The organism is Desulfatibacillum aliphaticivorans DSM 15576 (genome assembly GCF_000429905.1).
GTDB classification, from domain to species: Bacteria; Desulfobacterota; Desulfobacteria; order Desulfobacterales; family Desulfatibacillaceae; genus Desulfatibacillum; species Desulfatibacillum aliphaticivorans.
In genome coordinates this window covers 106,594-164,264 of the sequence record NZ_KE386983.1, presented here as the reverse complement: position 1 = coordinate 164,264, position 57,671 = coordinate 106,594, and the positions used below count along the sequence as shown (strand labels likewise).

Genomic DNA, 57,671 nt, shown 5'->3' with positions numbered 1-57,671 from the left:
GGCCGCCTTCGTAATATTGCAGGGAGTATTCCTCGGGCGTGGTTACGTATCCCCAATAACCGTTGGAGCAGCTCATGACATAATAATGGCTCACGCCCTCCATGCCGGCTTTTTCGGCGCTTTCCTTCACCGATGCCGCGATCCGCGCCCCCTGCTCCATGCACGTTTCAAAAGGAATGGGCATGATGACAACGTCCCCGATCCGAATGGTCTGCAGAAAGAGGACGTGGGGAAAATCCTCCCGGGGTAAAATCAGGTATTGAAACGGGCCGCCAACCACCCGCTTTTCCGCCTGGCAGCCGTGGGTGAACACCTTGCGCGGCCATCCAGGGGCGAAAAGAGGCATTTTGTGCAGGACCGGCGTGTACCGGGAGGTGGCGCCCGCCGTAAGAGCGCACCCCACAACCGCCCGGCTGCAGACGGCGGCGTCCGCTTTGGCTGGGCTTTCCAGCACGTCCAGTTCCTTGGCGAAATAGCCGACCGGAACATCGTCATTGAGTTCGCCGTCCAGGGATGTGAACAAATCCATGGCGGCCCGCCCCACAATCTTACCCACCCGTTTGGCTTCGATAAAGCCTTCGTCGATCTCAGGCGGAATCTCCGGGGTGTTGTCCCCGTGGGTCATGTTGCAGGCGGCATGAACCGGCTCAAAGGGAGTGTTGTAAGCCTTTTTGATTCCCCATTCCACTTCCCGTTCGATGTACGCAAAAACGTCCCCGTTATACAATATGTTGCCCGTGCTGATGGCCGTGGGATGGATGGAAAAATTCGTAAACGCCCCGGCCGGGTGATAGGCCCCGTCGTCCGCCTTGCAATCTATCCGAATCATGTGCAGCAAAGGATTGATCGCCTGATCGGCCGGAGGCTCGTCCGTCACGTTGGCGTTCCGCCAATAAGCGGGCAGGCTGCGGTTTCGAGTGGCGCCGTATACGTCCACAGAGCCGATGGCTATTTTTGCAGGCCGCTGGTTTTCATAAGCCTGGACGGCCGCCATGGCTATACGGTCGCAAAGAAATTCAAAAAAATCCGGCTCCAGACCCTTTTTGGCGGAAGCGAATTTATTATAAAAATTGCTGCCGAAAAAATTGGCGGGCGCGCTGTGAGTGTGGGTTCCGGCCATTACAAATCCGGCGGGCTCCACATCCGTTTTTTGCGCAACAATCTCAGCAGCCTTATGGTGCACGGCCAGAGAGCCGGCCAGCAGATCGCATTGAACCAGACAGACGGGCCTGCCCTGCTTCGGCTTGATGTAAACAGCCCGGGCGTACAACTTGGTGCGATACCCCATGCCCTGCTTGCCCATCATGGAATAGCCGCCCATGGGCATGCCCGGGCCGGGGGTGATGTCCACCCTGGCGAACCCGGCTGTCATTGTTTGATTTTCCAATTGGACCTCCGGCCGGATGTTTTCGGCGTTAACCGCCAGATGCTTTGCAGCGCATCCTCCCAAGCCGGAAAGCAAAGCCATTCCCATAATCCCCCCCAAAAGGCATTTAAGCAATCGCCGCACAGTACCCCCCTTGAATGTTTGATTGGACAGGCAGAGGCAAGAAAGGGGCCGTCAGGCCCCTCCGAATTGACCACTCGTAGGAATATGTTCCAAGCCCAGGATTTTGTCAAGGCTTCCCTTAGGCTGCGTTATAGGATTTGCCCGCCAAAACCGTTCGAATCGCCGCGGCAAGCTCCTCCACAGCCAAAGGCTTGGGCAGCATAGCCTGGATTCCCATTTCCCGGGCTTTTTCTTCGCTCATGGCGTCGGAATACCCTGTACAAATAATTACGGGGATGTCGCTGCGGACGTCCTTGGCTCTTTGGGCCAGCATTTCTCCGGTAATTTTAGGCATGGTCATGTCGCAAATAATCAGGTCGTAATGGCTCGGGTTTGCTCTAAAGGCTTCCAGAGCCTCCATGCCGTCCGTAAACCCTGTCACCGTATAACCCAAATCCTCCAGGATGCGCAGATAGGGCTCGGTAACCGCCAATTCGTCGTCCACGAACAAAATGGACTCCGTCCCGTGAGGAATGTCCGTTGCTTTTCTGGGACTGCTTTTGGGACGCTCGGACACGATGGGAAAATAAACGTCGAACAAAGTCCCTTTTCCGGGCTTGCTCTTAACGACAATGGCGCCGCCGTGCTGCTTGACGATTCCGTAAACCACGGCCAGCCCCATGCCCGAGCCTTTTCCGGTTTCCCGGGTTGTGTAGTAGGGGTCGAAGATATGCTTCATAACCTCGGGCTCCATACCGCACCCGGTATCCTGAACCCGCAATTTGATATAGTTTCCGCTTTTAAGCTCGGGAATCTTTGCGGCGGTCTTTCTGTCCACTTCCTCGCGGATCATGGAAAAATGCAAAATCCCGCCGCTCTGAACCATGGCGTGGGCCGCGTTTGTTCCGAGGTTCATGATGATCTGATGCACCTGGGTGGCGTCGGCGTGAATAATGCACTCCCACTCCTTAAGCGCCATGACGACATCGATGGTGGAAGGAAGGGCGGCCTTTAAAAGGGTGACGGCTTCCTTGATCACAGGCCCGAGCTGCACGGGTTTTTTCTCTTCCCCCGTCTGCCTGCTGAAATTCAGGATCTGCTTGACCATCTCCTTGGCCCGGTCCGTGGCGTTCATAATCTGGTCCAGGCTTTCCTGCACCGCGCCTTGGTTGTCAATGCGGAACTGGGCCAGTTCGGTGTAGGCCCTGACGCTGGTGAGGATATTGTTGAAGTCGTGGGCCACGCCTCCGGCAAGCGTGCCGATGGCTTTCATTTTTTGGGCGTGCAGGAGCATTTGTTCAAGCTGTTTGCGCTCGGTGATGTCCTCTCCTATTCCCAAAAGCCCGATGACATTTTTGTCCTGGTCCATTCTAGCGGAAAGATTAAGCCTGACCCACTTGTCCGAGCCTTCCTTGGAAAGCTCCCGGACTTCACAGGACGTGGCGTCCTTGTTTTCTATGACGTGATTTCTGGCCTGGGACAAAATCTCCCTGGATTGGGGATCGTCCACATAAATCTTGGTGATTTTCTCGCCGATCATTTCTTCGGCCGTGAATCCGAAAATATTTTCAGCGCCCTTATTCCAGTATCGAATAATTTGATCCAGATCGGTGGACACAATGGATATGGCCGAGGAGCTTTCCAAAATGCTGCGGAGCTTGTCCTCCGTCTCCTGGCGTATTCTGATCTCCTCTTCCAGGTCTTCGGTGCGTTTGTTCAATTCCCGGACCCTGTCCTGCAGTTCGCTGTCCAGGTATCCGGCCTCGCACCCTGAAGAAAGATGGTCCTTCATAATGGAAAGCACGTTTTGGTCCTGCTCGGTGAAAAGCGCCCCGCCCTGCTTGGCGCCCAACGCAATAACGCCGATCATTCGATCCTGCTCAATCAAGGGAGCGACAAAAGTCGGACTGCCAGGCCCCATCTCGCCGGATTTCACCAGTTCCATCATCTGGGCGCCGGAATCCAGGGCAAGGACGGGATCCACGCCCCGGGAATCCACCAAGGAAAAGTTGGACCCTCTCTCGTCCCTGATAAACACAGCCCCGGAGGCTGAGCCCGTGGCCGCCATGGCTTTTTCCAAAAGCAGATGCATGAGCTTGGTCTTGCTGCGCTCCTCCCGTACGGCGTCGGCGAACTCCTTAATGCACAAAAGCTCTATGACTCTCTGATTGGCCCTGTCCGTGGTTTTTTCCAGCTTGGCTATCAGGTTGTTTATGGTTCCGGAAATTTCGCCAAGCTCATCGTCTTCGAATTGCGCCGCTGCCAGGGCTGTGGAGTCTCCCTGCTCCACTTTTTTGCCGAATTCAGCCAGGTCCGCCACGCGGTCCAGAATCTGGCGCAGCAGGATGAATCCGCCCAGAATAAGAGCCAAAACAAAGATGAAGATAAGCGCATTGTAATAATCGAGCAGAATCTTTTTTTCATACAAAAAATAGGCGATGGCAAAAGCGGGAATAACGAAAATAACCGACTGGATGAGCATTAACTTATAACGTATGCTCTGATCAAAAGGCTTTTGCTGTTTCCTGGGACTTTTAGGGTCCATTCTGGCGCCTCCGCATTATATGGCCCGGGCTTGCTCATCCCCGGTGAAATTCAATATTGCAACGGTCCCGTCCCTGCCGTTGACCTCAAGATAGTCGTTTGTATTGATATTGCGGCAGGCTTCCGCCACGCCGGTTACGGCCGGGATGCCGTATTCCCTGGCTACGATAGCCGCATGGGAAAGCATGCCGCCCGTCTGAACGACCAGGCCGGAAATCAGCCCGAAAACCGGGGTCCAGCCGGGGTCCGTATTGGGCGCCACCAGGATGTCCCCCTGGCGTACGCTCCGTAAATCCTCCACCCGCATCACAACCCGGGCCGTTCCTTTGGCGGAGCCGGGCGAGGCTGGAGTTCCGCGAAAGCCGTTTTTCGCCGCAACCCTTTTTTTGGGAAAAGGCTCTCCATCCAAAATCCATTCAGGAGGAAGCCGGGAGGAGTCCTTTAAAAAGCCCGCCCGTCTGACCTCCACATCCGGAGGCATTGAAGCGGCGCCGTCCCACAAGGATTTCAACTCATTATAAGTTACAAAAAATATGTCGTCTTCCTGCTTAAGCAGGCCTTTTGTTTTTAATCTTGACGCCATCTCCAGGATGACGCGGCGCATGTCCGCCAGGATGTAGTCCAGAGCGTAGCGCTGATTCTCCCTGTATCTAACGTATTCCCTGGCCAGAGACAAAGACTTTTCCGCAATAGCCCTTTTCCACCAGCCGCCGGGCTGCCGCCTTACCTCTTGCAGCCAGGAGTCTTTTCGGTCCTTTGTTTTCCCTACTTTGCTTCCTTCCATGCCGGACGCTGCAAAAGCAAGAATGTTGTTAAGAATCAGGCTCGGATCGTCCATCCACCGGGGAAGGCGGGTTTCCCGGGAACTGCCGCGATGCCCGTGGCGTTGGATAAAGCCATTAAATTCCGAGACAAAGGATTTTGACTCCGGCATGGCCACGATGTCATCCAGGGAGGGTAAGTCCGGCGAGCAGATCAAACGCTCCCGCAGACCGGGAATCTTTGAGGCCAAACGGCTTAGCTGCTCAATTTCCTCATTGACCCGGGTGGTGCTGTTTCCCTGCGGGCTGGTGAGAAGCATTTCAAAATAATGACCTTCCGGGTCGGCGGTCTGGGTGCGGGAGGTCCAGTTTTCACAAATCCAGGCGCAGATCATCCGGGTAGGCGCCAAATAGGAGCCCAGGCCCCAACGCACGAACTTAAAATGCGCCCTGCCCATGCGGTCGTTCCGCATAAGCCTTTGCCATAACTCCTTGTCGCTCAGGGGGGAGAAGTCTTGCCCAAGCTCGGGAATAAGCGTCTCCTGCACTTGCTTGAGGTACTTGGGCAATCGTTTGTAATGGGAAAGCATGCCCGAATTTTTGTCCGCCAGGGAGGATCTAAGCAGGCTCAGCGCAAGCGCGGCAGGCCGGAATTTTATGGAAGAGGCCTCGGCCCGCCAATAAGGCGGCATCCAGTTCAGTTGCCGCTCCATGCGCATGGCCGGATGAACCAAGCGCAGCAGCCTGCGCATGTACTCGGGATTGAAATACACGTGGCTGTTAATCCGTTCAAAGGGCTCCACCCGGGATAAAAAGTCCCACCCGCAAATGCGGCCAAGATCTCTGATGTAGTCGTCCCTGATCCAGCGCCCCATGAGCGTATATTGCAAATCCGTGGTGGCCTCGGCCCAGAACTCGTCGCCCCAGGCCCGGGTCCACACCTTGGAAGGGCGCTTTAAGGTGGTTATGGGCCGGGTTTGGAGAATCCACAATTTTCGGCCGTCATAAGCCCATTCCACATCCTGGGGGGCGGCCATGGCTTTCTCTATAGTGTTTGCGGCTTCGCAGAAAATGGCATCGCCCACGGCGTCAAGGCACTGCATGTTTGGATTGTAAAAAACAGCCTCCAAACGCCTTCCCGAACGGGACAATTCCAGCCGGTCGGGATTTTTTCGCCCGGAGACCAAGTCCTCGCCCAGACCGGGAATGCCTTCCACCACAATGCAATCCACATGGGGCAGCACAGGGTGCCTTGTAAACAACACTCCGGCGCACTGGGCGTTGACCATGGCCTGAATCACCACCGCCATGGAGGATGAAGAAGATTGCTCCATTTTATCGCGATAAACGTCTGCGTGGAGGGATCTTGAGGAGTCCAGGCAATCAAGAACCCGGGCGGCCAGTTCATCCCGCGGGACGTTCAAAAAGGTATCGTGCTGGCCTGCAAACGAGGCCTGATGGCCGTCCTCGGAGGTTCCTGACGAACGCACCGCCCATTGGGTTTGGGCGGGAAAGGAGGCCAAGGCTTTGCAAATCAGATTTTGCAACCGGGACAAATTGCTTTGGTCGGCGTTTTTCAGCAGCCGGGTGGTTAGAATCACTCCGCCCGGAACGGGAAATCCGGCCCTTGCCAGACGCACCAGGTTGGCCCCTTTTCCGCCCTGAAGTTCGATAGACGGTTTGGTTCGTTTGGAGATGGGCGTCCATAAGGGATTGGATTTAAGCGCCATAACTCTTCTCTTACAGGCTTTGCAGGCCTAGTGCGACCATTTTGGGGACTTCCGGCAAGTAGCTCGCCAAGCCGAAACGCGGTTTATACAGACGCTCTACTACGCCGACGCCCTGCTCGCCGTTGCAGGAAAAAACGCCGAAATTCTCATTAATGATTGCTCCGTCTTTGAACAAAGACCAGCGGGTCCTTCCCTGAAAAGCAATTTCCCTGACTGACTGGCCTTCCGGGGTTATGGTAAGATTCAGGCCGGAGCCGTCCTTTTTTTTCCACTCCGCCTCTCCCTGGATCAAATCCACGCTTCCTTTTGCGTCGCCCAGAAACCCGCAGGTTTTCGCCGGCGACCCCTCTCCCAGGTTCCAGTAATTAAAAGCCCAGCCCGAGGAGAATTGCGCGCTTATCCAGGTCCACGATCCCACCCCGGACCAGTGCCTGGGGCCCCAGGAATGATCGCGCTGCCCCATGCCGTTGATCTCGCTTTTCTTTCCTTTCCGGCGAATCACGCCGTTGACCGCGCCGCCTTGTTCGTAATGCCTGGCGGCGGCGGACTTTCCGTCCGTGGTAATCACTTCCGGAAACATGTGCATGGGGGTTATCGCCTTGAAAGCCAGGTTCATTTCCACGTTTCGGGTTTTTAACCTCAAGTCCCAACGGCCCATGGGGGAGCGGCAGGCAAACTCCAGGCCTCTAGTTTTCAAGCACTCAGGCGGGTTGATGAAAACCTCCCTGGATTGCAAAGATTTGCCCACTGCCGGGTATAATATGGCGGGCCGCCCGTTTATGGAAGCCAGCAACAATCCGTCTGCTTTTCCCTTATAAGGGCAATACGCAATGCGGGTCAGTCCGTAAGTGTCGGTTTCAGAGTCTGCAAAATTGAAATACCAGGACTCCTGCCAAAACGGATCGTCAGTCGGTTCATGCCTTCCTTCCAAAAAGCCGTAATCATCGTCTTTGAGCATAGAATATCCACAAGTCCGTGAGGCGGTTTTTCCATCCGGGCTGAACAGAATTAAAAAACGCAATATTTCATCCGATCGTACAAATGCATAGAAACATGATATCACAAGGAAATCAGCATGACAAGAAAAGTGAACGCAGGAGGAGGCACGCTGCAGATAGGGCTTGAAGACGGAGGCGAATTAAGTGGACGCCGGCTTTAAAACAGCGGCGCAGCACTCATGACGGATAAAGGGTTAGGACTTTTCCGTCATTGAGCGCTGCATTGATAACAACCCGGTACTTATTCATAAATGAATCCAGGCTATAGTCAGGCTTTCGATTGGCAGCGTTAAACCAGATCACCTGCACGGAGCCGTTTTCAAGGACGTCGGCGTGAAGCATGTCGAGCTTTGACCGCTCTTTCGGCAACAGACGGCATTCGGCGCCTGTCTTGTAATAGACAAAATGGGCGAGGTTGCTGTAAGCCCTTCCTGTGGGAGGGTTTTCCGTTATCCATTGCGCCGTCCCCGAGTCCGCCCATTTTTTTTCATGGTAGTTGCCAACGCCGGCATTGTGCAAATCCGCGGCATTCTTTACCGATCCAACAAGTCCCGCCGCCAGCCACGCTGCACACACAAGCATGATAATGCTTTTTGTCCGCTCCGGGGATTTAGCGTCCTTTGTTGACGAAGCCCGGTCAAAAAGCCAGAAAGCCAAAATGATGATTCCGAAATAAAAAACGGCTATGTAACGCGTTGCGGAGTCGTCGAGAAGGGTGTTCAAATAGGTCAAAAAGATGGCGCTGATGTAAGCGGCGGTCATCACTCCCAAAGTCCAGGGGAAGGTCCACTTTTTGAAGGAATTGACGGCCATGGAAACGCCGCCGGCTTTTTTGAATGCTAATCCCATAAATCCCGCCGCCGCAAAAATCAGGAGGGCCTTAAGCGGTTTGGACATGTCCCACGGATAAACCAAATAAGCGGCCGTGGCGCCGAATGTATTGAGGACTTCAAAAAGATTGTGGCCGGAAGGCTTGCGCGGCCCGGTAAGATAGGAGACGGTCACATAGTTTCTGGCCATCCACGCAAAAACCGGGGCGGAGGCGATGGTCCCGAAAAGCAGGCACTCCTTTATCCTTTGCAAAAACCCCGTTCTGCTCGGCCGCACAAGCAAAAGAAAGACCGCCGCCATAACCAGGCAGGCGCCGATATAACGCTGCAAACAAGCCAGGCCCGCCATGACGCCGGCCGCAGCCAGAAGCGCGGCTTTTTCCCGCTCCAGGTATTTGTGAAAAAAAATAACCAGCCACAGGGCCAAAAGGCAAAAAAGCGGCTCGGACCAAGCCATATAATAAAAGGCGAACATGGCCGGCATGAGCATGGAAAATGTTCCGATTATTATTAAAGGCCGGCTGCTCAGGCTCCGTTCCAAAACATAATGTACGGTAAATACGATACCCGCCAAACTGAACAGGCTGATCCAAAAAGGCGCTGTAACGGGATTCATCCCCAAAATGCCCATGAAGGCGATTATAAGCGGCTGCAAGGGCGCCCAGCCGGTGAAAGGCAAGCCGTCAAAGGAGTGGAAGCCTTTTCCATCCATCAGATTATTTGCGCAGGCAAGGTATTGAACGGAATCCGGCGAGTAGCCGGGAACAAAACCTCCCTGAGCGTAAAGAATCAAAATGGCTCCAGCCAAGGTTGCCGCGTAGGGGGAAATTCTCATCAAAACGGATCTCTTTCCAGCAGAATATCGTGTTTATTGACGGCTTTTATAACACACCCCAAAAAAATTTGATACTTCTGCAGACTTTGTAACCAAACCTTGTTCGGCGCCGACTCCCTTAGCGAAACGACAATTGCGGAGGCCGCCATAGAGCGGCCCCTTAGACCAGGAGAAAAAATGAAAATCGTTAATTCGGCAGTCACTTTTACCATTGCAGCCATTTTTTTGTGTTTAGGCTCAGGCGCCGCTTTTGCCGGCATGTACGCATACATTCCCAACACGGGCTCGGACTCCATAGCCGTGGTGGACTTTGACACGGATGAAATTACCGCGGAAATTGATGTGGAAAACGGCCCAAAGGGCGTGGTGGTAACCCCTGACGGCCAATACGTGTTCGTGGCCAATTCCATCAGCGGAACGGTTTCGGTTATTCAGACCAGCCATATTGCCACAACCCAGGACGAAGTCATTGACACCATCAGCATCGGCGGAGAACTGGGAGGCATAGCCATTGATAAAGACGCAGAGTACGTTTATGTGGTCAGCACTTCCAACGAACAGGTAGTCAAGCTGAACATCTCGGATCCTGAAAATATTTCCAAAACCGGAACATACAGCGTGGGGGGCTCGCCCCAGGGCGTCGCCGTCCTTAATGACGGAGACCGCATATTCGTAACCAATGCGGATGACGACACGGTCAGTGTGGTGGATTCCGACGGGGTTTCTGAAATCAGCGTGGGAGATTCCCCCGGAGGAATCGTGGCCGCAAGACACAACGACTACGTATACGTAGCTAACGAAGGCGACGGAACCATCTCCGTCATCGATGGGGACGAACTGGAAGTGGTGAAAACCATCACCGTGGGTAATGGCCCCTACGCCTTGGCCCTGGCCTCCTGGGACAGCTACCTGTATGCGGCCAACCGGACCGACGGAACCGTCAGCATCATCAACGCCGTCACCTTCTCCGTGCTGGAAGAAGGCGTGGCCGTGGGCTCCTCGCCTTCCGGCCTGTCCGTTCCGCTTAACGGCTCCGACGCCTACGTGATCGACTCCACGGACAACACCCTGAGCATTGTGGACCTGGATGGAAACGTGACCATCATGGACAACGCTTACCTCAACACGTCCAATATCACGGATTTGAACGGGCCCATGGGCCTGGGATCATTTATCGGCGGAGATGAGATTGACGCCCCCACGGACTTGACAGTGGTTTCCATAGGGGAGTCCACCATAAGGATCAAGTGGCTTTGCGATGCGTGGAACGTGGAAGGCTATAAGGTGGAAGTAAAGAACTATTCCTCCAGCAACTCGGAGTACAAGCTCCACGCCCTTGTCACCGACCCGACGCAAAACAGCAACGACTACTATTTTTACACCATTCAAGGGCTGAACGACGGCGTGAAATACGGAATCAAAATCGCCTCCTACACGGAAGCCACGGATTCGGACCTCACCTCGGCGGTCACCTCTACAACGGACGAAAGCGACGATGACGATGACGACGACAGCAGCGACAACGACTGTTTTATCGGAAGCCTGTTTCACTAAGAAGTAAATACGGTTTGTCGGGGACAGAGGGTCACTGGCAAGGCCCTGGCGGAAGCGACCGATGGCAAGGACATCCCGCCTCCCGACATTAAAAACGCCATTCCGGGAACGGGAACCCCTGGAATGGCGTTTACTTTTTTCAGCGATGGGCGGAAATGTATCAGCCGACTTTTTCCCGGTATTTTTCCGCAGCCTCCTGGGCGGTCATGCCATCATGCACGATGGAGCAGGCGTACTGCAAAAAGGCCACAGGATCCTTGCTCTGAAACACGTTGCGGCCTACGGAAAGCCCTTTGGCGCCGGCCTTCATGGCGTTTTCAATGGTCACGAACATTTCTTCGGCCGAGAGTTTGCTGCCCCCGGCGATGAGGATCGGCGCCGGGCACCCCTCCACCACCCTGGCAAAGGATTCCGGATCGCCTGTGTAGCTTACCTTGACGAAATCCGCGCCCAACTCCGCGCCCACCCGGGCGGCCAGCCGCACCATTTCAGGATCGGTTTCATTTTCGATGTTCCGGCCCCGAGGATACATCATGGCCAGCAAAGGCATGCCCCAGTAGTTGCATTCCACGGCCACCTCGCCCAAAGCCTGCAGCATGGCGGGCTCATCGTCGTCCCCGAGGTTCACGTGCACGGAAACCCCGTCAGCGCCCATACGGAGGGCGTTTTCCACGGTATTGACCAAGACTTTTTTGTTAGGCCTGGGGGAAACCATGGTGGACGCGGACAAATGCAGGATCAGCCCGATGTCCTTGCCGCCCTTGCGATGGCCCCAGCGCGGCAGGCCGATATGCCCGATGACCGCATTGGCGCCGCCCTCGGCGATGGTGTTCACGGCCTGGGCGATGTCCACCAGCCCGAATATGGGGCCGACCGTCACGCCGTGGTCCATGGGAACCACAACCATCCTGCCGGTGTTGCGGTCCATAAGCCTTTCCATCCGTATTTCTTTTCCTATGTTGGACACGACCTATCCTCCCGTCGGCGAAATCTTTGCACGGATTTCGCACGTAAAAACGCCATAGTGATAATCAGGACGGGGCTTAAATCCAACCCAGGACGCCTCCGAACACGATAAGGCAGGCCAAGTCAAATCCCAGGATCCCCAAAACGGCCCTGATTTGATTCTTTCTGTTTTCCATATCATGCACCTTAAAGGCAACAACAAAAAACGGAAAATAGCCCAGCAAAAAGATGAACACAGGAAACTTGATATTCCAGAAACCCCACTCCCAGACCAGGGCGCCGGCCAGATTAAGCAGGATCTCCACAAACACGGCCAGCAGGGAAAAGACCACGGACATGAACCAGCGGTTGTTCACGCCCAGGATTTTCATGTCCTTGTCCTCGGGCAATTGCTTTAAAAACACAATGCCCATGATGGCGAACATGAAGCAAATTTCTATATTCAGGCCGGTGAGGATGATAAAGCAGGAATTCTTGGCCAAGCCCCAGCAAGGCGCAAAATTGGTGAAGTGCAAAAACAGGCTGTTCCAGATTTCGTTAAACCAATCCATGCCCCACAAGGCCAGGCCGCCAAGGATGACGCTCCATCGCTTGTGCTGAACCTCATTGGCGTAGACGTACAGGACGAGCAGCAGCAAGGGAATGATATACCACTGGAAATTGCTGGGGTCTCTCAATATGGCCTGGGTGGCCTGGGAATTCGGGGTCATGGCTTACCTCCTGTGCTTTTAAGGATTGCAAAAAGTAACAATGGGACCGAAGCCGCAACCCGTCAGGGGCCGGACAGAATCCTGATAAGCAGGCTTCGGATTTTCTGCAAAAAGGAGCCGGAGCCTTTCGGCGGCTTGACGGCCCAATCTTCCTCGGACAGGGAGGCTTTCTCCAGATAGGCGGCGATGATTTCACGGGCTTGCTCGGCCTGGTCCGCGGGCGCCCACAAAGGCGCGGGAAGGCCCTTCTCCGGGCGCGGCTTTTGGCCGTTCTCATGCCGCGGGCGCTTTTCAATGCAATCCACGCCCTCCGCGCGGAGAAAACTCTGCACTATGGCGAACTCCGCCTGGTTTTTCGGCTGGAAAATTTCGATGAATTGCGGCAATGCACTCCCCCCTCTTGAAGCAGCGAAAGTAAATCATCTTCATATTATTTAGTCAATCTTAAAGACCATGTGAAACAGGACATTGCCATGCAATAACCTGATTTGGTATGGTTTACCCAGTAACGTCAGCAACCAAAATCTTTGTCGGAACAGGAACGCGTTTCAGGGAACGCATCAAAGCCCGTTTTGCGAGGAAGGGCGGCCCTTTAGCGCCCTGACTTGCTGGTTCGGCCATAACGCCCGGTGCAGGAGGACTTTTTATGTTGGATCATACTATAAAAAAATTGGCTGCGTGCATCCTGATTGCAGGATTATTATTCGCCATGCCGGCGGCTTCCGCTGCAGCGGACGACGGCGACTCCAGCGTCCAAACTCTGCAATCCATGATTTCGGACCTGGAAAAAGCCATAGAGAACGCGGACAAAAGAATGATCGCCCATCCCAGTTTTCTGGACGAGTTGCGGGGATTGGTGGAAGCCTACAAGGCTAAAATCCGTGCGGTGTTTTTTTCTGACGATTTTTCGGACGGCAATTACAAGCTCTCTCCTCGCTGGACCGTGGACTCGGGCTTTTTTCTGGTCACCCCAGGCAAGCGCCTTCGCAGCCAGGTGAACGAAAAGAAAGCCGCCGCCAAAAAAAGCAGCAGCTCCAACCAGGGGGAGGAGGTTCTCAACATACTCTTGAAAGGCATGCTGGACGCCGCCACGAACGACCAAAGCTCCCAGCAGGGCGCCGCGACCCAAAGCGTGAAGGAATATGAAACCCCGGCGGTCATCAAAACCGCATGCTCCATCCCGGCGGCCTTTGAGGCGGACGTTTCCTTTGCGGCCGAGCCTTCCCAGGGGGCCATGGAAATGGTATTAATGGGCGGAAACCCGGCCCGGGCCCTGTACCGGCTTGTATACAACGCGTCGCCGTCCGCGGACCGGCCCATCCAGATCATCCGGGAAAAAGGCGGCCGCAGTTATGTCATTGACATGGCCAGTCAATATCCTATGCTGGAAGACGGCCAGTTGCACCGGATTCAATGGAGCCGGGACATGAATGGCAATATGCTGGTCATGGTGGACGGAAAAACCCTGATTCGCACGGTGGAGTTGTTTTATAGGGATTCCTTCACCGGCTTCGCCCTGGCCAATCAGGGCGGAATATGGGAATGGGATTCGGTGAAAATTCTGCAGTCCATGCCCGGCCAGTAGCTAAGTTTTTGGATCAATTAATTTTTTGATGCTTTAGGAGAGCGCGAAATGCTGCAGAAGGATCAGCCTTTGAAAAAATACGCAATTCTTTTTACCGCGGCGCTGTTATTGACGGTTCTGGCCGCCTGCCAGTCCACCTATTATAACGCCATGGAAAAAGTCGGGATCCATAAGCGGGACATCCTGGTGGACAGGGTGGAGGACGCCCGGGACGCCCAGACCGACGCCCAGGAGCAATTCAAGTCCGCCCTGGAGCAATTCAGAAGCGTGGTCCACGTTCCCACAAGCGACCTGAGCGAGGCCTACGACCGCTTGAACGCGGAATTCGAGGACAGCAAAAAGGCCGCCGAACGGGTGTCCGACCGAATTGACGGCATTGAATCCGTGGCCGACGCCTTGTTTGAAGAATGGCAAAGTGAGCTGGCTCTTTATAAACGCGCCGACCTTCGCGCTCAAAGCCAAAAGCAGCTTTCGGCCACCAAATCCCATTACAACAAAATGCTGGCCAGCATGCACCGCGCTGAAAAAAGCATGACGCCCATCCTGGAAACCTTCCAGGACAACGTCCTGTTCCTCAAGCATAACCTGAACGCCCAGGCCATCAGCTCCCTGCGTTCGGAATTCTCCTCCTTGAAGGGAGAAATTGACGTGCTGATCAAAAACATGAACGCGGCTATCGAGTCCTCCAACCAGTTTATCCAGGAATTCCAGGCTCAATAGAAAAGGCTTTTTTATGAACCTAAACGTATTATGGCTGATCATCATAGCCCAGTTGATTCACGTAGGGATCGAGGAAAATCCTCGTTTTGTGGAATGGGCCAAAACCTTTAAGCCGGATTTTGACCGGCGGCAATTTCTCCTGGGAAACGCGGTGATCGGCGCGTACATGCTCATCGCCGTGGGGCTGGCCGTGTTCCTGCCCGGCAAATGGACATTGGCCCTGGGCTTGTCCACCGCCAGCTACATCGTGTTTAACTTCATATACCACGCCGCAACCACCCTGGCCTACAAGGTGTACTCTCCCGGCGTAATCACCGGCGCCTTCTTCAACGTTCCGGCGGCCGGATTTGTGTACGCGCACTTTTACACCTCCGGCGCCCTGGGGCCCGTTACTGCGGGGATTTCCCTGATTCTCGGCTTTCTGCCCATGATCCTCATCCTGAAAAACATCGGCCTCAGCCCGGCGAAGGAAAAGGAAAAATAAAAGAATAACCCCAAAACTGCCGTGGGGGGTGCAGAGTAACTCAGATCTGGAATTATGGCGATCATCCCGGCGGCAAAAAAAGTAGTTGGGTGGCCCAGGCAAGGCAGTTTTTTGCCTGGGCGCGGAGCGCAAAAGGAGCGACCAGGAATATTTATCAAAGGCAGGGCTGCTAGGCGGGCGGAAGGTCTTGGTTAAGAACTCGTTCCCATGCTGTGCGTGGGAATGCATATTGCAAACCTATTGAATTCTTATGACATTCTCTACATTACGGAATAGCTGACGCCTCGTTTTATCTGACCTTGGACGAGTTATCCTTCAATCGAGTATTTTGAAAATCCGCTGCTGCAAAGGTTTTAAAGCATGTGCTGCGCACCCCGGCAGAATACTGCCCTGCCAGGGCTGCCCTTTGTCGGGGAGATGGTTTTCTGTTGCGCCATGGGATCATATTAGCATCAGTTTTAAATAGCCCCCCCCATTGGGAATGTGGCACAAGGAGCAGCTCCCTGGAACCTTTCCCAAAGAGCACAGCCGCGTTCACGCGTCTTTATGCGATTTGATTCTAAAATAAATCCTGGCGGCCTTTTCCAGGGCGGCCCGGCCCAGGCGGAGCAGGAATGGATAGTTTTCCAGCTCCCGGGCGATGGCGATGGCCGGGGTTTGCTGCATGGCCGCATAATCCTGCATGATTCCGGCCAAACGCAGGGCCTCGAAGCGGGGAAGGTTATCCGCCAGGAAGCCGAGAGCCAAGCCTCGGGTGAAGTCCCTGTCCGCATTCGGTCGGGCCTTTCTTTGGGAAAGAACTTCCGGGATCACCCCGATTTTTCCTCCGGCGCCTAAAAGCGCGGGAAAAAGATCCTCCGGCGCCTTTATTCTATCCCGGCTCAACAAATCGGCCTCACGCAAATGGGAAAGGGAAAACGCCGCGCCCCCATGCCCCAGGCAATCCTCGGCCATGTTCAGCAAAAGCCCGTCCCCCAAAGGACGGATGACCCGGCCTCCCTGTTCCCGGCAATAGGCGGAGACAGCGCCCGTCCCGGGATTTTGCTCCAGATAGCGGGCGTGGGTTTGGATGAATTCCGGCTCGGGGAGATAGTCGGCATCCAGGATGGCCAGAATCCCCTCCTTGTTTTCTTCCTGCAGGGATTGCAGGGCTTTCCCAAAGGATTCTTTGGGGATGAACAAAGTTTGGTCCGGCTTCCGGATTTGCTCTTCCAGGGCCTGCAGCAGTTCGTCTTCCGGGGATTCCGTCAGGACCAGCAGCACGGTTTCCCGAGGCTTGGCTTTCAGCGCAGGCGCAGTTTTAGCAGGGGATTCCGTGCGCCAGTGCGCCTGATTGATGGTCTGCTGCGTGGTCAGATATTCCCGGCGCAAGCCCTCGGCCAGGGCCTGGCGCTCCTTGGGTTTCATGGTCAGAAGCCGGGTCATGCTTTCAGCCAGGGAATCGGGATCGGGCGGGCAGAGGCATTGATCGTGATAGTTCGCGGGGATGAGTTCGGGAATTCCCCCGCGATCTGCGGCGATCATGGGGCATCCGCAGGCCATGGCTTCCAGCACGGCGTTGGGGTGGTTGTCCCCCAGGTAGGGCAGCACACAGACCGCCCTGCCCCGAAGTATGCTCTGGGTTTTGAGGAGCTTGCGGCGGGGCAGGGCCGCTTCCCTGACCTTCAGCCGCTTTCCCAAAGCCTTGATATACGCGTTTTCCCACGCCATGGCCGGGTCCGTGGAACCCAGGATGTAAATTTGTCGCACAGCCCCGCCGGCCGGCCCGGCCAGCAGTTTTTTCAAAGCCTCTACGAATACCGGAAAGCCTTTCATGGACGTGCGGGCTCCAACAAAAATCAAAGAGTCGGCCCGCCGGAATTCCACCGGTTCCTGCGCGGTGGGCAAGGCCAGGGGATAGCGGAGCTTTTCCACCCGGTCCGGGCTGATGCTGTACCCGGATTGCTGGTACAAATCGCGGAGAAAATCCGTGGGGAAGCTCACGCAGTCGGCCTGCTCTATGGCCTGCTTCTCCCGGGCCATAAGCCGTAAATGGTATTGATCCGCCCACCATTTTCCGTGGGCCTGCTCCAGGTAGACGTAAGTTCCATGGCAGCGAATCTTGACCGTCAAACTATCAGGCACCAGCCCGGCCCGCTTGGCCTGGGCGATGCGCACGCCCCAGCCGTCGCAATCCTGAATTTCCACGGTCTCCAAGCGGGGATAAAGGGGCAGAATGCGCTTGAAGCAAAGGTAGACAAGGTCCTCTTTGGGCAAAAAAGCGCATTGATCCTGGCCCACGATCAAGGAGGGGACGATCCAGCGCTTTCGCCCTAAGAATTGTTCGGACGGAAACTTGGCCGGGGAGTACTCCTTTTCTCCCACAAAAAATACCCCCAAACGGTCGCCGCCAAGCAGGTTTTCCATTTCCTGGGCGTAAGACCCTATCCCGCCGCGATACTGAAACCCGGCGTGTTCGGCCGTAATCAGCAGATGGCGGATGGATTTGGGCGGCAGACGGTTTTCATCCAAGGCGGGAAAACCGGCCTCCGCGCAATCCGGGTTATTTTTTGGGAAGTCCGAAAACGAGTCCACAGGCGAATCCCGCCGCAAAAGCGGCCTTAAGTTGAAAATAAAAAAGGTTCTTTCCGGGCTGGTTTCTATGCAAAGCCGCGCCTTCGGGTTCGGCCTTGGCCCGGTTCAGCAAAGGCGCATCGTCCTTGAACAAAATGTACGCCGCAACCCGGCCTTGGGTGAAAGCCCTGCCCCGCCAATAGGATTTTATGGCCTCGTCGCGGGTGAAATGATGCTTAACCCCGGCCTGGGGCTCATACATGAGCTTGTACCCGATGCGCCGGACGCGGCGGCACAGGTCCCATTCTTCGCCCCCCAGCTTGGCCTCTCTGCAATGGCCCAGGTTGACGTCAAACAGCCCGGCCTGCTCCACGGCCAGCTTTCGAAACGCCATGTTGGCGCCCACCGGGCAGGCTCCGACCGCGTGATACGCCAGGGGCTTGTCGCCGAAATCATGGACCGGGGTGAAGCCTGCAACGGCCGGGGTGAACCATCCCGGCGCCTTGCCCGGCCACTGGGGTGTAATTTTTCCGCCGGCGCCGCCCGTCCCGGGATTGTCAAAGGCTTGGGCCATAGCGGCCAGCCAATCCGAATCCAGGGACACGTCGTCGTCCAAAAAGGCGACGATCTCCCCTTGAGCGTTTTTTACCCCCGCGTTCAAAGCGCGGGTTTTGCCGGGGACGGGCTCGTGCACATACCGGATCTTTCGATCGGGAGCGGCTTGGACAGCTTCGCCGGCAAGGTCCTTGGCCGCGCCGTCGGGGCTGTTGTCCACAATAAGAACTTCATATTCCTGGGCCGGAAAATCCTGGACAGCCAGGCTGCTAATCAGCGCCTCCAAATGCCTGGAGGCGGCCTGGGTGCACAGGATGACGGAGATTTTCATCAAATCCATGGGGACTGATTCCTGCCTTCTTATTAGAATGTAGAAAAGGGTTTTCCCATTGCAAGGCCGAAGCGTTCAATGAACCGAATTCGTAAAACTATTCCAAACCCGAGAAATTTGCAAGCCCCGCGCTTGTAAAACAAGGGCCGGACATGATAGGGAATTGTTTCGCTTGGGTTCACAATCCTTTTCTTTCCTGCGAGGACGCGCCTTGACCGACATCGAAAAAAAAACACTCATCAGCCAGATCGGTACGCCCCGGATGCTGGTCAGCATGCTCATGGGTTTTGCCTGCGGCCTGCCTTTGCTGCTAACAATCACCGTACTCCAGGCCTGGATGAAAGAAGAAGGCGTGGATCTGGGCGTGATCGGGCTCATGAGCTTTGTGGGCCTGCCCTATACCTTGAAATTTTTATGGGCCCCGTTCCTGGATCGATTCACCTTGCCTTTATTGGGTAGAAGGCGCGGTTGGCTGCTGGTGGCCCAGGTGTGCCTGATGATCGCCATCGCCGGGTTGGGAATGAGTCAGCCTGCGGCGCGCCCTATGGTCATGGCCATGGCCGCCATTTTGGTGGCGTTCTTTTCCGCTTCCCAGGATATTGTGGTGGATGCATACCGGCGCGAGGATTTGAGCGACGAGGAACTGGGCCTGGGCTCTTCCCTGTATGTGAACGGATACCGGGTGGGCATGCTGTTGGCCTCGGGCGGAGGGCTTATCATGGCCGACCACATGCCCTACTCCCAAGTTTATCTAATTATGGCGGCCTGCATGCTGCCGTGCATCGCCGTGACCTTGCTGGCCAAAGAGCCAACGATTTCCGAGCCCTTGCCGGTCAACATGCTGGAAGCGGGGATAAATCCTCTGATTGAGTATTTCAGCAGGAAAAACGCCTTATGGATGCTGACATTCATCCTGTTTTACAAGCTGGGCGACTCCATGGCAGGCGCCATGACAACGCCTTTTTATCTGGACGTGGGCTTTACCAAGACGGAAATCGGCAGCGTGGTCAAGTTGTTCGGCTTTTGGGCCACCATAAGCGGAACCATCATAGGCGGCGTGATTATGTTGCGTACAGGCATCAACAGAAGCCTGTGGATTTTCGGGGTGCTCCAGGCCGCATCCACGGCATGCTTCGCCATCCTCACGAAAACCGGCCCCAGCATTGAGGTTCTGGCAGGGGTGATCGCGTTTGAAAACCTGAGCTCCGGCATGGGCACGGCCGCCTACATGGCTTTCATGGCCAGCATTACCAACAAAAAGTTCACGGCCACTCAATACGCCCTGCTGACCAGCCTCATGGGAATCCCCCGGGTGCTGGCGTCCATGCCCACCGGTTATCTTGCGAAATGGTTCGGTTGGGAGCCCTTTTTCATCACCTGCACGATTATCGCCGTCCCCGGCCTGTTGATGCTGTTCAAATTCGCGCCATGGAACAGCCCCAAGCCGCCCCCCTTGCCAACGGCTTAATTAGAGTTATTATTAAGTCATCCTGATTGTTGGGTGAACCTGCGGACTGTCTTGCAGAGCTCCAAATGAGCTTAGGCGAATAATCGCGCCGTGGATTTCGGTCGAAAACGCCTCGCAGAACCACCCAACCTACTGACCTTGTGAATAAATCGCAGGTTGGGTTGAGCTTGCGAAACCCTACGAAAAGTCATGCTAAGTTAAAAACATTCTCACCAAATAGGTGTGCGACCATGGATATAGAAAAAAAACAGCCCCTGTCCCTTGAAACGTCCCGGGAGCAAATCCTTGAAATGCCGGCCCAGGAAGCCCTGGACGCCATTATTTCCCATCCCAAGGCCGGCGCCCTGGTTAAATCCTTTTCCGCCCAGGACCTGTATTTTTTAATCCATGAAATCGGCCTGGACGACTGTTTGCCAATCCTGTCCCTGGCTTCCACCCGCCAATGGCAATACCTCATGGACGTGGACATCTGGAAAAACGACCGGGTCGACCAGAAAGCCATGGTGACCTGGATGGACCATATGCTGGCCGCGGATCCGGAAAGGCTGGTCAAATGGATGGCCACGGTGGAAACCGATCTTTTGGAAATGTGGATGTACGAAAACGTTTCCGTGCTTTTCCTGGAGCACGACCAGGATCCCAGTGAATTGCCAGAGGGCTATTTTACCCTGGACGGCGCCATTTACGTCAAAATCAAGGATTCGGAGCTGACGGAAGATAAAAACCTGCCCGATCTGGAGGACATGACCCGGGAAATCCTGAAAGTCATGGCGGAAATGGACTACACCTATTTCCACAAGATGATGTTTGAACTCCACGGGGTGATTCCTTCCGAGACCGAGGAGAACCTTTTTCGCATCCGCAACGTGCGTCTGGCGGAACGGGGGTTCACCCCGCCTCACGAGGCGGCCGCCATCTACCAAAAGCTGGACGCCGAGGACCTTGCCCATCGGCCGAAAAAAATCCTGGAATCTCAGGACGGCCCCGGATACGCCCAGCCCTTTTTATCCAATCATTTCGCCAAGGGGGAAAACCGGTTTTCCCAATCCCTGGACGCCGTGGACGACCCGGATATCGCCCGGCTGATTCAATCGGAGTTTGCGGCACTGTGCAACCAGGTCATCGCCGCGGATAAGGTCAAGCTGCATTCCCGGGAGGACCTGCAGCAGTTCGTCAAAAAAACCAGCGGCTACCTGAACATGGGCCTGGAGGAAATCCGGGAAAAAACCGGCGAGGCGCCGAGTGCGGCCATCCGCAACCATCCTCTTACGGAAATCTTTCAGGCGGGATTCGGCCTGGCCTTGTCCCTCAAGTTCAAGGCCCAGAAATGGCGCAGGGAATCCTGGTTCCAAAAAAACGGCCTGCCTTTGTCCTTTTGGGACGAGGATCGCCTGGGCGTTTTGGGCGGCCTGCTGTTGGACAAGCCCCTGGTCTTCGACAACTATCAATCCGGCGCCCTGTACCGTGATTTTTCCAGCCGCAAGGACGTGGAGGATTGCCGAAAAATCCTGGATGAAATCATCGCCCTGGATGACCTTTTCGCTCACATGGACTGCCTGCAAAGCCTCCCCGACTCTAAAAAGCTGAACTGCGAAAACCTGCTGTTGACTCCATGGGCCAATGATCTTCTTGGAAACGGCTCCGTCTGCGAGCCCTTATCCCTGGACGGATTAAAGGCGTTTTTTAAAGAGCTTTTCGACCCGGCGGAACACATTGTCCGGGATTCCATGAAGCACAAATTCCTGGAATGGCTGGCTTTGCAAACCGGAAAATCGCCGGAGAAAATCGGCCGGACCTGGGGCCAGGCCCTGACCGGGTTGTTTGAATCCATAGAGGAGCAATACGGCCAGGTCCGGCCGGATTCCTTGGATCCAAGATATATTTTTTCCATCATGCTTGCTTGACCAGCACATTTTTCCTGGGATCAATTAAAGTAACAGCTAACTTCTTTTTTTTATGTTGACCTTTATGTTTATTTGAGACAGAATTATTTAATCGGTTTTCTTACATTTTTTTAAACAAAGATGACCACCCCGTTCGTATAAACCATGCGTTTGCATGGCTATTCTTGTAATTCCATATCTGTTACTTGTTCGGAGGATTTTCCATGAAGAATTTATGCAATTTGGCGATCATTATACTTGGATGCGCAATCTTGGCGGCGCCCATAGCCATCGCCGCTAACGCTATCGGTGGAGGCGACTCTTTTGTTGTATCCTCCAATAACGCAACCATTACCAAGATCATTGCCAAAGTCGGCGGCGCCACCGCCAGCGGAGTTCAGGATTCCGCCACACAATGGACTTTCGATCTGGACGGAGCCGGCGCTGGAACTCCCGTGAACCTGCGTGTACTGGGCGTGGCCGACGGCGGCGGGGAGCCTTCCATTTCCGTGTCTGGCGACGTTGATGCGACCAAAGGCGTTTGCCGGGACAAGTCCAACAGGCAGCGCTGCGACGCAGACATCCTTAACGGAGTTACGGATTATTGCGACTGCACCGGCATGACCCCTTCGGCCGGAGACAAGCTGGTCATCCGGGTTGTCGGTGAAGTGCTTGGCGCCGGGTCCAGCATCCCCCAGGATGTATTTTAGAGCGGCGACTGCACGGCAATGCCGGGACCGACAAAATCAGGCAAATCCTCCTAAAAGAGGAATACGGCCATGACCGACGATCTATCAGTAATCGGCCAGCGTCATTGCCCCTTCTGCGAGCAAAAAGCGGGGATCCGCATCATTTACGGATCCCCGCCCATAGCCGTCTATCTTCTGCATTTAAAAGGCGAGGTGATTCTCGGCCAATGCCGCAGGAACAAGTCCTCGCCCGACTGGCATTGCAAGGCCTGCGGCTGCCGATGGAACGAACGCACTGCCGCTATAGTCCATCCCTCCAATGTGTAAGCCCTATGATCTTCCGGTCGCCGACGCACTCTTCACAAAATAGGCATTAACAACCATCGCCTCGACTTCCGTTTCTTCTATCAAAGGGGGCCCCACGTCCCTTTTTTTTCTTATAGAAAAAGCCGCTTCCTCAGACTGCATGGAATTATACCAACAAAGAATCAATAAAGACTAAATTATTGACAATTCGGAATGACATTAAAAATGCTTTTTCAAGTTTTTTCGTCCGCCTGTTAATTTCGATTGACCCCATTCCGGTTTTCATTAATATAGGCGTCATAATTGTCTACATACGCCTTTTTTTAAAGAGAGCTCGCACACGGCAGTTGATATTTCCTATCATGCAGGAGGGGTAATCATGAAAAAAGTATTGTTAGGGCTGTTTGTTTTGGCGGCATGCATTGGCTTGCCCGTGACGGCGGCAGTTGGAGCCCCCATTCAGGGCGGCGACTCCGTGATTGTCTCACTGAACGGAGGGACCATTAAAAATGCCATAGCCTCACTTGATGGCATAATACTTCCTCCCGCCGCGGCGACTGATACGGCATGGACCTTCAATCTATCAGGAATTAGACCGGGGCAACGCCTTTCATTTCGCGTAGTGGGCGTCTCGGACGGAAGCTCTGATCCCTCCGTAGCCATTCAAGGCGATGCCGTCGGAGCCGTTCTTACGGTTTCCAAGGCCGTCTGCCGGGATAAAACCAACAGGCAAAGGGCTGTGGCTGACATTCTGAATGGCGATCCCACGTATTGTGACTGCGCAGGGATGACCCCGTCATCCGGAGACAGCCTGGTTATCACCGTAACCTGTCTAACGGCCGGCGGGGACATTCCCCAACAATTCTAATGTTGCCTTGAAAAAAAGGGCCTGGCTGATCACCCGGCCGGGCCCTGTTCGCCAGACCGAGCGGAAGGCCCTGGCAACGCGTCGCCTTACAGCCCGAACTCCTTTTTCCACGCCCACATCCGATTCAGGGTCACGCCGATGCCGCCGCACACGATAACCACGACTGTTTTCGCATCTTGCAACTCCCGCAGGTTGTCGTAAGCCGCGGCCAAAGACGCTCCGCACGCGGGCTCCACCAAAACTTTCCGGTCTTCGGCAAAGGCCAGGCAAGCCTTGACCGCATCCTTATCCGAAACCACCGCCGGCCTCACTTCATGGCGAAAGGTCCAGTCCAGGGCTGCCTGCGAGGCTGTCTTGGCGCCCAGGCTTTGGGCGATGGACGTGATGGCGTCCAGATGAACCAGCGAGCCCTGCGCCACGGATTGGGCGAAGGAGTCCGCGCCCCGGGTTTCGGCGGCTATCACCGGAACGTCCTTCCAGCCATGGCGCTCCATGCCTTCCAGGACGCCGCATAAAAGCCCTCCGCCGCCTACGGAGAGAACCACGGCGTCCGGCTTGCCGCACTGCTCGGCCAGTTCGTCCACCAAAGAGGAATGACCGGTCCATAGGTCCGGGTGGTCGAAAGGAGGCACGTAGGCGCACTTTTCGTCCAGCAGGCATTCCTGGGCGCGAACGTGGGCGTCGTCCCAGGCTTGGCCGTGGATGATGAGTTCGGCTTTCTCCGACTGAATCAGTTCCCTGGCTCGCGGCGAGGAGCTTTCCGGCGCGACGACAGTGACTTTCACGCCCAATTTGCGCCCCGCATAGGCCGTGGCGTATCCCGCGTTGCCTGCGGAAGAGGAAATCAGATGGGTCACGCCCCTTTCCACGGCTTTTTGGCAAAGATATCCCACGCCGCGGATCTTGAACGATCCCGGCGGCTGCAGGCATTCCATTTTTAACAGGATTTTCCGGCCGATAGCCTCGCCCAACAGGCGGTGTTCCAACAAGGGGGTGTGTATGTGGATGGGGGGCATTATTCACGCTCGATATGGTAAAAGGCGCACATCACCTGCGCCTGGAAGTCTCTCGTTTGTTTTACATACTTTGCACAAAACCGATGATTTCGGAAAACGCCTCATTGTCCCAGGGCCAATGGCCCTGGTCGGCCGACTGGCCAATCAGCCTTCCCGGCTTCTTTCTTGTCGCCAAAAAAGCCTGAACCTTGGCCTTTTCCATATTATTCGGCGCCTCCCCTCCATTATCTTTAAAACAATCGAAAAAGCTGTCCAAACATAAATATCCTGGATCATCCGTCACTGCTCTCAGGCACAAGGTTTCCAGCATGCCGGGATTCACCTGATCCGGCAAAATAAAAACGCCAATTTTCGGTTTTGCTTGCAAAAACGTTGCCGGCGCTGTTGGGATAGGCAACTGGCATTGTTCAAGGGCTCCTTGAATGCTTTTAAAGGCATCTGATGCGTTCACTTCCGCGTCTCGAATAATCGCCAAGGTTTCAAGTTCCCAAAATCCAGGCAAATCTTTAAACGTATTTAAGTATTTCCGAAAATCCTTAATTCCTCCAAAGTTATATGCTCGGACCTCTTCTTCAAGTTTTAAATGCACGATCATTGCTCGAAAAAAACTCCAGGCGTCCTGTCCTTCCACCAGAAGCGCTTTCGGCGTTTTGATTTCAAGCATCTTTTTCATCGGATTTCAAACCCCTCTTCGATTATTACCTCAAGACTCTCCTCATCCATTGATACCGCGTGAATTTTCCCATCTCTGGTTTCCAATCGGTGGACGGCAAGGTCGTATTCATCAGCCTGGGTAAAGGCCTGATGGGCGGCCTCGATGCATTCCCAACTATGGGTGGTGGCAAAAATCTGCACGTCATACTTTTTAGCCGCCGCGCCAATGGCGGTCCAAACCTGGGGAAGCACGGAGTGATGCAGGCCGTTTTCTACTTCGTCGACAAAAATCTTCCCTCCTTTAGCCTCAGCAATCGCCAACAGTATAGTTAACATGTTGGTCATCCCTTCTCCCATGTAGGCGAGAGGCAGCATCTCTTGCAACCCAATGTCCCCACAGATAATGGCATCTCCAGCCAAAATTAATACAGCGAGCCGCTGTAACCTGGGCTCAAGTATTTTTAGTGTATCCAAAAGTTCCTTTGTCTTACCCTTTTTTTCCAGTTCGCTGAATCTTTCTGCGTCTTCTGTAAAGGAACGATGCTTTGTAGGCAACATTATTGACGATTTTGAATCCTGGTTATCCCCAGGTTTTACCAAAATTGTTCCATCCTCCATGAGCCTTGCGTTGACCTCATTTAGCCCGGAAGCAGGATCATTGTATTTCATCGATAAATGCCAATTTTTGACCATTGACGTTGCTTGTAGCTGTGGATCCTCAAGACCATTCTCGCCATTATCATAAACTTGAGAGATTGTTCCATTGGGCGACTTTTTCATGGCTATAGCGAGTTGTGCAGACTCTTTTTCTCCTGCATTGCTTGTTAGCTGGATTTCCAGAGCAGTATCACCGCAATGAAATAATGAAGCCCAATGGTCCTTTGGGGATCTATTCTTAAATCTTTTTATCCCACGAAAAACATTTACCCGAGTTAACAATTCAGGGTTGAAATAACCAGAATGAAGAAACAGCGCCTCCAACAGGGACGTTTTTCCCGAGTTGTTTTTTCCGGCGATGAGGTTGACGCGTTTGAGGCCTTGGATGGTGAAGTCTTGGAAGCAGCGGTAATTCTTGATGGAAAAAGACTGGTGCATGACACGCGCCTTTCAGTTTGGGGACAAGAGAAGGTTGCAATTCCTTCCATCACGCCCTCCCCCCTTGCGGGGGAAGGGACGAAGATTCATAAAATCCGATGTCAAATTGCGATCATTCGAGCAAAGAGAGAATCGATTTCAGGGGAACGCGATACTTATCTCGGGGCGGCGTATTTGGTGAATTCAGGAGTATTTTTCCGAGATAAAGTCATGTCCCCGAAATTTCACCGCCATAGAGCACGCTTGCCTGTTATGCAGCAAGCTCTTAAAGTTTTGTCGCAAGCCCGATTTCCTGCTATTCCTCCGGCGGAGTGGAGCCCAGGGCGTTTAACGCCAGGGTGATGGGCCGGTCTTCGGACCGGGGATCGCCCATGCTGATGGGGCCGGGCCTGCGAAATTCGTCCGGGCCGGGATGGGCGGCCAGCCATTTTTCCCTGAGATTCTTGACCACCTGAAAAGACGCGGAATTAAGCTGGACCGTGCTTTTCTCAATAACCAGGGTCAGCTTGCCCTTGCGCTCTTCCAAATGCATCAGGGGGCCGATGGGAATGCCGATGGGCTCCCATGTGTCGAATTCCCGCTCCAGGTTGCGGATGGCCGCCATCTGGCCGGTGGCGCCCGCCGCAATCAAAGAGAACACGGTCAGGCCCAGGTTGTAGGTGTAGGTGCAGTCGAACCACGTGGGATCGCTGCCCCGGCCGTCGTAGCCGTAAAAATGGACCTGGGTTTTGAAGCTGGGAATGCTCTTTTTATAAATGGCCTGCACCACGGACGGAATGGACTCCCCTTCTTTCAGCGCATTGCAGCGAATCATTTCCTGGGTCAGGGTCTTGAGACTCATGATTTCCTCTTTCATGAGCAAAAACTCGCCGTCCTGGTAATTTCTGAAGAGTACGGGGCCGTATAGCTGAGGATCGGCGCCGCCCTTTTTCATGGTCTTTTCGTAATAATCCCGGGTGAGGCCCACCTTGTATTTGCCCTGATCCCGCAGCCAGGCCAGGTAGTCCTGGACCAGGCCCATTATGACCTTGTCCGTCTCCACCTGGGAAAAGGGAAAGTTTCCGTGGCTGTCCCGCTCCATAAGCAGGCCTTCCTGGAAGAAAATGGGCAGGTCGGAGAACAGGTCGTCGTCCCGGGTGTTCCAGAGGGTGAAGGAATCGTCCTCGCGGGACCTGCGGGCCAGCCTGCGGAGGTACTCCAGCTTTTCCTCCAGTCTCTGGAATTCCAGGTGAAAAGGCCGGTCGTGCATTTCGTTAAAGTCGGCGATGATGGTGTTCAGCTTGATGATGAAAGTCTGGATTTCGTTGATGAACTCCAGCACGCCTTCCGGGATGACCATGACCCCGTAATTCTTGCCCACGGCGGCTCTGCGCACGATGCCGTTGCAGATCACGCGGGACAGGTGGCGGAGAGTCATGCCGTAGGCCGTGTAATCGGTCTGGCCGGTTGCCTCGGCCTTTTGAATGCGTTCGTAATCCACGTATTCCGAAAGCTCTTCGCCGATCAGGGTGAGATTGGCGTGAGTCTGGAGGGCCACTTCCAGGGCCAGGTGACTGGCCACCCTGCCCATGACCTTGCAGATGTGCCAGTACTTGACGTCGCTGGAGGCGTCGGTGCACAGGTTGCTGATTTCCGTGGCGAAGGCCCTGGCAGCAGTATGAAATCCAAAGGACATGGCGCACAGAACATTGCCTGACTTGTCCCGAACCTGGATGTCGCCGTCAATGGTCTTGGGAACGCCGATGACCTGAACGCCGTCGTCCTTAAGCTCCTGGGCGAGAAAGGCGGCGTTGGTGTTGGAGTCGTCCCCGCCAATGATCACCAGGGCGTCCAGGCCCAGATCCTTGCAGGTCTGGCGGGCGCTGGAAACCTTTTTTACAGAGTCAATCTTGGTGCGGCCTGTCTTGATCATGCCGAAACCGCCCAGATTCCGGTAATTGTCCACGATTTCTTTGGTCAGGACCGTGTATTCGTTTTCGATCACGCCGTCCGGCCCCATGAGAAAGCCCAATACCTTGGTGTCCGGATTGGCCTTGACGGCTGCGTCGTAAATGCCTGCAATCACGTTGTGGCCGCCGGGCGCAGGGCCGCCGGAGAAGACCACGCCGATTGCCCTGGCCTTGCCGTGCTCCGCCGCTTCTTCCTCAGAGGGGCATTCCACGCCCACCACCGCCTGCACCTTGTTGTGGATGATGTCAGGCAGCTTTCTCGCCGCTTCCGGGTCGATCTCGAACTCGTACTGGCCCCGGTCTTCCAAGGCGATGCAGGAGTTTTCGAACACCTTGCAGCTTGGCGGAATGCTTTCACGCCGGTCGATCAGTTGTTGGTTTTCCTTGGCGGTAACCTTCACAACGTCGGGGTGTTTCATAAGGGAGTCAAGGCTGATCAGGTCCTTTTCTGTCACGGCGGCCTCCTGAGTCTATATAAGCGCCTTAAGTCATAGGCTTTTATTCAGTTAACATTAAGAATGGCGTATCCTGCAAAGTGTAATAAAAGAGGAGGTATCGGTCAAGGGCAAAAAGGACGTAACAGGAGGTTGGACAAAGGGTTATGGGGCTGGCCGCTGCATGACGGCCGTGCGAAAATGCCCGGCAAGGTCCCGGACGAATCTCACGTTCTCGTAAGCCTGGGTTTCCAGCGCAACCTGCTCCACCAATTCCTTTTGGTCAAAGCCCATTTCCAGCATAAGCCAGCCGCCGGGTTTCAGGTGCTCGGGCGCCCGTTCAATAATGAGGGCCAGATGGTCCATGCCTTGGGGGCCGCCGTCCAGGGCCGACATGGGCTCATAGCGGGCTACTTCGGGCATGAGGCCGGGGATGTCCCGGGAGGGGATATAGGGAGGATTGGAGACTACCAGGTCGAAGCGATCCAGGCATCTGACGGCCTCGAACCAGGAGCCTTTATAAAAATCCACGTTAAGATTGTGTTTTTGGGCGTTGGCCTTGGCCGTTTCCAGGGCCTGGGGCGAATAGTCCACGGCCATGTAATGATGCTCGGGCTTTTCCGAGGCCAAAGCCAGAATGATGGCCCCGGACCCGGTTCCCAGGTCCAGAACCCGCATGGGCGCCTGCGCGGCGTTTAAAACTTCCAAGGCCGTTTCCACCAGGGTTTCGGTTTCCGGCCGGGGAATGAGCACCGAGGGATTGACGTCCAGCTCCAGAGTCCAAAAGTCCCGATTTCCCACAATGTAAGCCACTGGCTCCCGGGCGGCGCGGCGTTTGACTAGCTCGCGAAAGCGGCCCAGTTCCTCGGGGTTCAAGGGTTGGTCATGCCGGGTGTATAAATGGATTCGGGGATAGTCCAGGCAATGGGACAAAAGGATTTCAGCGGAAAGCCTGGGAGCCTCCACCTGTTTTTCCGAAAAAAAATCCGTGGTCCATTTCAGGATTTTTTGGATTGTCCAGGTTTCCGGGGCCATTCCATTTCCTTAAAGACGCTGGTTCCCCGTTTCCGGGACAGCGTCATGATGATTGCAAAAAGCCGCAATCATCCCGCCGCTTCTCTTCACGGGGATGACGAAGAACTGCGGCGCTTGCACGCTCCGTCCGTTTGGATTACAAGCCCCCTTCCTGAAGGGCCTCCGCATTGTAATGGGTGGTCAGGGCGTCCACGATTTCCGAAATCTGGCCGGCCATGATGCTTTCCAGCTTGTACAAGGTCAAGCCGATGCGGTGGTCGGTCACCCGGCCCTGGGGATAGTTATAAGTGCGAATGCGTTCGCTGCGATCCCCGGAACCCACCTGGCTTTTGCGCTCGGCGCTGATGGAGGCGTTCTGCTCCTGCACGGCGTGGTCCAAAAGGCGGGCCCGTAAGACCTTCATGGCCTTGGCCTTGTTTTTATGCTGGGATTTTTCATCCTGGCAGGTCACCACCACGCCCGTGGGCAAGTGGGTGAGACGCACCGCCGAGTCGGTGGTGTTGACGTGCTGGCCGCCGGCGCCCTGGGAGCGATACACGTCCACCCGGATTTCCGAAGGATCGATCTGAATGTCCACTTCCTCGGCTTCCGGCAGCACGGCCACGGTGCATGCAGAGGTATGGATGCGGCCCTGGGCTTCGGTGACGGGAACGCGCTGCACGCGATGGGTCCCGCTTTCGAACTTGAAGGCGCTGTACACGCCCTGGCCCGTGATCATGGCGGCGATTTCCTTGATGCCGCCCACGCCCGTAAGATGCTCGGACAAGGTTTCCACTTTCCAGCCCCGGGTTTCCGCGTACCGGGAGTACATGCGGAAAAGATCGGCCGCAAAGAGTCCGGCTTCGTCCCCGCCGGTTCCGGCGCGTATTTCCAGGATGACGTTTTTATCGTCGTTGGGGTCCTTGGGAAGCAGGAGGATTTTCAGCTCGTCTTCCAGGCGAACCTGTTCCTTGTCGAGCCGGTCGATCTCCTCTTTGGCCAGATCCTTGATGTCCGGGTCCGGATCCTTGAGCAGTTCCTTGCTCTCCTCCAGCCCCTCCAGGACCTGCTTGTATTCCCTGTAAGCCTCCACCACCTTGGAAAGATCGGCGTGCTCCCGGACATATTTCTGGTAGACCTTTTGATCGCCCACAATTTTGGGGTCGCTCAACAGGGATTCGACTTCCAGAAAACGCTGTTCAACACCTTCCAGCCTGTCTAACATGACTCTTCGGTTAGCCTCTTTACGTTTCAATAGGTCGTTAACATCCCGGAATAATTGATAATAAATAAACTCCGGGCGGGACGCGAAGGAACATGCAGCCCACGCCTCACTGCTTAAGAGCGGCGGCGACGGACGGGATGCGCGTCCCCGTGTCAAGGCCAAAAAAATGCCCGGGGGGCGAAAAAGCTCCCCGGGATTTTGGCGTATTCACCTTGCAGCCTTGCCGAGCAAGGCTCAAGCCTGCGACCTACTGATCTTGTTTGGCTTCCTGGGCCTGATTGAACTTGGCGTACTTCCTGCGGAAGCGCTCGATGCGTCCGGCCGTATCCACCAGCTTTTGCTTGCCGGTGAAGAAAGGATGGCACTGGGAACAAATTTCCACGGTCAGGTCATCGACGGTGGAACCCGCTTCCACGGTGGCGCCGCAGGCGCAGCGGATAACAGTAGTTTCGTATTTGGGATGGATGTCTTTTTTCATATTTCCTGGCTCCTTAAAATGCCTTGATCAACCCGTCAGCCGTTCATCGACTGCAAGAAATCCTCATTATCGCTCGTTCCTTTCATTTTTTCAAGTAAAAATTCCATGGAATCGATCGGATTGAGGGAAGAAAGCAGTTTTCTGAGTATCCACACGCGGTTGAGGGTTTCCGGAGGCAGCAGGAGCTCTTCCTTGCGCGTGCCGGAACGGTTGATGTCGATGGCCGGGAAGGTCCGCTTGTCCGCCAGACGGCGATCCAGTTGCAGTTCCAAGTTGCCCGTGCCCTTGAATTCTTCGAAGATGACTTCGTCCATGCGGCTTCCGGTGTCAATCAGGGCCGTGGCGATGATGGTCAGGCTGCCGCCTTCCTCCACGTTTCTGGCCGCTCCGAAAAAGCGCTTGGGACGATGCAAAGCGTTGGAGTCCACGCCGCCGGAGAGAATCTTTCCGCTGGGGGGCACTACCGTATTGTAGGCCCTGGCCAGACGGGTGATGCTGTCCAGCAGGATGACCACGTCCTTTTTATGCTCAACCAGGCGTTTGGCCTTTTCAATGACCATTTCGGCCACCTGCACGTGGCGCTGGGCCGGTTCGTCAAAGGTGGAGGAGATGACCTCGGCCTTGACCGAACGCTGCATGTCCGTCACTTCCTCGGGCCGTTCGTCGATGAGCAGCACGATGAGGAAGACGTCCTTGTGGTTGGCGTTGATGGAATTGGCGATATTCTGCAGAAGCATGGTCTTGCCGCTTCTGGGCGGAGACACGATGAGTCCGCGCTGGCCGAATCCGATGGGCGTAAGCAGGTTGATGATCCTGACCGAGTAATTGTCCGCCTCCCGCTCCATGTTCATGCGGTCGTTGGGATACAAGGGCGTCAGGTTGTCGAAGAGAATCTTGTCGCGAGAGACCTCGGGGTCTTCAAAGTTGACGGACTCCACCTTCAACAGGGCGAAGTAGCGCTCCGACTCCTTGGGCTGGCGGATCTGGCCGGCCACGGTGTCGCCCGTGCGCAGGTTGAAGCGGCGGATCTGAGAGGGAGACACGTAGATGTCGTCCGGTCCGGGCAGATAGTTATAGTCCGGGGCTCTCAGGAACCCGAACCCGTCGGGAAGGATTTCCAAGGTGCCTTCTCCGTGGATCATGCCGTTCTTTTCGGTCTGGGCCCGGAGGATGGCGAAAATAAGCTCCTGCTTGCGCATGCCGGCCGCGCCTTCGATATTGAAGGACTTGCCAATAGCCGCGAGCTCATTGATTTTCTTGTCTTTTAGTGCTCCAAGGTTCATTGGGGCGAATTCTTGATCCATATGTTTTTTCCTCAAAATATTCAGATTGCAAGATCTGGGTTATCGGGGGCGGTGATTATATTGTCAAATACAGAACAGCGCCGCATCCGGAAAAGGCGTCAATCGATAACAGCGTCCCCCCCGGGTACATTAATTATAAGGCCGTCTGCCGACCCCGTTTGTTGGATAAACGGGCGGGCGCCGTGGAGAAATTCCTGAACTGAATGTTGGCGCAGTCTCCGATATCAGAATCGTACAAACAGGGGGTAGTTACCTACTGTTGGCGTATTGTGAAGGATTACTATATGACTTGTAATGAGGCCTTAAATTTACCCTTTTGATTTGGTCCTAATCCTAAATGAGTGAAATGCGGTCCCTATCCTCCGGCAAGGATAAATCAAAAGCCACACCGTGTCAAGCCATTTCGGTGCGTTTATATAGCAATGCGTAAGGGTGTTTCAACCGATTAGGATTTGTACATTTTATCAGCCCCAAATCCCACACGTCAATAAAAAATCAACATAAAAAATCAACCGGAAAACTGATTTGGGGACCGGCGCCAACCAAAGGGGCTTCAAACATGGATCAAATCCATAAGATTTGTTAATAGAATTATCGTACATAAAAAAATGAGCTAAAACGGACCGAAAGCGTCATGATGAATAACAATACGAGAGAGTTTCAAATTACAGCTCCCGGCGGGACCATATACGCCAGGGCGTGGACGCCGGAGGGTTCGTACTCCCAGGTCCCTGTCATCCTGCTTCACGACTCTCTGGGCAGCGTGGACTTATGGCGGGGCTTCCCGGAAATCCTGGCGGAAAAACTGAATCGCCAGGTCATCGCCTACGATCGCCCGGGCTTCGGCAAGTCGGACGCCCGGCATGGACCGCCGTCCCTGAGATTCATCGAGGAGGAAGGGGAAGTTTATTTCCCGTGGGTCAAATCCGGGCTTTCCATCAAAAAATACGTCCTGTTCGGACATAGCGTGGGCGGAGGCATGGCCTGCAACATCGCGGCCCGGGATAAGGACTGCCAAGGCGTGGTGACGGCGGCCTCCCAGGCTTTTGTGGAGGACCTCACCAGGCAGGGCATCATCAAAGTGCAAAAGGGCTTTGAAAAACCCGGCCAAATGGAGCGCCTGAAAAAATGGCACGGCAAAAAGGCACTGTGGGTATTAAGGGCCTGGACCGATACGTGGCTTTCGCCCGATTTTGCGAACTGGAGCCTGGAAGATTGCATGAAAAAAGTCTTCTGTCCCGTGCTGGCCATCCACGGGGACAAGGACGAGTACGGGTCCCGGGCCTTCCCGGAATTCATCGCCGGCAAGGCCGCCGGCCCCTCCCAAATGCTCATCCTCAAAGACTGCGGCCACATGCCCCACCTGGAAAAAACGGATGAGGTGATTGGGGCGATTGAAGAACTCCTAAAACAGCATGGCATCTGACCAAAATTTAAATTTTCGAGACTTAACCATCTTGATTTATAGATAATTTTAACCGCTGAAGACACGAAGCGCACGGAAATATTGTTTTCAGCGCCTTCCGTGTTTTCCGTGGTTTGAATCTTTTTTGATAAGAGGAGGCCGTGGCAACGAGCGAGCATGGTCAACATAAAAAAGCCCCTGCCGGCCGCTGATTCGGGGGCTCAAGCGGCCGGCAAGGGCTTTAGGCTGTGCAAGAGAGCAAGGGGCTCAGGGGCGGGCACAGCCTATACGCCGCATTGACCGGATACGGCGGTTCTGACATTCCCCTGAATAGCCGTAAAAATCAGGGGAAATCGGGCAAATGGGGCCAAGCCTGGATTTGGCCCTTTATCTTGAGTATTGCTTCTCAAACGTCAAACGTAGATTTGACCCCATGCCGGGCGGGCTGAATCCCGCACGGATTGGGGAGCCCAGGAAAAACGTTTTAGGGCGGGTCTCCGTCCTTGCAGCTTTCCAAGCATAAGCGGCGGAGGCTTTGCCTTGAACGGCAATCCAGGCAGCGGAAGTCCACCGCGCAGACGGCGCCCCGGGACAGGAGGCGAACCAGAACGTCCTCCCGTATTTCCACCTTTATAGTATTGTTAGTCACTCCTTGGCGCATTTCCTCGTTTCCTTTACAGACTCGCTTCGCCAAGCGGGCCTCACAACCTTATGCATGGACCGCCTGTAGTGTTGCGAGGGGCAGTTTACAAAACGAACTACCAGCGTAGGATTATTCGGACTGCCGGGATGCCGCTTCCGGCTCCGCCTTGCCTTTGGGGAATATCCTGCGGCGCCTTAACCGGGATCCGCAATTGACCGTGCCGCGCTGGTCCGGCCACGCCTGCCCAAAAGGATCGCTGCACGAATTTGAGCCATTAAAGGCTTCCGCATCTGCAAACGCTTTTTTCATAAAAGCAACACCTCCGGGGCTCGGTTGGAGCGCCTCTGACTTGTCCCGTCCTGCTCTGTAGTTGGCCCAATAAGTTAGAATAATCTAACTTATTGGGCCGAAAATATTCCGGAAGCCTGGAAAACAGACCGCCGGAAAGGATTAGTCCAAATGATCCTGATTGCCCGCCGAAAAAAATAGGCTGCACAATCAAAGTTTGATAAATCTATTACTCTGTTTTCAGGACGGCGTCAAGGGGTTTTTCAAAAAAAATGGATCAGCGCTTGACTCATGCGGCGAATATACGCATAAAGGATAATTAATCGGCCAATTCAGAATTTTTCAGGATTTTTTGGGGATTTTTTTACCCATATCCTTCGGGATGAGTTTCGGCTTTAGACCGGCCCCCGGTTTTGATTTTTTAACCCGGGCGTGGAAAAATCAGAATTGCGGAACCTGCTTACAGGTTTTCCGGACGGCTTGCCGGATTGGCGGCATTTACGGTCGTGAAACTTTTTTCTAATAAAAATTAAATGGTTGTCCAAATCTTTTCCAATGATTGAAATGGGGGCGTGAAAAGGATGTTCGGGTCGAGGGCTTGACACAGACCATTTTGGTTGAAAAAAGCCTACTTATATGCCACATAGATCAACCTGTATTTCTGGCTACGAAAGCCAAATAAAAATAAGGAGCTAAGGGATGAAGCAGCAATACGTATACTTTTTCGGGGGAGGCATGGCGCAAGGGCGCGCCGACATGAACAACCTCTTAGGCGGCAAGGGAGCCAACATCGCCGAAATGGTTAATCTCGGCCTTCCTGTGCCGCCTGGTTTTACCTTGACCACCGAATTATGTAACGAGTTTAACAAGCGCAACCGCGAGTACCCCAAGTCTTTGGAAAAGGAAGTGGAAGTGAACCTCCGCCGGCTTGAAGAGCTGGCCAAAAAGAAATTTGGGGACCCAGTTGATCCCCTGCTCGTAAGCGTACGCTCCGGCGCTCGCGCCTCCATGCCCGGCATGATGGAAACCGTCCTGAATGTGGGCCTGACCGAAGAAACCATTCCGGGGATGATCGCCAAAACCCAGAATCCCCGTTTTGTATATGACGCCTATCGCAGGCTCATCGCCATGTACTCCGACGTGGTTATGGAAAAGGCCGAAGGCATTGAGCCGGAAGACGGCGACAGCATTCGCAACCAGCTTGAGCACATGCTGGAAGCCGTTAAAAAGAAAAACGGATATGTGAATGACACGGAGCTTTCCGAAGACGACCTGAGGAAGCTTTGCGCAGCCTATAAAGTAAAGGTAAAGGAAGTTCTGGGCGCCGAATTCCCGGACGATCCCATGAAGCAGCTTTGGGGCGCCATCGGGGCCGTCTTCCTGTCCTGGAACGGGAAGCGCGCCCTGGCTTACCGCCGTATTGAAAACCTCCCCGACGATTGGGGAACGGCGGTCAACGTGCAGGCCATGGTGTTCGGGAATACCGGCGACAAATCCGCCACCGGCGTGGCTTTCACCCGCAACCCCGCCACGGGCGACAACAATCTCTACGGCGAATGGCTGATTAACGCCCAGGGCGAAGACGTGGTGGCGGGCATCCGCACTCCTTACGCTATCAACAAACTTGCAAAAACCGACGCCAACAAGGATCTTCCCACCCTGGAAGAAGCCATGCCCAAGCTGTACCAGGACCTGATGGACATCCGCGAGAAGCTGGAGACCCATTACCGCGACATGCAGGACCTGGAATTCACCATCGAAGACAACGTTTTATATATGTTGCAAACCCGTGTGGGCAAGCGCAACGGCCCGGCGGCCATTAAAATGGCCGTGGACATGGCCAAATCCGGCCTTATCGACAAAGACACCGCACTCAAGAGGGTCAAGCCCGAGCAGGTGGAGGAAATGCTCCATCCCATGGTGGACCCGGAAGCGGAAAAACTCGCTGAAAAGCTGGGCAAAGGCCTTCCGGCCGGCCCCGGCGGCGCCATCGGCAAGATCGTCCTGACGGCGGACAAGGCCATGGAGTTGGGCGAACAGGGAAGACGGGTCATCCTGGTTAGGGAAGAGACCTCCCCCGAAGACGTGCACGGCATGAAGCCCGCCCAGGCCATCCTGACCTCCAAGGGCGGCATGACCAGCCACGCGGCTTTGGTCGCCCGCGGTTGGGGCAAGTGCTGCATCGTGGGCTGCTCGGCCATGGAAATCGACATGAAAGCCAAGACCGTAACCTTTGGGGACAAGGTTCTCAAGGAAGGCGACTGGATTACCATGAACGGCACCAAGGGCGTGATCTATGAAGGCCAGCTGGACCTGGTGGAAGTGGATCCCCTGAGCCACAAGGAATACCGCACCCTCATGACCTGGGCCGACAAAGTCCGGACCCTGAAGATCCGCACCAACGCGGACACTCCCGAAGACGCGGCCGCGGCCGTGGCCTTCGGCGCCCAGGGAATTGGCCTGACCCGCACCGAGCACATGTTCTTCGGCGACCGTATTTGGGCCATGCGCGAAATGATCATGGCGGAAGACATCGAAGGCCGCAAGGCGGCGCTCAGGAAGCTCCTGCCCATGCAGCGCCAGGATTTCACAGGAATCTTCAAGGCCATGGGCAACCGCCCCGTGACCATCCGCCTGCTTGATCCGCCCCTGCACGAGTTCCTGCCCCACGACGACGAAGCCCAAAAGGAAATGGCCTCTCGCTTAAATACCACGGAAAGAAGGATCGCCGCCAAGGCCGAATCCCTGACCGAGTTCAACCCCATGTTGGGACATCGGGGCTGCCGTCTGGGAACCATCTTTCCTGAAATCACCGCCATGCAGGCAAGGGCTATCTTTGAAGCGGCCGCCGACTGCTGGGCCGAAGACATCAAGGTCAAGCCCGAAGTCATGGTGCCCCTGGTGGGGACTGTGGGTGAATTTGAAAATCAAAAGGCCATCATCGACCAGCAGGCCGCCAAAGTCATGGACGAAAAAGGCATTACCTTTAAATATATGGTAGGCACCATGATCGAAATCCCCAGGGCCTGCCTCATCGCCGACCAGATCGCCCAGCAGGCCGAGTTCTTCTCCTTTGGAACCAACGACCTGACCCAGATGACCTTCGGCTACTCCAGGGACGACGCAGGCACCTTCCTGCCTCATTATCTGGAAAGAAAAATTCTTGCCCACGATCCTTTCCAATCCGTTGATCAGACCGGCGTGGGCGAACTCATGAAAATCGGCACGGAACGCGGCCGCACCACGCGTCCCAAGCTGAAAATCGGAATCTGCGGCGAGCACGGCGGCGATCCCAAGTCCGTCTGGTTCTGCGATTCCATTGGACTCGACTATGTAAGTTGTTCCCCTTACCGGGTGCCCATTGCACGTTTGGCGGCCGCCCATGCGGCCTTGGCCAACGGACACTCGGTGGAATAGGGAGCCTTTATGATATATTTGGATCATAACGCCACCACGGCTGTAGACGAACGGGTAGCCAGGGTGATGGAGCCTTTTTTCCGCTCCGCTTTCGGCAATCCTTCCAGCAGTTACCAGGAAGGCCTTGACGCCAAACGCTCCGTGGAAAACGCCAGGGAGAAAGCGGCCAAGGCGCTTGGCGCCAAACCGCAGGAAATCGTCTTTACCAGCGGCGGCAGTGAATCCAATAATTGGGTGATTAAGAGCCTTGCCGGGTCCAGGCCCGGCAAGGGACATATCATCACCACGGCCATCGAACATCCTTCGGTCTTAAACCCCTGCCTATATTATATGGAGCGGGGATATGACGTCACCTTTGCGGGAGTGGACTCCCAAGGCGTGGTCGACGTGGAGGAGATCGAAAAGGCCGTGCGTCCCGACACATTCCTGATTTCGGTCATGCACGCCAACAACGAAACCGGCGTGATCCAACCCATATCCGAAATTTCCAGAATCGCCAAAAAGGCCGGCGCCCTGTTACACTCGGACGCAGCCCAGACTCTGGGCAAAATCCCAGTGGACGTCAACGCCATGGGCGTGGACTTTTTGTCTGTGGCCGGCCACAAGGTATACGCCCCCAAAGGCATAGGCCTCTTGTATATCCGGGAAGGCGTGGAACTGGAGCCCATGATCCTGGGCGGCGGCCAGGAAAGCGGACGCCGGGCCGGCACGGAAAACGTGCCCATGGCTGTGGGTCTGGGCACCGCCTGCGAATTTTTCACAGGCGACATGACCCGCGTCACCGAGCGCCTTTCCCGCTTGACCGCCCTCTTGTTCGAGCTTTTGTCCGAGCGCATAGAAGGCCTTGTTTTGAACGGCCATCCGGACCAACGCCTGCCCAACTGCCTGAGCGTTTCCTTTCCCGTAGTAACCGGAGCGGATTTGCTGGCGGCAGTCCCCGAGGTGCGTGCGTCTACGGGAGCGGCCTGCCATGACAGGTCCGTGGCAGTCAGTCATGTGCTGGCGGCCATGGGCGTGCCCGCGGAGCAGGCCAAGGGCACGGTGCGCCTTTCCCTGGGCATCCACACCAATCAAACGGAAATCGAAAAAGCGGCCAAACTCATAGCCAACGCTTACGAAAAAATGACCCGGCCATGATTTTATTGTAAAATCCCTTAACGCGGGCCTTGTTTTCGCCCAAGCCTTGGGATATCCTTGCATCAGGATCATGGGAAAACGTAAATCAGTCAAAAACCGTGAAAATCTCACGGTCATCACAACTCATAATAACGCGGATTACGACGCCTTTGCGTCCCTGCTGGCGGCCCAAAAGCTGTATCCCAACTCCGTGGTTGTCCTGCCCGGAACCAAGGAGTCCAACCTGCGCCATTTCTTTATCCAGTCCATCGTTTACATGATGAACCTGGAGCAGATGTCCAATATCGACATCAACAGCGTGTCCACCCTGGTTCTGGTGGACACCAAAAAAAAATCCCGCATCGGCCGTCTGGCCAAGGCCGTGGGCAAGCCGGGAGTGGAGATCCACGTCTACGACCATCATCCCTCGTCCAACGGCGACGTGCAGGGGGACATCGAGATTTGCCGCTCCACCGGCGCCACGGTCACTATCCTGACGGAAATTCTCCGGGAGAAAAACATTCCCATCACCGCGGACGAGGCCACCTTGTTCTGCCTCGGCATCCATGAGGATACGGGGTCGTTCACCTTCTCCTCCACCACAAAGGAGGATTTTCTGGCCGCGGCCTATCTTATGGAGCAAGGCGCCAACCTGAACATTGTGTCCAGCCTGCTGGCCAGGGAATACAGCCCGGAGCAGATTTCCGTATTGAACGACCTGATCCGATCCAGCGTGTTCCACCCGGTGCACGGCATCGAGGTGGCGGTCAGCACCATTTCCCTGGAAAATTATTTCGCCGACTTCGCCGTGCTGGTCCACAAACTCATGAAAATGGAAAACATGGACGCCCTCATCGCCTTAGGGCAGATGGGGGACCGCATCCATGTGGTGGGCCGAAGCCGGCTGCCCGAAGTCAACGTGGGCAAGGTGATCAAGGCCCTGGGCGGAGGCGGTCATTCCTTTGCGGCCGCAGCCACGGTCAAGGACCGGACCCTGGCTCAGTTGGAGGCCGAAGTGCTGGCCCTGCTGCACAAGCATGTGGAGCCCAGGCAAAAAGCCCGGGACGTCATGAGCACGCCGGCCATCTCCACCACCGTGGACGTAAGCATCAAAAAAGCGGCGGCCCTGCTTACTCAATACAACATCAACGCCCTGCTCATCACCGATCCTCCGGACGAAGAGGGCAATAAACAGTTGCGGGGCTTCATCTCCCGGCAGGTGGTGGAAAAGGCCATGCACCATAACCTGTCCGAGGTGCCGGTGCTGGAATACATGACCTCGGACCCCATGACCGTCCCCAAGGACGCGGACCTGCAGGCAATCCAAAAGCTGGTCATAGAAAACAAACAGCGCATCCTCCCTGTCATGGACGACGGCCATATTGTGGGCGTGATCACCCGCACGGACCTGTTGAACCTGCTCATAAGCCGCAATCATCAGCATGACGGAAAAGAAAGCGACGTCCGCTCCGACTCCTCCAGGGCGTATATCCGCAGCGCTTCCAAAATGATGCGGGACCGGCTTTCCCCGGGATACCTGGAACTGGTCCGGGAGTTGGGAAAAATCGCCGACGCCATGGGCCTGGAAGCCTTTTTAGTGGGCGGCTTCGTCCGGGACCTGGTCATGAGCCACAAAAACGAGGATTTCGACGTGGTGGTGGAAGGAGACGGCATCGCCTTCGCCCGCCGCTTCGCCCAGGTTCACGGATATCGCGTGCACTCCCATTCCGAATTCGGAACCGCCGTGATTATCATGGAGGACGGATTCAAGATCGACGTGGCCTCGGCCCGGTTCGAGTATTACGCCTCGCCCGCGTCCCTGCCCGTGGTGGAGACAAGCTCTCTGAAAATGGACCTGTACCGGAGGGATTTCACCGTCAACACCATGGCCATCCAGATCAATGAAAAATCCTTTGGAACGCTCATCGATTATTTCGGCGCCCAGCGGGACATCAAGGCCAAAGCCATTCGGGTGCTGCACAACCTGAGCTTTGTGGAAGACCCCACCCGGGTGTTCCGGGCCATCCGTTTCGAGCAGCGCTACGGGTTCAGCATAGGAAAACTGACGTCCAATCTGATCAAGAACGCCGTCAAAATGGATTTTTTCCGGCACCTGTCCGGCCGGCGCCTCTTCTCCGAACTAAAGCTCATCCTGGAAGACGAAAACCCCATTGGCGCCGTGGATCGCATGGCCGGATACAACCTGCTGCCTTTCATCCACCCGGACCTGGATTTCGGGCCTGAAAAACAGGACTTGTTCGAGTCGGTCAAGGAAGTGCTCACTTGGCATGATTTGCAATTTATGGACGATTCCTATATGAAATGGGCCGTTCAATTCCTGGCCCTGTTTCACGGTTTTGACCAGGATCAGGTGGACGCCGCGCTTTTGAGGCTGGAAATCGCCCCCAAATTCCATGACCTGTTTTATGAGCACCGCCAGTACGGGCGCCAATGCTTGTACAGGCTGGAGCGGGAGGATAAAATGGTCAACAGCGAACTCTATCGCATGTTGACGCTCCTGCCCACGGAAATGCTGCTTTTTCTGCTGGCCCGGGCCAAAAGCAAAAAAGCCAAACGCAGATTAACCAGGTTTCTGACGGAGTTGAAAGGCGTGGCGTGCCTGCTTTCCGGCAAGACCCTCAAGCAAATGGGAATCAAGCCCGGCCCCATATACAAAAAGGTCCTGGACGCCGTCCTGGACGCTCGGCTGGACGGGAAGGTTTTTACCTTTGAAGATGAAATGGCTTTGGCCGTAAGGTTAATTAACGATGCAAATGCTTAACGCCGCAGCGCAAGTCGCGGCCCTGGCCCTGGCCATGGCCGCTCATGAAGCCGCCCATGCGGGCATGGCCTACAGCCTGGGAGACCCCACCGCCAAACTGGCCGGCAGGCTGACCTTAAATCCGCTCAAGCACATAGACCTGGTGGGGACGGTAATCCTTCCCGCCGTCCTTTTGATTACCAACGCAGGGTTCCTGTTCGGCTGGGCCAAGCCTGTGCCCGTGGATGAAAGATTTCTAAAAACCAGGCAGGACGCCATCCTGGTCTCCTTGGCCGGCGTGGCTGTAAACCTGGGTCTGGCAATGGTTTTGGGATTTCTCTTCCAAATTCTCTGGGCCAACCAATGGGTGGACAAGGCGGGATTCATCCCCCTGTTTTTTTTGTACAGCGTGATCATCAACAGCGTGCTGGCGGTGTTCAACATGATTCCCATGCCCCCCTTGGACGGCAGCCATGTTTTGCGCCTGGCCCTGCCCCGGGATTTAAGCCTGCGGTATCAACAACTGCAACCTTATGGTATAATAATTCTTTTCATCCTTCTGGCCACGGGCGTATTGTGGAAGGTCATGGATTTCTTTATCCAGCCCATCTGCAAAATCGCCCTGGGAGACCTGGCCAGGATCCTTTACGGCGGATGATTTTATAACCTTGTAACAACATAGGATAAGCAACATGAACAAACAGAGAATTCTTAGCGGTATGCGGCCCACCGGCCCCCTGCACCTGGGCCACCTTCACGGCGCCCTGGCCAACTGGAAAGACATGCAGGACAAGTACGACTGCTTTTATTTTATAGCCGACTGGCACGCCCTTACCACCAATTACGAAGACACCAGCAACACCGCCGCCTTTAGGACCGAAATGATGATAGACTGGCTTTCCGTAGGCCTGGACCCGGCCAAGAGCACCTTTTTCGTCCAGTCCGAGGTGAAGGAGCATGCGGAGCTGTTCCTGATATTGTCCATGATTACGCCCGTGCCCTGGCTGGAAAGAAACCCCACGTATAAAGACCAAATTGTCCAGATGGAGAACAAGGATCTCTCCACCTTCGGATTTTTGGGATACCCCGTGCTCCAGGCTGCGGACATCATTATGTATAAAGCGCACGGCGTGCCCGTGGGCATCGACCAGGTGCCCCATGTGGAACTGACCCGCGAAATCGTTCGCCGCTTTAACTATATGTACGGCGATGTCTTTGTGGAGCCCAAGGCGATCCTGACGGAAACCCCCAAACTTCTGGGCAGCGATAACCGGAAAATGAGCAAAAGCTACCAGAACGCCATCAACCTGGCGGATCCCCCGGACGTGGTTTCGCAAAAGGTTTCGGTAATGATCACCGACCCCCAGAGGATGCGGAAAAAAGACCCGGGAGACCCGGACATCTGTAACGTGTATTCCTTTCACAAGATTTACAGCCCGCCGGAAATGGTGGAACAGGTGAACAAGGAATGCCGGGCCGCGGAAATCGGATGCGTGCAGTGCAAAAAGCTCATGGCCGCCAACCTGACAGCCCAGTTGGAGCCCATTTACGAAAAGCGCGTCCATTTTGAAAAAAACAGGGACGAGGTCGAGGACATCATCAAAACCGGCAGCGACAAAGCCCGTGAAGTGGCCAAGGCCACCATGGAGGAAGTGCGGGCCGCGGTGAAGATTTAGCCCAACGCAACGAAGCGGCGTGTATCCAAATGCCGCAAACACTGTCGAATGGAAGCCCTTCAATCTTGGCCCCTTCCCCCCTGGCGGGGGAAGGACAGGATGGGGGGGAGTAAATATCAAGGCGGAAACAACCGGATAGGAGGGAGAGGCATTATCACCCCCTCCCCGGCCCTCCCCCGTCAAGGGGGAGGGAGCATCGTCCGCCGCGAGAGATAAGACTAATATCCGTCCCCGGAGGTCAATGCAGAGCAACAGCGCGTCACCCGCGCTGTTTGGGCTGGGAAACCCAGCCCCTACATGGCGGCGGGGATGGTTGCAACCTGGATGTAGGGGCGCTGCTTGCTGCGCCCGGTAGTTGCAAGGTTGCCCTGCGCTGTAGTTGCGAGGCTTCCTCGCGTTGTTATTGCGCGTCACCCGCGCAAAACGGGCAGGGAAAGCCTGCCCCTACAAGGCAGGCACGGGGGCCTGCCGCTACACGGCCCATCCGGCCGTCGCCTTTGGTTTAAACTCGTTCCCATGCTTTGCGTGGGAATGCATACAGGGGCCGCTTAAGAGAGATTGCCTCCCCCTAAGCGGATTGATGTTGGGTTCGCAGTCCAAAAGCATTGTTGGTTGTGAGAATCAACGAAGCCGGACTTCTTAACCCAACCTACGACTTGGCAATCGCGACGTAGGTTGGGTTGAGCCTGCGAAACCCAGCAAGAACCAGGGGGGCTTCGCTTGACGCTTCAATTTCATTTGGCAATTCAACAGGCCTGAGGGCTCATGCAAGAGGATCGCTATCACATTCATCTGGATGTCTTTGAAGGCCCCATGGACCTTCTGGTCCACCTGATTCGCAAGAACGAGGTGGACATCTACGACATCCCCATAGCGGTCATTGCAGACCAATACCTGGAGTACGTGGAGCAGATGCAAGCCATGAACGTGGATTTGGCCGGAGACTTTTTGCTCATGGCCGCCACCTTGATGCAGATCAAGTCCCGCATGCTCCTGCCCCGGCATTTTGACGATGAAGACGACGACGAAGACCCCCGTATGGAGATCGTGAGGCCCCTGGCCGAATATCTTCAGCTCAAGGAAGCGGCCGAGTCCATTGGGACGCGGCACCTTCTGGGGGATTCGGTTTTCGCCCGCAGCCCGGAGCCCATGGAGTTCGACGACCGGGAGGACGAGGTCATCATGGTGGGGCTGTTCGAGCTCATTGACGCCTTCGCCAAAATCCTGGAGAACGTCAGGCAGGAGGAGCTTGTCACCGTCACCGCCGAAACCGTGTCCGTCAAGGAACGGATCAACCAGATCGCCGATATCTTGGAGGAGAAGCAAACCGTCACCTTTACGGAGCTCTTTGGCGAAGATTACACCAAGATGGACATGATCGTCACCTTCCTGGCCTTGCTGGAAATGACCAAATTAAGCATTATCAAGATAGCGCAGCATTTACATTCCGGGATAATTCGTATATTTTACGCCTAAACTATATGGATAACTTAAAATACATCATAGAATCCCTTTTGTTCATCTCGTCCACGCCCCTTTCCATGGAGCGGCTGCGCCAGTCCATTCCCGAGGCGGACTCCAAGATGATACGGACCGCCCTGGAAACTCTGGGCCGGGAATACGAACTCCGGGGCGGAGGCTTCGCCCTTCACCACGTGGCCGGAGGATACCAGTTGCGCACACGCCCGGAGTACGCTCAATGGATCAAGCGCCTGCATCAGAGCCAGCCTGTGCGCCTGTCCAAGCCGGCCCTGGAAACCCTGGCCATCATCGCCTATCGCCAGCCGGTTTTGCGGAGCGACATCGAATACATCCGCGGCGTGGATTCGGGCGGCGTTTTAAAAATGCTTATGGAAAAGCAGTTGATCCGCGTGCTCGGCCGGGATACGGACAAGCCCGGCAGGCCCATGATCTACTCCACCACCAAAAAATTCCTGGAAGTCTTCGATCTGAAGGATTTGACCGAACTGCCCACGCTTAAGGAGTTGGAGGAACTGGGCCTGTCCAAAAAACAAAAAGACGAAGACGACTATGATCCCGACGATCTCTCCCCGGCCCTGCCCGATGCTGCGGGATTCGCGGAATTCCAGAATCGCCGCAACCTCACCCCGCTGGAGCCGCCCAACCTGGGCGCCGGAGAGCTCGTGGAATTTGCAGAGCCGGATCAGGAGGATCAGGAGCAAGACCAAGACCAAGCCTCCCGGGATTACGCCCTGGACGAAGACCGGTATCCCGAAGGCATGGATTTTTCCGGGGACTCGAATCATGATGGCGAGGACGACCAGGAGGAGGATTGGGATCAGTTAGAGGAAACCTGGGATGAGCCCGAACTCAGCCCGGACGAAGAGGATGATTTTTCCTCCGAACCGGACGACGAAGATCCCATGGACGATTTTTCGGAAGACGATTACGACGACCGGGATTTCGCCGAGGATTTTGACGATTCCGAGGAGGATTATTCCGGGGAGGAAGACTCCTGGGACGGGGACGATCTCCCGGAGGATGAAGAGGATTAGGCCCGCAAGCGAGACCCTTTGTAAAGAGGCTCGGTTTTCCTGCATCAAATGCAGCAAAACCTGAAAAAAGACTTGACGGACCTGACCATATGCCATTATACAGAGCACCAGACGCAGGGCGATTAACTCAGCGGGAGAGTGCTACCTTCACACGGTAGAAGTCACTGGTTCAATCCCAGTATCGCCCACCACAAGATTATAAAAGGCTGGTCCCATTCGGACCGGCCTTTTTTTATTTGGTCCCTTTTTTCCGCGAAAGAATTGCCTGTTTTCATATTGGGCTTGTCTTTTGCGAAAAAAACGATCAAGATAATGGGCATCCCCCCAAATACCGTAGAGTGTTGCGCCCGAATGTTGCGCCCTGAAACCATGGCTGAGGCCTGAATATCAGTTTTCCGGCTTTGCCGGACGCCGAAGGACGCGCTTCCAGCATTTAAGGAGCAAACCACCCATAGGCGGACTTTTTTAAGTCGGAATCGGAGCTGTGCTATGCAAACGGAAGATTTCAAGGACATCCTTTATGACAAAGGCGATGACGGCGTCGTCACCCTGACCTTAAACACCCCCAAAAGAAAAAACGCCTTGAGCGCCTATTCCTTTCTGGAGCTTTACTGGGCCATGGAGCATTTTGAAAAGGCCCCCGAGGCCGGCGTGATGATCATCACCGGCGCCAGGAACCCGGACTCCAATGATCCGGCTAAAGAGGCGTATAGCAGCGGCGGGTACTTTTCCACCGACGTCCTGGAAGGGCTGCCCGATGAAATTCTGCAGCAAATCGACCTGACGGACATCGCCCAAAAACGCTTTACGATGAAAATGTTCAACTGCTGCAAGCCCATTATTGCGGCCGTCAACGGCCTGGCCATGGGCGGCGCCTTTACCATGACCCTGGCCGGCTGCGATCTGGTCTACATGTCCGAACACGCCTGGGTGCAGATGCCTTTTTCAAAACTGGGACTGGTTCCCGAACTGGCGTCCACCTATTTTCTGCCTCGGCTGCTGGGTTTTCAAAAAGCCAAGGAAATCCTTTATTTTTCCAAAAAATTGACCGCCGCCGACTGCCTTGAACTGGGTCTGGCCAATGCAGTGCTGCCCCATGACGAACTCCTGGATTACGCCAGGGAGCAGGCCAGAAAACTGACGCCTCCCGGCGGCGCAGGCCTGGCCATCCAGGAAATGAAGCGCATCCTTCACAAGCCCCATGCCCATGAGGTCGCCCAGGCCCTGGACCTTGAAAACGAAGGGTTGAACAAGTTATGGAGCACGGAAGATTTCATGGAAGGGGTGATGTCCAGGATAGAAAGGCGTCCGCCGGTTTACCGGGGCAAGTAAGGCGGGCCAATCTTTTGCCGGGGGGATTTTTTTTATGATGCGGTCGCGGGAACGGCTATGGACGCCCTTTAATAGTTTGCCGAATGTATAAATACGTGCTACTATTGAATTCCAGATCAATCGGATAAAATAATCATTGCAAATAATCTTCCCGAAACAAGAGCAGGAGCCAATCCATGACCATGAACAAGCAGGAAGTTGCGGATAAAGCCTTTTCCCTGGCTAAAAGCTACGAAAAGAAAAGCGGCGGGTGCTCCCAGTGCTCCCTGGCCGGAATCTTTGACGCCCTGGGCGTGGAGGATACGGCGATATTCAAGGCCGCCACAGGCCTGGCCGACGGCGTGGGACTCACCGGCGACGGCCATTGCGGCGCCCTTTCCGGCGGGGTTTTGGCCATCGGATATTTTTTCGGCCGGGACAAGGAAAACTTCGACGACATCACCAAGCTGGTTCCCGCAAACATCCTCGCCAAAAAGCTCCATGCCCGATTCACGGAAAAATACGGAACCTGCCGTTGCCACGACCTTCAAACCTCGTTTTTCGGCCGGTTCTTTAACCTCTACGACCCCGAGGACATGAAGGCCGGAATGGAGGCAGGCATGCTGGAGCGCTGCTCCACCCTGGCCGGAGAGGTCGCCCAAATGGCCGTGGAAATCATCCTGGACGCCCAGGAAAAGGCGGCAAGAACATAGCTGCTCCGAATTAGTCCCCGCGGACCATGAATTAAAGCCGGGGAATCAGACAAGAGGCGCACGAATAAACGCAGGGCAAGCCCTGAAGCTACATTGCCTTACAAACCGCAAAGGTTGAATGTTCTCGTTCCCATGCTGCGCGTGGGAATGCATACATAAGCATTTGAAAACAAATCAAATCCACTTATAGCATCTGGATTCTAAATTCCCAAAACCATGATTTCAAGATAAGTTACCGCCCGCCGGACATCCCTGATTTCCATAGTCTTTTCAGGTCGCACCTACTGCGCTTCGCGCCCAGGCAAAAAACGACCTTGCCTGGGCCACCCAAAAGAATGCACAGCAAGCTGTGCGCCAGCAACGCTTCATGAATCCGTTTGATTGCATTTTGCTGGCCCCGCATGGGCGGCCCGACCGGCAATCACTCATCTCCGATGATGAATCGCCCCAACAAAGGCAGGGCAAGCCCTGCGGCTGCATTGCCTCATAAACCCCATGGTTCAAGCGATCCCATCGCCCTCCCCTCTTTCCTTTTTTTTAGGTGCATCTTTCCTTGCCTTTTTGGGCAAAGGCATCTATTGTCGGATTCTACAGTTTCAAATGCAACAGTTGTGCAATATTAGCAGCCTAAATACGTCCTTTCCCTGATGGATAAGGCCAAGTTATGAAAACCGACTACAAAAGCATCTACAAAGGCAAAGCCGACGACGACCTCATCGTCATCGCTGTGCTGGACAAAGCCTTGTTCCTGCCCGAGGCTTTGGAGGCCGCCAGGGAGGAACTCATCTCCCGGGGGATCGATCCCGACGCCCGGGAGGCCCTGGACGCCGCCGAAAGAATCGACAAGCATCGCAACCGGTTTAAGGAGAAAAAGGAAGAATTCAGGGGTGCGGCCAAGGCCGTTTGGGCTAATAAGGTTGTCGCAAGCCCTTCCATCCAAAACGCCCTGGAGTCCAAAAGGACAAGCGAACGCTGCTCTATCTCCGATAATGAATCAGTGAATGCTTACCAGGCGGCATGGGTTATATTGAGAGCCATCGGCCTATTTCTCTTAATCCCAAGAATGTTAGAGTTAATCATTTTTGTTGGACCCTGGGTATTAGGGCCTAATCTCTATGATTTTGGCAGCGAAGTTGTTGCCGCGTTCACGATCTCTATGCTGTTTCCTTTTATTCTCATAATCTTTCCGAGAGCATGCGCCCGTATTGTATTGCGCCTTGATCCCTTAGCCGCCCCTATACAAATAGGCCAAGTTTCACCCCAGCTGTTTAAAGAAATTTTTGCGGCGATGAGCTGCTTTTTAATTGCCATTGGATTCGTGGAAGCGCTGTTCGGTATTTTTTTCAATAATCAATTCCTTGGCCCGATTAATGAGACGCAAGTTTTTGCAGACCAAATCGAGGCGGCGGCAAAATTCGCAGCCATTGGATTGACTGGCATTTTCTGCGCATTGCGTACAGATTTATTACTAAAATGCTTTACCAATATTAACGTGGGGTTATCGCAAAGTCTCCTTAAAAATAGTACGGAGGCCTCGCAAGGCGGCAACATGAAAGAGGCGGATCTTTTTCAAGATGATGGACGAATAATATAGAAAAGGAGCCATGACGTGGAACAGCAAGAAGTGGCTGAAGTGAGCATCAAATTAATTGCACTCTATTATTTTACCGTAAAGTTGCCTCATTTAGCGGGATGACTTTATCCAGACGTAGCAAAGGATGCTCACTATGTTTTAATGATGGCAAGCAACTCAGCATTATTTCTGATAAGCCTGTTTGCATTAATAAAAACCAATTTATTTGTTAGATTGCTCTTTCCAACAATAGCAAACGAAAAAAGCAAAGATTCCTCGGCCCCATTGGTATTGATCTGGAGTCTAACCGGTTTTGTCTTGGCGGTTCAGGGACTTTCCCATCTCTTTGCAAGTCTATCAACCTACTTTGCACTTCTGAAAATGACCGAAGACTTCTATATGGAATCAACCCGGCAAATGTCTCTCTGGCCCTCTTTTTTCAATCTGGTTCAGATCTTCATAGGCATCCTCTTTATCTCTGGCTGGTCCAGGGAGGGGCTGCGCAATCTCTTGGGATTGGCCAAGGGATTGGACTCCACCCTGGCGGCGGCCCACCAAAGGCTGAGCGATGAAAACCAGGAAGAGGCGGATGAGAATTCGGAGTCCTTTAAGGAGTAAAAGACTTTTCAAGACAAGCACAAGAAAGGCGGCTCATGACAAAAATATCTTCCAGCCCGTTTTTTTATAAGAGGGTGTTTCCGGCAATATGGGTTGCTTTTCTCGCTTTTTTTATGCTCTCCGGTTTCATTCCAGGCTCTAATCTTAAAGGAGCGGAAAACCTGATGTTCATTATCTGGTCTGCTTTCGTGGGAGCGGTTGGATTTTTTGTCATGAAGAAGTTAGTGTTCGACCTCCTGGATGAAGTGTACGAGGAGGGAGAGACGCTTATCTTCAAGAACCGGGGCAAAACCGTCATGGTCAGCTTTAACGACATCAAAAACGTGAATTATCAATCCTTCGGCAGTCCGCCCAAAGTCACCATATCGATCCGCCATGAAACCGAGTTGGGAAACGATTTGAGTTTTTGCCCTGTCAGAAAGATGTCCCTGTTTAAAAGGCAAAACCCTGAAATCCTTGCTCTCATCGACCGTATTGACGAGGCCAAGAGGCGGGCATGTTAAAGCTCACAAACGGCCTTGTGACTCCTTATAAATGGTCCAGGAGGCGGGCCATGAAAGAAATTTTGAAAGCATCTCCCTGCACTCATTTATCTCGTTCCCATGCTTTGCGTGGGAATGCATACATAAGAACTTGAAAACAAATCAAATTCATCTATTAAGTACGGATTTAAAAACCCAAAAACTCAAACTTAATCACCCTAACTCGCCCGCCGACCTTCCCAGATCTCTAACATCTTTCCCGGTCGCACCTACTGCGCTTTGCGCCCAGGCAAAAAAACCGCCTTGCCTGGGGCGCCCCAAAAAACAGGCGCCCACAGGGGGGCGCAACTACAGGCAATCGGTTTCGTCCCCCTGCTTCTCTCTCGCCTATCCTATTCGATAACCTTCTCCGCAGTACTCAGCAGGTCATAGGGGAACGTGACGCCCAATTTCTTGGCAATGGGCATGTTGATGATCAAATCCGCCTCTTGATTTTGGGCGATGGGAATGCTGCTTGGAGAGGCTCCCTTAAGTATTTTCACCGCGGTTTGGGCGGCCCATCTTCCCTGCTCCTCGGGAGACTTGCAATAGGCGATGAGGGCGTACGGGGCCATGAAGTCAAAGGCGGTTCCTGCAGGTATTTTCGTGTTGGCCAGGGCAAAGGATTGCAACGCCCCGGCCTGGTCTGCGTACAAGCCGCCGTCGCTGTCCAGCAACAGCATGTCCGCTTTATCCTGCAGTTGGGCGAAGCCTTTTTTCCAGTCCGAAGCGTCTTTGGAGAAATATTTAACCAGTTTCAGGTTCAAATGTTTTTCGATGTTTTCCGCCTCCTTGCGAGACGTAAGGGTGTCCGGCCCCAGAAAGCCGATGGTCGACCCTTTGGCATGGGGCTTTAGCTGGGCGAGAATTTTGGAAACAGGCGTGATTTCCACCATGCCCGTGACGTTTCGGCAGGGAAATCCGTATTCCGAAGCGTCCCAGTTAACGCCGCAAAAAACCACCGGGGGGTACGAATTTTTATAATAGGGAGCGATAAGGTATTTGGAGGCGTTGTCATCCACGGCGATGATCAGTTCCGGCTTATTCGCCTGGATCCACGCCTGCACCTTTTTGGCAGCCTCTTTCTTAAACTCCTCGCTGGTGTTGCGTTTGGTGTCCATTTGAAGATGGGTCAGGGCGATATTGTACCCGATCATAACGTCCTCAATCCCCTGGACGATCCCGTCGCTCCATGGATAGCCCCAATTATAGGAATTGACGACCACCACGCTTATGGGATCGCCTTCCTCGGCTGCAGCGCTGAACCCGATTCCCAAAAAAATCACCAATGCACAGAGGACGCAAACGCCTTTCATTTTCATGGATGTCTCCTTTTCTTTTAACGGCCTTTGGGCTGCATACCGGCTGCGGCGCCGCTGTTCATCAGCACGCAGCCAGAAGCAACGGCAAGTTTCAATCATCCTGATTTGCCAAACGATTTGAAAATTGTACCACAGGCCATAGCCTCCTTACAAACCCGCAGCCTGGGCTGCCAAAACGCAAGCCGTCTTTTTGCTTAACGCAAGGCCTTGATAAAGCATTCCTCATCGTCGGGGGCGGGCTCGCCCTCGGCGATGGCGAAGGCTCCGAACTCAGTCACGCCCTGCACGGTCAACAAATTTTTCTCCTGATCCAAAACCGATTCCAGGGGGGAGTACTCCCCGCCCTGCTCCGGAGCGGCGAACACCTGGAGCTTGCTTTCGTCCAGGCCCTGAACCTCCGCGTCCAGATAGTGGAAAATCAGGGTTGAGGAGAAATTCTCGCGATCCGTTTCAATAAGCCATTGCACGTTGGCCGTCTTTGTTTCCTCTCCCAGGTCCACGTTATTTTTGCTGCGAATGAGGGTCGCCTGGGTCAGGCTGGCCCCGTCGCCGGTTTCATAGTCAATAAAGACTCTTGCCGTTCCGTAATCCTCGGGTAGGGGGTCGCCTGCGTGATCAGTCTGCCTTGTTACGGCTGAGGCGGGGGGCCTGCCGTCGGAAAGCCCGAAGACCTCGCCCGAGCAGGTGCGGGAATCATAGAGGCCGTCTGCGCGAAAGGCGCCCAATACGACGTCGGGAACTCCGTTGGCGTTGAAATCGCCCGCTGTCAGGGCGCCGCCGTCAGTCATGCGATCGTTGTATCCCGGACCGTAGATGAGCACGTCCTGGCCGCCCGTGAAGATGTCCAGGGTTCCGGAAAGAGCGGCCCCGCCATGGATGATGTAGGCTTCACCGCAGTTGCTGCGGCTTTCTCCGGGGCCGTCGGCCAGGGCGGAGGCCAGGACAAGATCCCTGATCCCGTCGCCGTTCAGGTCCTCCGTAAAAAGGCCGCCGTCATTGCACAGCCGGTCTCCGGAGGTGGCGCCGTAAACCAGCAAATCCTGCTCATCCGCGTCCAGATCCACCAGGGCCGGAAGCGAAGTTGAGCCGAACACAACGGCCGCCTCGCCGCAGGACCGGCGGGAATTATAAGGGCCGCTGGCGTAGGTCGAGGCCATGGCAATATCGTCCAGGCCGTCGCCGTTGAGGCCGCCCACGGACAGGCCCTGATACTTGCCCAGATAATCGCCGCTGTCCGCGCCCAGGATCGCAACGTCCGACTCGTCCAGATCCAGGTCGCGGTCTCCGGAAAGGCCGTCCGCGCCGTAGATCACGTGCACCTCGCCGCAATTGGAGCGGTTATTGTACGATCCGTCCGCATAGGGCGCGCCCAAGACAAGGTCGTCCACGCCGTCCCCGTTCACATCGCCCGAAGCAACGGCCTGATACCGGGTCAAAGCGTCACCCGAGTTCCCGCCGTACACCCGCAGGGTCGGCGCCGTGAATTTTAAATCCAAGGAGGGAAAAGCCTGATCCGCGCCAGCCAGGACATAGGCCTCCCCGCAGCCGTTTCGAGAGTCGGAAGGACCATCCGCATAAGGCGAGCCTGCCGCCAGGTCCAAAGTCCCGTCTCCGTTCCAATCCCCCAAAACAAGGCTTCCGTCCGCGCCCAACTCATCGTCCATGGAAGCGCCGTAGACAATTCCGTCCCATTGGCCTTGGGCCAGGTCCAGCGTGCCTGAAAGCGCCGCGCCGCCCTGGATGAAATAAATCTCGCCGCAGTCGTCCCGGGCGTCTGTGGGGCCGTCAGCGCCGGGGGCTGCCAGGATCAGGTCGGCGATCTGGTCGTTGTTCAAGTCCCCGAGACGGATGGCGCCGTCCCGTCCCAGGTTGTCGCCGCAGTCCGCGCCGTAGACGATCAGGTCCGCGCCGCCGTCATTCAGTTCCAGGGTTCCGGTGAGCGCGTTGGACCCGAAAATGACGTAGACCTCGCCTCCGCTGCATCGGTTTCCCAAAGGTCCGTCGGCCTGCCAGGCGCCCAAAACCAAGTCCTGAATATGGTCTCCGTTTACATCCCCCACAGCCACGGCCCGGCCCGTGCCAAGGGCGTCGTCCTCGGAAGCGCCGAAAATGGTCAGGTCCGGCTCAGGGCCTTCTTCGCCCAGGATGTCCCGGATTCCCTCCAGGCCGGTGGAACCGAAATATACATAGACCTCGCCCGCGCCCTCACGCAGGTTGTCCGGACCCGCCCCGTTGCAGGAGGTTAGAATCAGGTCGGGAACGTTGTCGCCGTTCACGTCTCCGGTGAAAACGCCCTCCTCGGCCGACATCTTGTCCTGATACTCCCGGCCGAACACATGGAGGTCGCCGCCCTCGGACAAATCCTTGAGAGCGTCCCCCACCGGGTCCAGCGGAGTGGTTGTCAGGCGCAGCGCGGCATATTCCTGCACATCCGTGCTCCAGTTATGATCCTTTTGAATCCGCGAGGCCACTGTTCCGGTGATGACATTGGCCGTCTCCAGCCAGTTGAAGCGGCTGTCCGGGTCCACGTAGGAAAGGTGCGCCCAATAGGTTTTGCCCTCCTCCAAAATGGAAACCCCGGAGAAAGGAACCGTGTACACGGCCGCCTCGGACTCCGCCGCCAGAAAATACTGGGACTCCACCAGATCCCCGGGAACGCCGCCGGCGTCCTCCCGGATGCTTAGCTCCAGGTCCTGGATCGTCTTGTACCGGACCACCGGCAGGGCCGCGTAATCCAGGTAATGATCGGTGCCCGTAGCCGTCACGGTAATGGGAATGCACCTTTCGAGCTCCATGGTAAACCCGAACGGGCCGTAAACATAGCCGATTCCCAGCCCGGCGTCCGGGACAAAGGCGTCGCCCTCTCCGAAATTGTCATAGACGGCGTCCGCGCCGGCGAAACCGGTCAGACACAAGCAGAATAAAAGGGCCAGAACCCCTTTTTTGCAAAGGATCATTATCGCACCCCCTCCGGTCAGATAATTTTTGGCGGGAAACAAATGGAAAGCGCAAGTCAAAGCCCGCAAGGCCTACAGTATTTTAAGAGCTTTAACATACACTTTTTATATACCATACGGAGAATAAACTGGCAAGGATGCAACAACTAAGGGGAGCCGCCCCATCTGCCGCGACATTATCGCGCCAGTGTCGCAGCGCGACCTAGCGTCTAACCCTTCAGGCGGAAAAGCCCATTCGTTGAATCAAACCAGAACCACACTTAAAACGAAAATCTCGTCCCCATACTGTGCGTGGGAATGCATAGATAACCACCTGAAACCAAACAAGTATAATCTATGACCTCGCCCCGAAAAAAGACACCGATTCAACCGTCTTTCTGCGCCCGCCGGCCTTCCCAAATTTCGAACATCTTGCCCGGTCGCGCCTACTGCGCTCCGCGCCCTGGCAAAAAACGGCCTTGCCAGGGCCACCCTTGAAAAGCGTCCATAGGGGAGCATCAAGCAGGACGGCCATGGGATAAAAAAAACCCGGGCCGTTAAGCCCGGGTTTTGAATTGTATAATGTGCAGGGGCTGACGAACACCCCGCCTTTTATGCTTCCGGCGCCACCATGGCTTCCGGCGCCACCGAGGCTTCCGGTGCGACCATAGCCTCCTGCATGGCTTCGACGCGCTCCAGCAGGGCCTCAGCGTCCGCCGCTTCTTCTTCCGTAGCGGCCAAGGCGGCGGCCTTTTGCAGTTTTTCCTCAGCAATCTTCAATTGCCCGGCCACCTCGTCATTAATAGCGGCTTCGGCTTCGGCCATCAGAACATTGTAATCCAGGGCGTTGATCAGGCCCCAAATCATTTTGCGATTTTCCGTGGTGAAGGAGAAAGGCAGCGCTGCGACCAAGGCAGCCCTGGCGGCTGCGGCGTCCGGCTCGGGAGCCGCCATGCTTGCTTCATAGCTGTTCAGGAAAAAATCCCTGGTAATGGCGGCCGCTTCCGCAGCTTTGTAATCTTCCTTGGCGTCAGCAGGCATCACCATTCCGGGCATAAAGACCAGAGCTTTCATGCCGGCAGGGGCGAAGCGGCCTTTCATGAGGATGACGCCGCGGGCTTTTTGCTCAAATTGGTAATGGCCGGCGTTCAGGAAAGAGGCGAACACCACAAAGGCCATGAGCACAGCAAGAATAACCAGGCTCATGCGGACTTCGGGATATTTCGGCAGGTCAGGCTGGGATTTGACCACCCGCTTGACGGTATCCAACCCTTCAACCACAGAGCCGTAGGCGGCCAAGGCGCTGTTCTGAAGTTTACCCAGAGCGCCTGCAGCCACTGTTTCCGCTCCGGCTTCCTCAAAAGGAGGATACTGGGCCTGAGCGGCTTCTTCCGCAGCCTTTCTTTCAGCCTCAGCCTTTTCAGCGGCGGCCTTTTCTTCAGCGGCTTTCTTTTCGGCGGCGGCTTTTTCCTCGGCAGCTTTCTTTTCGGCGGCAGCCTTTTCCTCGGCAGCTTTCTTTTCCGCGGCGGCTTTTTCTTCCGCAGCTTTCTTTTCGGCGGCGGCCTTTTCCTCGGCAGCCTTCTTTTCAGCGGCTTCCTTGGCGGCCTTTTCCTCGGCGGCCTTCTTCTCCGCAGCAGCCTTTTCGGCGGCGGCTTTTTCTTCCGCAGCCTTCTTTTCAGCAGCTTCCTTGGCGGCTTTTTCCTCGGCAGCTTTCTTTTCTGCAGCAGCCTTCTCTTCCGCAGCCTTCTTCTCAGCGGCTTCCTTGGCGGCCTTTTCCTCGGCGGCTTTCTTTTCGGCGGCGGCCTTTTCTTCCGCAGCCTTCTTCTC

Annotated in this window: 45 protein-coding genes and 1 tRNA gene (1 of these 46 running past the window's edge); 23 read left to right on the top strand and 23 right to left on the bottom strand. The window is 55.0% G+C overall.

Annotated elements, in window-relative coordinates:
• The 5 genes from G491_RS33030 to G491_RS0128350 form a co-directional block, all read right to left on the bottom strand.
• Positions 1-1,474: the 5' portion of a neutral/alkaline non-lysosomal ceramidase N-terminal domain-containing protein gene (locus G491_RS33030; RefSeq protein ID WP_051327580.1), read on the bottom strand. 515 nt of this gene lie to the left of the window's left edge; the window shows 1,474 of its 1,989 coding nt (coding positions 1-1,474); the start codon lies at positions 1,472-1,474; its stop codon lies beyond the left edge, outside the window.
• A 154-nt stretch (positions 1,475-1,628) separates the two neighbouring features.
• Positions 1,629-4,034, bottom strand: a complete 2,406-nt coding sequence (locus tag G491_RS34810) for a hybrid sensor histidine kinase/response regulator (RefSeq protein WP_028316935.1) — start codon at positions 4,032-4,034, stop codon at positions 1,629-1,631.
• Positions 4,035-4,049: 15 nt separating this feature from the next.
• Positions 4,050-6,524 carry a PEP/pyruvate-binding domain-containing protein gene (locus tag G491_RS0128360; protein WP_028316934.1) on the bottom strand — a complete coding sequence of 825 codons (2,475 nt, stop codon included), beginning with the start codon at positions 6,522-6,524 and terminating at the stop codon, positions 4,050-4,052.
• A 10-nt stretch (positions 6,525-6,534) separates the two neighbouring features.
• Positions 6,535-7,482 (bottom strand): DUF7065 domain-containing protein, encoded by a 948-nt coding sequence (locus G491_RS0128355; RefSeq protein ID WP_028316933.1) that lies wholly within the window; start codon positions 7,480-7,482, stop codon positions 6,535-6,537.
• Positions 7,483-7,699: 217 nt separating this feature from the next.
• Positions 7,700-9,187, bottom strand: a complete 1,488-nt coding sequence (locus G491_RS0128350; RefSeq protein WP_028316932.1) for a glycosyltransferase family 39 protein — start codon at positions 9,185-9,187, stop codon at positions 7,700-7,702.
• Between the two features lie 177 nt (positions 9,188-9,364).
• Here G491_RS0128350 and G491_RS0128340 point away from each other — a divergent pair, with 177 nt between their 5' ends.
• Complete coding sequence (locus G491_RS0128340) at positions 9,365-10,741, top strand: beta-propeller fold lactonase family protein (protein WP_028316931.1); 1,377 nt, start codon at positions 9,365-9,367, stop codon at positions 10,739-10,741.
• 160 nt (positions 10,742-10,901) lie between these two features.
• On the opposite strand, the gene G491_RS0128335 is transcribed toward G491_RS0128340, so the two are convergent.
• From G491_RS0128335 to G491_RS0128325, 3 genes are all read right to left on the bottom strand, one after another.
• Positions 10,902-11,708, bottom strand: a complete 807-nt coding sequence (locus G491_RS0128335; RefSeq protein WP_015949963.1) for a 2-amino-3,7-dideoxy-D-threo-hept-6-ulosonate synthase — start codon at positions 11,706-11,708, stop codon at positions 10,902-10,904.
• Between the two features lie 76 nt (positions 11,709-11,784).
• Positions 11,785-12,417, bottom strand: a complete 633-nt coding sequence (locus tag G491_RS0128330) for a hypothetical protein (protein WP_015949962.1) — start codon at positions 12,415-12,417, stop codon at positions 11,785-11,787.
• A gap of 62 nt (positions 12,418-12,479) precedes the next feature.
• The gene (locus G491_RS0128325) at positions 12,480-12,803 is read right to left on the bottom strand and encodes a hypothetical protein (RefSeq protein WP_028316930.1); all 324 of its coding nucleotides are present in this window, start codon (positions 12,801-12,803) and stop codon (positions 12,480-12,482) included.
• Between the two features lie 260 nt (positions 12,804-13,063).
• Here G491_RS0128325 and G491_RS0128320 point away from each other — a divergent pair, with 260 nt between their 5' ends.
• The 3 genes from G491_RS0128320 to G491_RS0128310 are packed head-to-tail and all read left to right on the top strand — an operon-like array spanning position 13,064 to position 15,206.
• On the top strand, positions 13,064-14,002 hold the full coding sequence (locus G491_RS0128320; protein WP_028316929.1) for a hypothetical protein: 939 nt from the start codon (positions 13,064-13,066) through the stop codon (positions 14,000-14,002).
• Positions 14,003-14,050: 48 nt separating this feature from the next.
• Positions 14,051-14,722 carry a DUF2959 domain-containing protein gene (locus G491_RS0128315; RefSeq protein WP_015949959.1) on the top strand — a complete coding sequence of 224 codons (672 nt, stop codon included), beginning with the start codon at positions 14,051-14,053 and terminating at the stop codon, positions 14,720-14,722.
• Between the two features lie 13 nt (positions 14,723-14,735).
• Positions 14,736-15,206: an HXXEE domain-containing protein gene (locus G491_RS0128310; RefSeq protein WP_015949958.1), complete on the top strand. Its 471-nt coding sequence runs from the start codon at positions 14,736-14,738 to the stop codon at positions 15,204-15,206.
• Between the two features lie 534 nt (positions 15,207-15,740).
• Here G491_RS0128310 and G491_RS0128305 read toward each other — a convergent pair.
• Together G491_RS0128305 and G491_RS0128300 are read right to left on the bottom strand one after the other, a co-directional pair.
• Positions 15,741-17,717 (bottom strand): glycosyltransferase, encoded by a 1,977-nt coding sequence (locus tag G491_RS0128305; protein WP_157468694.1) that lies wholly within the window; start codon positions 17,715-17,717, stop codon positions 15,741-15,743.
• Positions 17,718-17,748: 31 nt separating this feature from the next.
• A complete protein-coding gene (locus G491_RS0128300; protein WP_028316927.1) occupies positions 17,749-18,654 on the bottom strand; it encodes a glycosyltransferase family 2 protein in 906 nt (301 codons plus the stop codon).
• A 202-nt stretch (positions 18,655-18,856) separates the two neighbouring features.
• Between G491_RS0128300 and G491_RS0128295 the strand changes: the two genes are divergently transcribed.
• From G491_RS0128295 to G491_RS0128275, 5 genes are all read left to right on the top strand, one after another.
• The gene (locus tag G491_RS0128295) at positions 18,857-20,113 is read left to right on the top strand and encodes an AmpG family muropeptide MFS transporter (RefSeq protein WP_028316926.1); all 1,257 of its coding nucleotides are present in this window, start codon (positions 18,857-18,859) and stop codon (positions 20,111-20,113) included.
• Positions 20,114-20,343: 230 nt separating this feature from the next.
• Entirely contained in the window at positions 20,344-22,017 is a 1,674-nt protein-coding gene (locus G491_RS0128290) for a DUF6178 family protein (RefSeq protein WP_028316925.1), read from the top strand.
• A 203-nt stretch (positions 22,018-22,220) separates the two neighbouring features.
• Positions 22,221-22,706 (top strand): hypothetical protein, encoded by a 486-nt coding sequence (locus tag G491_RS0128285; RefSeq protein ID WP_028316924.1) that lies wholly within the window; start codon positions 22,221-22,223, stop codon positions 22,704-22,706.
• Positions 22,707-22,775: 69 nt separating this feature from the next.
• Positions 22,776-23,012: a hypothetical protein gene (locus tag G491_RS0128280; RefSeq protein WP_028316923.1), complete on the top strand. Its 237-nt coding sequence runs from the start codon at positions 22,776-22,778 to the stop codon at positions 23,010-23,012.
• Between the two features lie 358 nt (positions 23,013-23,370).
• Complete coding sequence (locus G491_RS0128275; protein WP_015949915.1) at positions 23,371-23,859, top strand: hypothetical protein; 489 nt, start codon at positions 23,371-23,373, stop codon at positions 23,857-23,859.
• An 86-nt stretch (positions 23,860-23,945) separates the two neighbouring features.
• On the opposite strand, the gene G491_RS0128270 is transcribed toward G491_RS0128275, so the two are convergent.
• The 8 genes from G491_RS0128270 to rho form a co-directional block, all read right to left on the bottom strand.
• Positions 23,946-24,875: a pyridoxal-phosphate dependent enzyme gene (locus G491_RS0128270; RefSeq protein ID WP_028316922.1), complete on the bottom strand. Its 930-nt coding sequence runs from the start codon at positions 24,873-24,875 to the stop codon at positions 23,946-23,948.
• A gap of 61 nt (positions 24,876-24,936) precedes the next feature.
• The gene (locus tag G491_RS0128265; RefSeq protein WP_028316921.1) at positions 24,937-25,548 is read right to left on the bottom strand and encodes a DUF3226 domain-containing protein; all 612 of its coding nucleotides are present in this window, start codon (positions 25,546-25,548) and stop codon (positions 24,937-24,939) included.
• Positions 25,545-26,624, bottom strand: a complete 1,080-nt coding sequence (locus G491_RS0128260) for an AAA family ATPase (protein ID WP_028316920.1) — start codon at positions 26,622-26,624, stop codon at positions 25,545-25,547. Before G491_RS0128260 ends, G491_RS0128265 begins: the two co-directional genes overlap by 4 nt.
• Positions 26,625-26,919: 295 nt before the next feature.
• A complete protein-coding gene (locus G491_RS0128255; protein WP_028316919.1) occupies positions 26,920-29,028 on the bottom strand; it encodes a 6-phosphofructokinase in 2,109 nt (702 codons plus the stop codon).
• Between the two features lie 144 nt (positions 29,029-29,172).
• Positions 29,173-30,042: a peptide chain release factor N(5)-glutamine methyltransferase gene (gene prmC / locus G491_RS0128250; RefSeq protein ID WP_015949918.1), complete on the bottom strand. Its 870-nt coding sequence runs from the start codon at positions 30,040-30,042 to the stop codon at positions 29,173-29,175.
• A 136-nt stretch (positions 30,043-30,178) separates the two neighbouring features.
• The gene (gene prfA / locus G491_RS0128245) at positions 30,179-31,246 is read right to left on the bottom strand and encodes a peptide chain release factor 1 (RefSeq protein ID WP_015949919.1); all 1,068 of its coding nucleotides are present in this window, start codon (positions 31,244-31,246) and stop codon (positions 30,179-30,181) included.
• 247 nt (positions 31,247-31,493) lie between these two features.
• Positions 31,494-31,724 (bottom strand): 50S ribosomal protein L31, encoded by a 231-nt coding sequence (gene rpmE, locus G491_RS0128240; RefSeq protein WP_015949920.1) that lies wholly within the window; start codon positions 31,722-31,724, stop codon positions 31,494-31,496.
• Positions 31,725-31,759: 35 nt separating this feature from the next.
• Complete coding sequence (rho, locus tag G491_RS0128235) at positions 31,760-33,007, bottom strand: transcription termination factor Rho (protein ID WP_028316918.1); 1,248 nt, start codon at positions 33,005-33,007, stop codon at positions 31,760-31,762.
• Between the two features lie 655 nt (positions 33,008-33,662).
• Here rho and G491_RS0128230 point away from each other — a divergent pair.
• Positions 33,663-34,454, top strand: coding sequence for an alpha/beta fold hydrolase (locus G491_RS0128230; protein ID WP_028316917.1), 792 nt, complete (start codon positions 33,663-33,665; stop codon positions 34,452-34,454).
• Between the two features lie 463 nt (positions 34,455-34,917).
• Here the strand turns inward: G491_RS0128230 and G491_RS35815 are convergent, their stop codons facing one another.
• The gene (locus G491_RS35815) at positions 34,918-35,082 is read right to left on the bottom strand and encodes a hypothetical protein (protein ID WP_157468690.1); all 165 of its coding nucleotides are present in this window, start codon (positions 35,080-35,082) and stop codon (positions 34,918-34,920) included.
• Positions 35,083-35,205: 123 nt separating this feature from the next.
• The gene (locus tag G491_RS0128215; RefSeq protein WP_028316916.1) at positions 35,206-35,385 is read right to left on the bottom strand and encodes a hypothetical protein; all 180 of its coding nucleotides are present in this window, start codon (positions 35,383-35,385) and stop codon (positions 35,206-35,208) included.
• Positions 35,386-36,063: 678 nt separating this feature from the next.
• Between G491_RS0128215 and ppdK the strand changes: the two genes are divergently transcribed.
• The 13 genes from ppdK to G491_RS35805 all read left to right on the top strand — a co-directional run bounded on the left by ppdK (position 36,064) and on the right by G491_RS35805 (position 51,568).
• A complete protein-coding gene (gene ppdK, locus G491_RS0128205) occupies positions 36,064-38,781 on the top strand; it encodes a pyruvate, phosphate dikinase (RefSeq protein ID WP_028316915.1) in 2,718 nt (905 codons plus the stop codon).
• Between the two features lie 9 nt (positions 38,782-38,790).
• The gene (locus G491_RS0128200) at positions 38,791-39,918 is read left to right on the top strand and encodes a cysteine desulfurase family protein (protein ID WP_015949926.1); all 1,128 of its coding nucleotides are present in this window, start codon (positions 38,791-38,793) and stop codon (positions 39,916-39,918) included.
• A gap of 70 nt (positions 39,919-39,988) precedes the next feature.
• Positions 39,989-42,679 (top strand): CBS domain-containing protein, encoded by a 2,691-nt coding sequence (locus tag G491_RS0128195; protein ID WP_015949927.1) that lies wholly within the window; start codon positions 39,989-39,991, stop codon positions 42,677-42,679.
• Positions 42,666-43,316, top strand: a complete 651-nt coding sequence (locus G491_RS0128190; RefSeq protein WP_051327579.1) for a site-2 protease family protein — start codon at positions 42,666-42,668, stop codon at positions 43,314-43,316. Before G491_RS0128195 ends, G491_RS0128190 begins: the two co-directional genes overlap by 14 nt.
• Before the next feature lie 34 nt (positions 43,317-43,350).
• A complete protein-coding gene (trpS, locus tag G491_RS0128185) occupies positions 43,351-44,334 on the top strand; it encodes a tryptophan--tRNA ligase (RefSeq protein ID WP_028316913.1) in 984 nt (327 codons plus the stop codon).
• 765 nt (positions 44,335-45,099) lie between these two features.
• Complete coding sequence (locus G491_RS0128180) at positions 45,100-45,810, top strand: segregation and condensation protein A (protein ID WP_015949930.1); 711 nt, start codon at positions 45,100-45,102, stop codon at positions 45,808-45,810.
• Between the two features lie 5 nt (positions 45,811-45,815).
• Positions 45,816-46,850: an SMC-Scp complex subunit ScpB gene (scpB, locus tag G491_RS35175; RefSeq protein ID WP_084511736.1), complete on the top strand. Its 1,035-nt coding sequence runs from the start codon at positions 45,816-45,818 to the stop codon at positions 46,848-46,850.
• A 116-nt stretch (positions 46,851-46,966) separates the two neighbouring features.
• Positions 46,967-47,041 (top strand) — tRNA-Val (locus tag G491_RS0128170).
• A gap of 298 nt (positions 47,042-47,339) precedes the next feature.
• A complete protein-coding gene (locus tag G491_RS0128160; protein ID WP_028316912.1) occupies positions 47,340-48,182 on the top strand; it encodes an enoyl-CoA hydratase/isomerase family protein in 843 nt (280 codons plus the stop codon).
• 176 nt (positions 48,183-48,358) lie between these two features.
• Positions 48,359-48,874, top strand: coding sequence for a C-GCAxxG-C-C family protein (locus tag G491_RS0128155; RefSeq protein WP_028316911.1), 516 nt, complete (start codon positions 48,359-48,361; stop codon positions 48,872-48,874).
• A 664-nt stretch (positions 48,875-49,538) separates the two neighbouring features.
• Positions 49,539-50,468: a hypothetical protein gene (locus G491_RS0128150; RefSeq protein WP_028316910.1), complete on the top strand. Its 930-nt coding sequence runs from the start codon at positions 49,539-49,541 to the stop codon at positions 50,466-50,468.
• Positions 50,469-50,864: 396 nt separating this feature from the next.
• Positions 50,865-51,065 carry a hypothetical protein gene (locus G491_RS35810; RefSeq protein WP_157468688.1) on the top strand — a complete coding sequence of 67 codons (201 nt, stop codon included), beginning with the start codon at positions 50,865-50,867 and terminating at the stop codon, positions 51,063-51,065.
• 212 nt (positions 51,066-51,277) lie between these two features.
• Positions 51,278-51,568, top strand: coding sequence for a hypothetical protein (locus G491_RS35805; RefSeq protein ID WP_157468686.1), 291 nt, complete (start codon positions 51,278-51,280; stop codon positions 51,566-51,568).
• Positions 51,569-51,939: 371 nt separating this feature from the next.
• Here the strand turns inward: G491_RS35805 and G491_RS0128135 are convergent, their stop codons facing one another.
• From G491_RS0128135 to G491_RS36215, 3 genes are all read right to left on the bottom strand, one after another.
• Entirely contained in the window at positions 51,940-52,908 is a 969-nt protein-coding gene (locus tag G491_RS0128135; RefSeq protein WP_028316907.1) for an ABC transporter substrate-binding protein, read from the bottom strand.
• Positions 52,909-53,102: 194 nt separating this feature from the next.
• Positions 53,103-55,865, bottom strand: coding sequence for an FG-GAP repeat protein (locus G491_RS0128130; RefSeq protein WP_028316906.1), 2,763 nt, complete (start codon positions 55,863-55,865; stop codon positions 53,103-53,105).
• Positions 55,866-56,456: 591 nt separating this feature from the next.
• The coding region (locus G491_RS36215) for a hypothetical protein (protein ID WP_211239186.1) at positions 56,457-57,671 on the bottom strand (1,215 nt) is incomplete at its 5' end.

What these genes read in the sequence shown, in the direction of transcription:
- G491_RS0128340 (WP_028316931.1), top strand. Translation starts at nt 9,365, where the DNA reads ATGAAAATCGTTAATTCGGCAGTCACTTTTACCATTGCAGCCATTTTT.
- prfA (WP_015949919.1), bottom strand. Translation starts at nt 31,246, where the DNA reads ATGTTAGACAGGCTGGAAGGTGTTGAACAGCGTTTTCTGGAAGTCGAA.
- G491_RS0128265 (WP_028316921.1), bottom strand. Translation starts at nt 25,548, where the DNA reads ATGAAAAAGATGCTTGAAATCAAAACGCCGAAAGCGCTTCTGGTGGAA.
- rho (WP_028316918.1), bottom strand. Translation starts at nt 33,007, where the DNA reads ATGAACCTTGGAGCACTAAAAGACAAGAAAATCAATGAGCTCGCGGCT.
- G491_RS0128270 (WP_028316922.1), bottom strand. Translation starts at nt 24,875, where the DNA reads ATGCCCCCCATCCACATACACACCCCCTTGTTGGAACACCGCCTGTTG.
- G491_RS0128310 (WP_015949958.1), top strand. Translation starts at nt 14,736, where the DNA reads ATGAACCTAAACGTATTATGGCTGATCATCATAGCCCAGTTGATTCAC.
- ppdK (WP_028316915.1), top strand. Translation starts at nt 36,064, where the DNA reads ATGAAGCAGCAATACGTATACTTTTTCGGGGGAGGCATGGCGCAAGGG.
- G491_RS0128350 (WP_028316932.1), bottom strand. Translation starts at nt 9,187, where the DNA reads ATGAGAATTTCCCCCTACGCGGCAACCTTGGCTGGAGCCATTTTGATT.
- G491_RS0128290 (WP_028316925.1), top strand. Translation starts at nt 20,344, where the DNA reads ATGGATATAGAAAAAAAACAGCCCCTGTCCCTTGAAACGTCCCGGGAG.
- G491_RS0128190 (WP_051327579.1), top strand. Translation starts at nt 42,666, where the DNA reads ATGCAAATGCTTAACGCCGCAGCGCAAGTCGCGGCCCTGGCCCTGGCC.
- trpS (WP_028316913.1), top strand. Translation starts at nt 43,351, where the DNA reads ATGAACAAACAGAGAATTCTTAGCGGTATGCGGCCCACCGGCCCCCTG.
- G491_RS0128315 (WP_015949959.1), top strand. Translation starts at nt 14,051, where the DNA reads ATGCTGCAGAAGGATCAGCCTTTGAAAAAATACGCAATTCTTTTTACC.
- G491_RS34810 (WP_028316935.1), bottom strand. Translation starts at nt 4,034, where the DNA reads ATGGACCCTAAAAGTCCCAGGAAACAGCAAAAGCCTTTTGATCAGAGC.
- G491_RS0128200 (WP_015949926.1), top strand. Translation starts at nt 38,791, where the DNA reads ATGATATATTTGGATCATAACGCCACCACGGCTGTAGACGAACGGGTA.
- G491_RS0128135 (WP_028316907.1), bottom strand. Translation starts at nt 52,908, where the DNA reads ATGAAAATGAAAGGCGTTTGCGTCCTCTGTGCATTGGTGATTTTTTTG.
- G491_RS0128330 (WP_015949962.1), bottom strand. Translation starts at nt 12,417, where the DNA reads ATGACCCCGAATTCCCAGGCCACCCAGGCCATATTGAGAGACCCCAGC.
- scpB (WP_084511736.1), top strand. Translation starts at nt 45,816, where the DNA reads ATGGATAACTTAAAATACATCATAGAATCCCTTTTGTTCATCTCGTCC.
- G491_RS0128150 (WP_028316910.1), top strand. Translation starts at nt 49,539, where the DNA reads ATGAAAACCGACTACAAAAGCATCTACAAAGGCAAAGCCGACGACGAC.
- G491_RS0128300 (WP_028316927.1), bottom strand. Translation starts at nt 18,654, where the DNA reads ATGGATTTGATGAAAATCTCCGTCATCCTGTGCACCCAGGCCGCCTCC.
- G491_RS0128230 (WP_028316917.1), top strand. Translation starts at nt 33,663, where the DNA reads ATGATGAATAACAATACGAGAGAGTTTCAAATTACAGCTCCCGGCGGG.
- G491_RS0128260 (WP_028316920.1), bottom strand. Translation starts at nt 26,624, where the DNA reads ATGCACCAGTCTTTTTCCATCAAGAATTACCGCTGCTTCCAAGACTTC.
- G491_RS0128130 (WP_028316906.1), bottom strand. Translation starts at nt 55,865, where the DNA reads ATGATCCTTTGCAAAAAAGGGGTTCTGGCCCTTTTATTCTGCTTGTGT.
- G491_RS0128180 (WP_015949930.1), top strand. Translation starts at nt 45,100, where the DNA reads ATGCAAGAGGATCGCTATCACATTCATCTGGATGTCTTTGAAGGCCCC.
- G491_RS35810 (WP_157468688.1), top strand. Translation starts at nt 50,865, where the DNA reads ATGTCTCTCTGGCCCTCTTTTTTCAATCTGGTTCAGATCTTCATAGGC.
- rpmE (WP_015949920.1), bottom strand. Translation starts at nt 31,724, where the DNA reads ATGAAAAAAGACATCCATCCCAAATACGAAACTACTGTTATCCGCTGC.
- G491_RS35805 (WP_157468686.1), top strand. Translation starts at nt 51,278, where the DNA reads ATGAAGAAGTTAGTGTTCGACCTCCTGGATGAAGTGTACGAGGAGGGA.
- G491_RS0128195 (WP_015949927.1), top strand. Translation starts at nt 39,989, where the DNA reads ATGGGAAAACGTAAATCAGTCAAAAACCGTGAAAATCTCACGGTCATC.
- G491_RS0128155 (WP_028316911.1), top strand. Translation starts at nt 48,359, where the DNA reads ATGACCATGAACAAGCAGGAAGTTGCGGATAAAGCCTTTTCCCTGGCT.
- G491_RS0128355 (WP_028316933.1), bottom strand. Translation starts at nt 7,482, where the DNA reads ATGCTCAAAGACGATGATTACGGCTTTTTGGAAGGAAGGCATGAACCG.
- G491_RS0128320 (WP_028316929.1), top strand. Translation starts at nt 13,064, where the DNA reads ATGTTGGATCATACTATAAAAAAATTGGCTGCGTGCATCCTGATTGCA.
- G491_RS0128360 (WP_028316934.1), bottom strand. Translation starts at nt 6,524, where the DNA reads ATGGCGCTTAAATCCAATCCCTTATGGACGCCCATCTCCAAACGAACC.
- prmC (WP_015949918.1), bottom strand. Translation starts at nt 30,042, where the DNA reads ATGGCCCCGGAAACCTGGACAATCCAAAAAATCCTGAAATGGACCACG.
- G491_RS0128275 (WP_015949915.1), top strand. Translation starts at nt 23,371, where the DNA reads ATGAAAAAAGTATTGTTAGGGCTGTTTGTTTTGGCGGCATGCATTGGC.
- G491_RS0128160 (WP_028316912.1), top strand. Translation starts at nt 47,340, where the DNA reads ATGCAAACGGAAGATTTCAAGGACATCCTTTATGACAAAGGCGATGAC.
- G491_RS0128215 (WP_028316916.1), bottom strand. Translation starts at nt 35,385, where the DNA reads ATGAAAAAAGCGTTTGCAGATGCGGAAGCCTTTAATGGCTCAAATTCG.
- G491_RS0128280 (WP_028316923.1), top strand. Translation starts at nt 22,776, where the DNA reads ATGACCGACGATCTATCAGTAATCGGCCAGCGTCATTGCCCCTTCTGC.
- G491_RS0128285 (WP_028316924.1), top strand. Translation starts at nt 22,221, where the DNA reads ATGAAGAATTTATGCAATTTGGCGATCATTATACTTGGATGCGCAATC.